At 71.1% G+C, this 57,671-nt stretch carries 45 protein-coding genes and 3 pseudogenes (2 of these 48 only partly in view); 24 read left to right on the top strand and 24 right to left on the bottom strand.

The window, feature by feature from the left end; translation table 11 throughout:
- Together Pflav_RS42525 and Pflav_RS42530 are read left to right on the top strand one after the other, a co-directional pair.
- Nucleotides 1-2,844: pseudogene (locus Pflav_RS42525) on the top strand (error-prone DNA polymerase) (it extends 483 nt beyond the left edge of the window).
- Nucleotides 2,845-2,948: 104 nt separating this feature from the next.
- Complete coding sequence (locus Pflav_RS42530) at nucleotides 2,949-3,566, top strand: hypothetical protein (protein WP_173042101.1); 618 nt, start codon at nucleotides 2,949-2,951, stop codon at nucleotides 3,564-3,566.
- A gap of 173 nt (nucleotides 3,567-3,739) precedes the next feature.
- Here Pflav_RS42530 and Pflav_RS42535 read toward each other — a convergent pair whose 3' ends face one another.
- Nucleotides 3,740-5,854, bottom strand: coding sequence for an MMPL family transporter (locus tag Pflav_RS42535; protein WP_173042102.1), 2,115 nt, complete (start codon nucleotides 5,852-5,854; stop codon nucleotides 3,740-3,742).
- Between the two features lie 152 nt (nucleotides 5,855-6,006).
- Nucleotides 6,007-6,429 (bottom strand): hypothetical protein, encoded by a 423-nt coding sequence (locus Pflav_RS42540; RefSeq protein WP_173042103.1) that lies wholly within the window; start codon nucleotides 6,427-6,429, stop codon nucleotides 6,007-6,009.
- A 42-nt stretch (nucleotides 6,430-6,471) separates the two neighbouring features.
- Between Pflav_RS42540 and Pflav_RS42545 the strand changes: the two genes are divergently transcribed.
- The 6 genes from Pflav_RS42545 (at nucleotide 6,472) to Pflav_RS42570 (ending at nucleotide 11,701) form a co-directional block, all read left to right on the top strand.
- On the top strand, nucleotides 6,472-7,443 hold the full coding sequence (locus tag Pflav_RS42545; RefSeq protein ID WP_173042104.1) for a hypothetical protein: 972 nt from the start codon (nucleotides 6,472-6,474) through the stop codon (nucleotides 7,441-7,443).
- Complete coding sequence (locus Pflav_RS42550) at nucleotides 7,419-7,670, top strand: hypothetical protein (RefSeq protein ID WP_173042105.1); 252 nt, start codon at nucleotides 7,419-7,421, stop codon at nucleotides 7,668-7,670. The genes Pflav_RS42545 and Pflav_RS42550 overlap by 25 nt, the downstream gene beginning before the upstream one ends.
- 127 nt (nucleotides 7,671-7,797) lie before the next feature.
- Nucleotides 7,798-8,538, top strand: coding sequence for a methyltransferase domain-containing protein (locus Pflav_RS42555; RefSeq protein ID WP_173042106.1), 741 nt, complete (start codon nucleotides 7,798-7,800; stop codon nucleotides 8,536-8,538).
- The gene (locus tag Pflav_RS42560; protein ID WP_173042107.1) at nucleotides 8,535-9,686 is read left to right on the top strand and encodes an alkaline phosphatase family protein; all 1,152 of its coding nucleotides are present in this window, start codon (nucleotides 8,535-8,537) and stop codon (nucleotides 9,684-9,686) included. Before Pflav_RS42555 ends, Pflav_RS42560 begins: the two co-directional genes overlap by 4 nt.
- 9 nt (nucleotides 9,687-9,695) lie before the next feature.
- Complete coding sequence (locus Pflav_RS42565) at nucleotides 9,696-10,937, top strand: DNA polymerase IV (protein ID WP_173042108.1); 1,242 nt, start codon at nucleotides 9,696-9,698, stop codon at nucleotides 10,935-10,937.
- Between the two features lie 380 nt (nucleotides 10,938-11,317).
- Nucleotides 11,318-11,701, top strand: a complete 384-nt coding sequence (locus Pflav_RS42570; protein WP_173042109.1) for a DUF3040 domain-containing protein — start codon at nucleotides 11,318-11,320, stop codon at nucleotides 11,699-11,701.
- A gap of 485 nt (nucleotides 11,702-12,186) precedes the next feature.
- Here Pflav_RS42570 and Pflav_RS42575 read toward each other — a convergent pair whose 3' ends face one another.
- From Pflav_RS42575 to Pflav_RS42585, 3 genes are read right to left on the bottom strand one after another with little or no spacing between them, the layout of a single operon-like run.
- Nucleotides 12,187-14,646: a transglutaminase TgpA family protein gene (locus tag Pflav_RS42575; RefSeq protein ID WP_173042110.1), complete on the bottom strand. Its 2,460-nt coding sequence runs from the start codon at nucleotides 14,644-14,646 to the stop codon at nucleotides 12,187-12,189.
- A 47-nt stretch (nucleotides 14,647-14,693) separates the two neighbouring features.
- Nucleotides 14,694-16,004 (bottom strand): DUF58 domain-containing protein, encoded by a 1,311-nt coding sequence (locus tag Pflav_RS42580; RefSeq protein ID WP_173042111.1) that lies wholly within the window; start codon nucleotides 16,002-16,004, stop codon nucleotides 14,694-14,696.
- A 2-nt stretch (nucleotides 16,005-16,006) separates the two neighbouring features.
- Nucleotides 16,007-17,065 carry an AAA family ATPase gene (locus Pflav_RS42585; RefSeq protein WP_173042112.1) on the bottom strand — a complete coding sequence of 353 codons (1,059 nt, stop codon included), beginning with the start codon at nucleotides 17,063-17,065 and terminating at the stop codon, nucleotides 16,007-16,009.
- 341 nt (nucleotides 17,066-17,406) lie between these two features.
- Here Pflav_RS42585 and leuS point away from each other — a divergent pair, with 341 nt between their 5' ends.
- Together leuS and Pflav_RS42595 are read left to right on the top strand one after the other, a co-directional pair.
- Nucleotides 17,407-20,220, top strand: a complete 2,814-nt coding sequence (leuS, locus tag Pflav_RS42590; RefSeq protein ID WP_173042113.1) for a leucine--tRNA ligase — start codon at nucleotides 17,407-17,409, stop codon at nucleotides 20,218-20,220.
- Nucleotides 20,221-20,269: 49 nt separating this feature from the next.
- A complete protein-coding gene (locus Pflav_RS42595) occupies nucleotides 20,270-20,476 on the top strand; it encodes a heavy-metal-associated domain-containing protein (RefSeq protein ID WP_173042114.1) in 207 nt (68 codons plus the stop codon).
- On the opposite strand, the pseudogene Pflav_RS42600 reads toward Pflav_RS42595, so the two are convergent.
- Nucleotides 20,473-22,034 (bottom strand): annotated as a pseudogene (locus Pflav_RS42600) (MFS transporter). The gene Pflav_RS42595 and the pseudogene Pflav_RS42600 sit on opposite strands and share 4 nt — an antisense overlap.
- A gap of 115 nt (nucleotides 22,035-22,149) precedes the next feature.
- Between Pflav_RS42600 and dinB the strand changes: the two are divergent.
- Nucleotides 22,150-23,343, top strand: a complete 1,194-nt coding sequence (gene dinB, locus Pflav_RS42605; protein ID WP_415624364.1) for a DNA polymerase IV — start codon at nucleotides 22,150-22,152, stop codon at nucleotides 23,341-23,343.
- Between the two features lie 33 nt (nucleotides 23,344-23,376).
- On the opposite strand, the gene Pflav_RS42610 is transcribed toward dinB, so the two are convergent.
- The 4 genes from Pflav_RS42610 to Pflav_RS42625 all read right to left on the bottom strand — a co-directional run bounded on the left by Pflav_RS42610 (nucleotide 23,377) and on the right by Pflav_RS42625 (nucleotide 27,618).
- Entirely contained in the window at nucleotides 23,377-24,279 is a 903-nt protein-coding gene (locus tag Pflav_RS42610; protein ID WP_232072578.1) for a zinc-binding dehydrogenase, read from the bottom strand.
- A 79-nt stretch (nucleotides 24,280-24,358) separates the two neighbouring features.
- Nucleotides 24,359-24,829: an anthrone oxygenase family protein gene (locus Pflav_RS42615; RefSeq protein WP_173042116.1), complete on the bottom strand. Its 471-nt coding sequence runs from the start codon at nucleotides 24,827-24,829 to the stop codon at nucleotides 24,359-24,361.
- Entirely contained in the window at nucleotides 24,826-25,614 is a 789-nt protein-coding gene (locus Pflav_RS42620; protein WP_173042117.1) for a methyltransferase domain-containing protein, read from the bottom strand. The genes Pflav_RS42615 and Pflav_RS42620 overlap by 4 nt, the downstream gene beginning before the upstream one ends.
- A 48-nt stretch (nucleotides 25,615-25,662) precedes the next feature.
- Nucleotides 25,663-27,618 carry an ATP-binding protein gene (locus tag Pflav_RS42625; protein WP_173042118.1) on the bottom strand — a complete coding sequence of 652 codons (1,956 nt, stop codon included), beginning with the start codon at nucleotides 27,616-27,618 and terminating at the stop codon, nucleotides 25,663-25,665.
- Nucleotides 27,619-27,888: 270 nt separating this feature from the next.
- Here Pflav_RS42625 and Pflav_RS42630 point away from each other — a divergent pair, with 270 nt between their 5' ends.
- Together Pflav_RS42630 and Pflav_RS42635 are read left to right on the top strand one after the other, a co-directional pair.
- Nucleotides 27,889-30,189 carry an AfsR/SARP family transcriptional regulator gene (locus tag Pflav_RS42630; protein WP_173042119.1) on the top strand — a complete coding sequence of 767 codons (2,301 nt, stop codon included), beginning with the start codon at nucleotides 27,889-27,891 and terminating at the stop codon, nucleotides 30,187-30,189.
- Nucleotides 30,171-30,887 carry a tetratricopeptide repeat protein gene (locus tag Pflav_RS42635; protein WP_173042120.1) on the top strand — a complete coding sequence of 239 codons (717 nt, stop codon included), beginning with the start codon at nucleotides 30,171-30,173 and terminating at the stop codon, nucleotides 30,885-30,887. Before Pflav_RS42630 ends, Pflav_RS42635 begins: the two co-directional genes overlap by 19 nt.
- 18 nt (nucleotides 30,888-30,905) lie before the next feature.
- Here the strand turns inward: Pflav_RS42635 and Pflav_RS42640 are convergent, their stop codons facing one another.
- A complete protein-coding gene (locus Pflav_RS42640) occupies nucleotides 30,906-31,565 on the bottom strand; it encodes a hypothetical protein (protein ID WP_173042121.1) in 660 nt (219 codons plus the stop codon).
- An 888-nt stretch (nucleotides 31,566-32,453) separates the two neighbouring features.
- On the opposite strand from Pflav_RS42640, the gene Pflav_RS42645 reads away from it, so the two are divergent.
- Nucleotides 32,454-35,276, top strand: coding sequence for an ATP-binding protein (locus Pflav_RS42645; protein WP_173042122.1), 2,823 nt, complete (start codon nucleotides 32,454-32,456; stop codon nucleotides 35,274-35,276).
- Between the two features lie 41 nt (nucleotides 35,277-35,317).
- On the opposite strand, the gene Pflav_RS42650 is transcribed toward Pflav_RS42645, so the two are convergent.
- From Pflav_RS42650 to Pflav_RS42670, 6 genes are all read right to left on the bottom strand, one after another.
- Nucleotides 35,318-35,680 carry a hypothetical protein gene (locus Pflav_RS42650; RefSeq protein WP_173032664.1) on the bottom strand — a complete coding sequence of 121 codons (363 nt, stop codon included), beginning with the start codon at nucleotides 35,678-35,680 and terminating at the stop codon, nucleotides 35,318-35,320.
- A 101-nt stretch (nucleotides 35,681-35,781) separates the two neighbouring features.
- Nucleotides 35,782-35,985: a hypothetical protein gene (locus Pflav_RS42655; RefSeq protein ID WP_173042123.1), complete on the bottom strand. Its 204-nt coding sequence runs from the start codon at nucleotides 35,983-35,985 to the stop codon at nucleotides 35,782-35,784.
- Entirely contained in the window at nucleotides 35,985-36,452 is a 468-nt protein-coding gene (locus Pflav_RS44460; protein WP_197938884.1) for a substrate-binding domain-containing protein, read from the bottom strand. The genes Pflav_RS42655 and Pflav_RS44460 overlap by 1 nt, the downstream gene beginning before the upstream one ends.
- Nucleotides 36,404-36,910, bottom strand: coding sequence for a type 1 periplasmic-binding domain-containing protein (locus Pflav_RS44465; RefSeq protein ID WP_197938885.1), 507 nt, complete (start codon nucleotides 36,908-36,910; stop codon nucleotides 36,404-36,406). Before Pflav_RS44465 ends, Pflav_RS44460 begins: the two co-directional genes overlap by 49 nt.
- Before the next feature lie 182 nt (nucleotides 36,911-37,092).
- A complete protein-coding gene (locus Pflav_RS42665) occupies nucleotides 37,093-37,704 on the bottom strand; it encodes a hypothetical protein (RefSeq protein WP_173042124.1) in 612 nt (203 codons plus the stop codon).
- A 79-nt stretch (nucleotides 37,705-37,783) separates the two neighbouring features.
- Nucleotides 37,784-37,975 (bottom strand): hypothetical protein, encoded by a 192-nt coding sequence (locus Pflav_RS42670; protein ID WP_173042125.1) that lies wholly within the window; start codon nucleotides 37,973-37,975, stop codon nucleotides 37,784-37,786.
- Nucleotides 37,976-38,369: 394 nt separating this feature from the next.
- Between Pflav_RS42670 and Pflav_RS42675 the strand changes: the two genes are divergently transcribed.
- On the top strand, nucleotides 38,370-40,709 hold the full coding sequence (locus tag Pflav_RS42675) for a HelD family protein (RefSeq protein WP_232072580.1): 2,340 nt from the start codon (nucleotides 38,370-38,372) through the stop codon (nucleotides 40,707-40,709).
- On the opposite strand, the gene Pflav_RS42680 is transcribed toward Pflav_RS42675, so the two are convergent.
- Nucleotides 40,666-41,625, bottom strand: coding sequence for a nucleoside hydrolase (locus tag Pflav_RS42680; RefSeq protein WP_173042126.1), 960 nt, complete (start codon nucleotides 41,623-41,625; stop codon nucleotides 40,666-40,668). The two genes, Pflav_RS42675 and Pflav_RS42680, sit on opposite strands and share 44 nt — an antisense overlap.
- 19 nt (nucleotides 41,626-41,644) lie before the next feature.
- On the opposite strand from Pflav_RS42680, the gene Pflav_RS42685 reads away from it, so the two are divergent.
- From Pflav_RS42685 to Pflav_RS42705, 5 genes are all read left to right on the top strand, one after another.
- Nucleotides 41,645-42,757: a geranylgeranyl reductase family protein gene (locus Pflav_RS42685; protein WP_173042958.1), complete on the top strand. Its 1,113-nt coding sequence runs from the start codon at nucleotides 41,645-41,647 to the stop codon at nucleotides 42,755-42,757.
- 666 nt (nucleotides 42,758-43,423) lie between these two features.
- Entirely contained in the window at nucleotides 43,424-44,368 is a 945-nt protein-coding gene (locus tag Pflav_RS42690; protein ID WP_173042127.1) for a MurR/RpiR family transcriptional regulator, read from the top strand.
- Nucleotides 44,369-44,444: 76 nt separating this feature from the next.
- Nucleotides 44,445-45,749: an extracellular solute-binding protein gene (locus tag Pflav_RS42695; RefSeq protein WP_173042128.1), complete on the top strand. Its 1,305-nt coding sequence runs from the start codon at nucleotides 44,445-44,447 to the stop codon at nucleotides 45,747-45,749.
- 70 nt (nucleotides 45,750-45,819) lie between these two features.
- Nucleotides 45,820-46,800, top strand: coding sequence for a carbohydrate ABC transporter permease (locus Pflav_RS42700; RefSeq protein WP_173042129.1), 981 nt, complete (start codon nucleotides 45,820-45,822; stop codon nucleotides 46,798-46,800).
- Nucleotides 46,800-47,642 (top strand): carbohydrate ABC transporter permease, encoded by an 843-nt coding sequence (locus Pflav_RS42705; protein ID WP_173042130.1) that lies wholly within the window; start codon nucleotides 46,800-46,802, stop codon nucleotides 47,640-47,642. Before Pflav_RS42700 ends, Pflav_RS42705 begins: the two co-directional genes overlap by 1 nt.
- Before the next feature lie 27 nt (nucleotides 47,643-47,669).
- Here Pflav_RS42705 and Pflav_RS42710 read toward each other — a convergent pair whose 3' ends face one another.
- Together Pflav_RS42710 and Pflav_RS42715 are read right to left on the bottom strand one after the other, a co-directional pair.
- On the bottom strand, nucleotides 47,670-48,608 hold the full coding sequence (locus tag Pflav_RS42710; RefSeq protein ID WP_173042131.1) for a hydroxymethylglutaryl-CoA lyase: 939 nt from the start codon (nucleotides 48,606-48,608) through the stop codon (nucleotides 47,670-47,672).
- A gap of 54 nt (nucleotides 48,609-48,662) precedes the next feature.
- Nucleotides 48,663-49,430, bottom strand: a complete 768-nt coding sequence (locus Pflav_RS42715) for an exodeoxyribonuclease III (RefSeq protein WP_173042132.1) — start codon at nucleotides 49,428-49,430, stop codon at nucleotides 48,663-48,665.
- 82 nt (nucleotides 49,431-49,512) lie between these two features.
- On the opposite strand from Pflav_RS42715, the gene Pflav_RS42720 reads away from it, so the two are divergent.
- Complete coding sequence (locus Pflav_RS42720; RefSeq protein WP_415624365.1) at nucleotides 49,513-51,726, top strand: alkaline phosphatase family protein; 2,214 nt, start codon at nucleotides 49,513-49,515, stop codon at nucleotides 51,724-51,726.
- On the opposite strand, the gene Pflav_RS42725 is transcribed toward Pflav_RS42720, so the two are convergent.
- The 4 genes from Pflav_RS42725 to Pflav_RS42740 all read right to left on the bottom strand — a co-directional run bounded on the left by Pflav_RS42725 (nucleotide 51,701) and on the right by Pflav_RS42740 (nucleotide 53,930).
- Nucleotides 51,701-52,300 carry a DedA family protein gene (locus tag Pflav_RS42725; RefSeq protein WP_173042133.1) on the bottom strand — a complete coding sequence of 200 codons (600 nt, stop codon included), beginning with the start codon at nucleotides 52,298-52,300 and terminating at the stop codon, nucleotides 51,701-51,703. The two genes, Pflav_RS42720 and Pflav_RS42725, sit on opposite strands and share 26 nt — an antisense overlap.
- 121 nt (nucleotides 52,301-52,421) lie before the next feature.
- Nucleotides 52,422-53,192 carry an MBL fold metallo-hydrolase gene (locus Pflav_RS42730; RefSeq protein ID WP_173042134.1) on the bottom strand — a complete coding sequence of 257 codons (771 nt, stop codon included), beginning with the start codon at nucleotides 53,190-53,192 and terminating at the stop codon, nucleotides 52,422-52,424.
- Nucleotides 53,193-53,245: 53 nt separating this feature from the next.
- Nucleotides 53,246-53,674, bottom strand: coding sequence for a type II toxin-antitoxin system VapC family toxin (locus Pflav_RS42735; RefSeq protein WP_173042135.1), 429 nt, complete (start codon nucleotides 53,672-53,674; stop codon nucleotides 53,246-53,248).
- Complete coding sequence (locus tag Pflav_RS42740) at nucleotides 53,664-53,930, bottom strand: type II toxin-antitoxin system Phd/YefM family antitoxin (protein ID WP_173042136.1); 267 nt, start codon at nucleotides 53,928-53,930, stop codon at nucleotides 53,664-53,666. The genes Pflav_RS42735 and Pflav_RS42740 overlap by 11 nt, the downstream gene beginning before the upstream one ends.
- A gap of 428 nt (nucleotides 53,931-54,358) precedes the next feature.
- Between Pflav_RS42740 and Pflav_RS42745 the strand changes: the two genes are divergently transcribed.
- From Pflav_RS42745 to Pflav_RS42755, 3 genes and pseudogenes are all read left to right on the top strand, one after another.
- A complete protein-coding gene (locus tag Pflav_RS42745; RefSeq protein WP_173042137.1) occupies nucleotides 54,359-55,294 on the top strand; it encodes a tetratricopeptide repeat protein in 936 nt (311 codons plus the stop codon).
- An 87-nt stretch (nucleotides 55,295-55,381) separates the two neighbouring features.
- A pseudogene (locus tag Pflav_RS49220) lies at nucleotides 55,382-55,681 on the top strand (NUDIX hydrolase); the annotation flags it as partial.
- 352 nt (nucleotides 55,682-56,033) lie between these two features.
- A protein-coding gene (locus Pflav_RS42755) for a carbamoyltransferase C-terminal domain-containing protein (RefSeq protein ID WP_173042138.1) crosses the window boundary here: on the top strand, nucleotides 56,034-57,671 show its 5' portion. The gene runs 36 nt beyond the window's last position; the window shows 1,638 of its 1,674 coding nt (coding positions 1-1,638); its start codon is at nucleotides 56,034-56,036; its stop codon lies beyond the right edge, outside the window.

A 57,671-nucleotide genomic window follows, 5' to 3' on the forward strand; every position in this document is an offset into this window, starting at 1 on the left:
GCCCAGCTCAGGGGAAGGAGAAGGGACGTCCGGTCTACCCGTCGATCGAGGAGCTGGGAGCGGCCCTGAAGGACGTCGTCGTGCTGACCGGGTGCCGCAAGGGCACGGTACCGGCGGCGCTGCGGATCGGCGGGATGGCCGCGGCGGGCGCGGAGCTGGACCGCCTCGTGGCGGCGTTCGACCCCGAGCGCGTGCTGGTGGAGCTGACCGACCACGGCGACCCGGCCGACGGCGACCGCAACGACGCGCTCGCCGAGCTGGCCACCGCGGTGGGACTGTCCACTGTGGCCACCAACAACGTGCACTACGCCACGCCCAGGCGGCGCCGGCTGGCCACCGCCCTCGCCGCGGTACGGGCCCGGCGCAGCCTCGACGAGATCGACGGGTGGCTGCCCGCCGCGGCCACCGCGCACCTGCGCAGCGGGGAGGAGATGGCGGCCCGGTTCGCGGCGTACCCGGGTGCGGTGGCCCAGGCCGCGGAGCTGGGCCGCGAGCTCGCCTTCGACCTCCAGCTCGTCGCGCCCAACCTGCCGAAGTGGAAGCTTCCGGAGGACCACGACGAGATGAGCTGGCTACGCCATCTGACGATGGAGGGGCGCTGCGGCGGTACGGCCCACGGGAGGCGGCCCCGGAGGCGTACTTCCAGCTGGACCGCGAGCTGAAGATGATCGGCGAGCTGAGCTTCCCCGGCTACTTCCTGATAGTCCACGACATAGTGGACTTCTGCCATCGCAACCGGATCTTCTGCCAGGGGCGGGGCTCGGCGGCCAACTCGGCGGTCTGCTACGCGCTCGGCATCACCAACGTCGACGCGGTACAGCACAGGCTGCTCTTCGAACGCTTCCTCGCCCCCGAGCGGGACGGTCCGCCGGACATCGACGTCGACATCGAGTCGGACCGGCGCGAGGAGGTCATCCAGTACGTCTACGAGAAGTACGGCCGGGAGCACACCGCCCAGGTCGCCAACGTGATCTCGTACCGGCCGCGGTCGGCGGTGCGCGACATCGCCAAGGCGTTCGGCTTCTCGCCGGGGCAGCAGGACGCGTGGAGCAAGCAGATCGACAGGTGGGGGAGCATCGCGAAGGTCGACGTCGACGACATCCCCGGACAGGTCGTGGAGTTCGCCAACGAGCTACAGACGTTTCCTCGGCACCTGGGCATCCACTCCGGCGGCATGGTGATCTGCGACCGGCCGGTGATCGACGTGTGCCCGGTGGAGTGGGCGCGGATGGCAAACCGCACAGTCCTTCAGTGGGACAAGGACGACTGTGCGGCGGTCGCGCTGGTCAAGTTCGACCTGCTCGGGCTGGGCATGCTCTCCGCGCTCCGGTACGCGTGCGACATGATCGGCGAGGATCTCGACCTGAGCGGGATGGACCTGACCGATCGCGAGATTTACGCCATGTTGTGCCGAGCGGACTCCGTCGGCGTCTTCCAGGTCGAGTCGCGCGCCCAGATGGCCACGTTGCCGCGGCTCAAGCCGGAGTGCTTCTACGACCTTGTCGTCGAGGTCGCGCTCATCCGGCCGGGGCCGATCCAGGGCGGCTCGGTACACCCGTACATCCGGCGCAAGAAAGGTCTTGAACCCCGGACCCGCCACATCCCGCGATGGCCAACGCGCTCGCCAAGACCCTGGGTGTGCCGCTCTTCCAGGAGCAGCTCATGCAGCTCGCCATCGACGTGGCCGGCTTCAACGGCTCCGAGGCCGACCAGCTGCGCCGCGCGATGGGCTCGAAGCGCTCGGACGAGCGGATGGCCGCGCTCAAGGAGCGGCTCTACGCCGGCATGGCCGAGCGGGGCATCACCGGCGCGATCGCCGACGACGTGTACCTCAAGCTCTCCTCGTTCGCCAGCTTCGGCTTCCCGGAGAGCCACGCGATCAGCTTCGCCTACCTCGTGTACGCCAGCTCGTGGCTCAAGCGCTACCACCCGGGGCCGTTCCTCGCCGCGCTGCTCAACGCCCAGCCGATGGGCTTCTACTCGCCGCAGACGCTTGTCGACGACGCGCGGCGGCACGGCGTCGAGGTGCGCCGGCCGGACGTCAACCTCAGTGGGGCCAAGGCAAAGCTCGAGTACACAGCGGACACCCGGTGGGGCAGCGAGGAGGGCGAGCCGCCGCACCAGTGGGGGATGGGCGGCCCGGCCGTCCGGCTGGGGCTGTCCTACGTGCGCACGATCGGCGACGACCTGGCCGAGCGGATCGAGGAGGAGCGGGAGGGCGCCGGCCCGTACCGGGACATGGGCGACCTGGCCCGCCGGGTCGGCCTGAGCGCCGCGCACATGGAGGCGCTGGCCACCGCGGACGCGTTCGCCGGCTTCGGGCTGTCCCGCCGCGAGGCGCTGTGGGCGGCCGGCGCCGCGGCCCAGGAGCGGCCCGACCGCCTCCCGGGTACGGGTACCAGCCCCAACCCGGCGCCCGCGCTGCCCGGCATGGATGCGGTCGAGCGCCTCGTCGCGGACGTGTGGGCCACCGGCCTGTCACCGGAGAGCCATCCGGCCCGCTTCATCCGCGCCCAGCTCGAGGAGGCCGGCGCGGTGCCGATCGCGCGGCTGGGGCAGATCGACGGCGGCACCCGGGTACGCGTCGGCGGCCTCGTCACCCACCGGCAGCGACCGGCGACCGCGGGCGGGATCACGTTCATGAACCTCGAGGACGAGACCGGCATGCTCAACGTGACCTGCTCGCCGGGGCTGTGGCAGCGGTACCGGAAGGTGGCCCGCAACAGTGCCGCGCTGATCGTGCGGGGGCGGCTGGAAAAGCACGACGGTGTGATCAATCTGACTGCTGATCGGCTCGACCCCATCACACCGCCAGTGAGTCCGGCGTCACGCGATTTCCGGTGATACGCGTCGGACGGTATTCCGACAGTGGTGGTTGTTGCGCTACTTCGTTGTGTCAATCTGGCACGGGCCCGTGGCAAGGCGAATGCGACATCACAGAAATCCTGGTGGCGATGCGTGACAGGACGCTATTCCTGGTCGGTGCCAAGTACCTCTTCTGGCTGTTTTTTCTCCTCGTTTACCTGCCGCGGTTCGCGGCCGGCCACGCCCGCATCACATTTGGTGTGAGCAGCGCGGACGCCGACTACACCCGGGCACAGTGCGAGGAGCTCTCCTCCTGTGGCGACAATCACGACGCGTTCGAGTGGGCCCAGATGGCGCTGATGCGCGTTATGGCCGGCGAAATCTGGGTGACCACTATTGTGCTGCTCCTGCTCGAATCGATAATTCTCGTGGTTATGGCCGCCCATCTGATGCGCCGCCGCGTGACCGAGCGCACCGCCATTCGGTGGTGGCGGATCCAGTTGGTCGTTGTCATCGTGTCGCTCGCCGTTTACCTGGGCCTGCTCGGCGTCGGCGCCGTAGCCCTGCACCGCATTCCGGAAAATGCGCGACTCGCCCCATATCAGGCCGCGTTCTCATCGCCATTCGCCGATGTCGCGATGCTCTATTACATGGGCGTGTTCGTCGCGGTCAACGGCCTCGCGCTCGTGCACAACCGGGCGATGGCCCGCCTGCTTCCGGCCGCCAGCCGCCCCATCCCGGTCGCCGGCGAGAGCAACTAACTCCACTCGGGGATGGAAATTTGGGCTACCGCGATGTCCGCGGTGGTCCGGACCGCTGCTCCCGCGACCACCGCGGACATCGCGGTAGCTCAGATCGTGTGAATCTCTTGTCTTATGGCCTGGGGCCTACTCCTGGATCTCGGTGGAGCGAGGCGAGATCCAGGAGACAGGACCTAGTAGCGCGCGGCGGAGGTTGGCTCCGGCTCGCGTGTCGACGGAAGGTCGTCGGGGACTTTCGCCAGCTTGCTCGGGTGCCACATGTGCCGGCCCAGATCGAGGTTGAGCGCGGTGACCAGCACCGCGCGCACCACGATCGTGTCGAGTAGGACGCCGAACGCCACCGCGAACCCGATCTCCGCGAATGCCGTCAGCGGCAGCGTGGCCAGCACCGCGAACGTACCGGCGAGTACGAGGCCCGCCGACGTGATCACGCCGCCGGTCGCGGCCAGAGCGATGAGGGCGGCCCGTTTCGTGCCGTGGCGCGGGGTCTCCTCGCGCACCCGGGTCATCAGGAAGATGTTGTAGTCGATGCCGAGCGCGACGAGGAACACGAAGACGAACAGCGGCAGCGAGCTGTCGGCGCCGCCGAACCCGAATACGTGCCGGAAGAACAGCGCGCTCACGCCCAGCGCCGCGACGAAGGAGAGCACCACGGTCGCGACGAGTATCAGCGGCGCCACGATCGCGCGCAGCAGCAGGCCGAGGATCACCAGCACCACGAGCAACACGATCGGGATGATCAGGTTGCGGTCGTGGCGGGCGGCTCTCTGGAGGTCGAGGTTGACCGCTGTCTGGCCGCCGACCTGGGCATCCGCGCCGGGCACCGCGTGTACCCGATCTCGCGCTCTGTCGATCGTGTCGTACGCCGCCGGGCTGTCTGGCGGCGAGGTGAGCGTGCCCTCCATGTACGCGATCCCGCCGCGGACCGCGGGCTGGGTCACCGACGAGGCTTCGATGCCCGGGGTGCCGGCGAACGCGGTGCGCACCGCGCCGGCCTCCGCCTCGTTGCTGACCACGGCGACCGGGGTACCGACGCCGGCCGGGAAGTGCCGGGCGAGCGCCTCCTCACCCTGGATCGAGTCCGGGTTGCCGCGGAACGACTCCTTGTTGGTCAGGCCGGTCGCGTTGAGCTGGACCAGCCCGATCGCCAGCAGCGCCAGCACCACGCTGGTGGTGATCCAGGTGGTCCGCGGCGCGCGGGCGATGCGGGTGCCGACCTTGGCCCAGAGGCCACGCGTGGTCGGCTCGACCGAGCCCTCCCTCGGCTTTACCGGCCAGAAGATCCACCGGCCGACGGTGACAAGCAGCGCCGGGAGCAGCGTGAGCATGACCGCGAGGCCGACGACGATGCCGATCGCGGCGACCGGGCCGAGCCCGCGGGTGGAGTTTGTCTCGGCGAAGAGCAGGCAGATCATGCCGATCGCCACGGTCGCCGCGCTCGCGATGATCGCCGGGCCGGCGCGGTGCAGGGCGACCGTCATCGCCTCGTGCCGGTCGTGGTGCCGGCGCAGCTCTTCCCTATATCGGGCGACGAGCAGCAGCGCGTAGTCGGTGCCGGCGCCGAACACGAGTACCGTCAGGATGCCCGCGCTCTGCGCGTTGACGGTGAGGCCGCCGTACTTGGCGATCAGGTAGATCACGGCCTGGGCGCAGGTGAGCGCCACTCCGGCCGAGATGACCGGGAGCACCCAGAGCACCGGGCTCCGGTACGTGAACAGCAGGATCACCACGACCACGGCGACCGTGGCGAGCAGCAGCGTGCTGTCGATGCCCTCGAAGGCGGCGGCCGAGTCGGCGGCACTGCCGGCGGGCCCGGTGATATGTATGTCCAGCCCGTTGGCGCCACTCTCCGCGGTGGCTCTCATCGAGTCGACGAGCGTGCCGGCCCGGTCCCAGCCCTCGGGGCCGAGGTTGATCGGTACGAAGATCTGGGCCGCCTGCCCGTCCTGCGAGAACACCGGGCCCGGCACCGGGCCCTCGAGGTCAGGGAGCTGCCCGAACTTCTGCGCATCCGAGGTGATCTTCGCCTTGTCGGCGCTGGTCAGCCCGGACGAGCGCTCGTAGACGACCACCGCCGGCAGCGCGTCCGGCGAGGTGAAGGCGGCCTGCTTCTTGAGCACCTGGGTCGACTCGGCGCTGCCCGGCAGCCAGGACTGGGCCTCGTTGTCCTCCACGCCGGTCAGTCGGCCGGAGAGCGGCCCGGCGAGCGCGACCACGACCAGCCAGAACACGATGATGAGGTACTTCGTCCGGCGGCCGGTGAACAGCCCCGCGATGTCTCTGGTCATGAATCCCCCGTGGAACACGCCCTGCGATCCGGCTATATGTTGTGCCGACCCGCACCGGCCGCACATCGTCGCTACGCACCGGCTTCCGCGCCTGATACCCCTAGGGGACGCCGGACGTACATGTCCGCTTCCGGAAACCTCGCGGATGTGTACTAGTCCCTGCTCAGGGCCCGTTCGAGAAGGGTGGCGAGGGGGATCGACTCACCATCCCGTCCGCCTTTGCCGACCACGAGCGGTGGGTCGTCCGCCCGCAGGGTGACACCGGTGAGCCGGGCCCGCAGGCTGGCCGGCACGGCGAGCAGGTAGAAGGCCCCATCTTCGGCGACGGCCATCGATCTGTCGGCTTTCAGATACCAGCCCCGCAGGCCGGTCCGGTACCGCCCGCCGCCGCTGTACGCCCGTGCCACCAGCGGCTCGGTCGGCAGGCCCCGCTCGCGCGCCCGGCGGACGAAGTCGGCCACCAGCGCCCGTGCCTGCGAGACCTCCACCGCCCTGCGGCGCGCTTCGGCCTCGGCGTGTACGGTGACCGCGTGGCGCCTATCCTGGCGCCACTTTGCCTGATCGTCGCTGGTCATGGCCCGACCCTACGAGCCCCCGTTGAGGAAGGGAGCCGCACCGTGCGAGAGGGACGCTGCCACGGCGGCCCGCTGGACGGTCAGACGAGGACAATTCGCAACCCCAGCGGGTTCCTTCTATGTGACAAGCCCACCGCGCGGGCGTGGTTCTACGACTGGCGCGACGACGCCTTCCACATCCGCGACCCGGAGGCGCAGCCGCTCACCGACGCGCTCGCCTGGGGCTACGCCATCGGCGCGGAGTACGACGTGCTCGCCCTGCCCATCGGGGCCGAGGCGCCGGGGCTGGCCGCCAGTGCGGCGCGGGAGGCTGCGGCGGAGGTTGACGAGCTCACCGTCCTGGCCGCCAACCCCAACCCGAGCCGCATCTCCGCCGCGATCTGGCGACTGTGGAGCGACTTCGACCGCTTCGAGCCCTCCGCGCTGCTCGGCGGGGTGTACGCGGCGAAGCCCGGCTACCACAACTACCGCAACGCCCTGCCCTCCTCGGACTACTCGGTCCGCGACGTCGCCGCCGACCGCCAAGGCTCCGGCGTGATGGCCGCGGCGCTCGACCTGAGCCTGTCCGACGCCGCGATGCGCAAGTACACGGGACGGCTGGACAGCGCCGCCCGGTCCCGCGACCCGCGCCTGTACACCCCGCGCGGGCCGGTGCTGCGTGAGTTCATCGGCACCAAGGACGGCCGCAACGTCTACTGCTACGTGCTCACTGGCGGCCGGCCGCTCGGCGTGGGCGCGGACGCCGGCCCCGACCCGGGTCGCGACGAGACACATCTGTGGCACATCCACCTATCGATCATCAGGCAGTTCTGTGAGGACTGGTCCGCACTCGACGGAGTCCTGTCCGTACTGCGCGGGGAGTCCCTCGCGGCCTGGCAAGGTAGATCGGAGTACAACGAGATGACCCCCAGCAGGCGCAGCAGCTTCGCGACACCCACTGGGTGCTCTCCGCCGGCATTCCCAACCCCAACGGCGATGGCAGGGTGCCGATGCATCTGTGGGCGGCCTGGGTGACCGGCGCGGTCAAGGCCCTCACCACCGCGGTCGGCAACGTCGACGAGGCCACCAAGGCGCAGCTCCAGAAGGATCTGAGCAGCCTCCAGGGCAGCATCGACACGGTGCCCGAGGAGGTCGTGCAGGCGTTCGCCGCCGCCGACGACCCCGAGGAGATCGCGCTGCGGCTGCGCGCCATGCTCGGCGACAAGGCCACCGCGGTCGGCCAGATCCTCGCCCGCGGCTGATCGATGCTCCCTGCTCGTCACCCGCGATTACAGTGGACAGCCTGGTGGCGGAGGCCGTGGGGCTCCGCCACCTGTGATGCGACCCCCTGGCATAGGCTGCGCCCATGAGCGGGATAGCGGGGTTGGCATGGAGTTGACCCGCGCGCAGCGCAGCGGGCCACGCACCGCCGTCGTCTGGGCGGCCCTGCGCCGCGAAATCGAGCGGCAGGGCGGCCGCCCGCTCACCGTGCTCGATGTCGGGGGCGGCACCGGCGGGTTCGCCGTGCCGCTCGCGGAGGACGGCCACCGGGTGACGGTGGTCGACGCCAGCCCTGACGCGCTCGCCGCGCTGACCCGCCGGGCCGCGGAGGCCGGGGTCGCCGATCGGGTACAGGCTGTGCAGGGCGACGGTGACGCGCTCGCCGGCCTTGTCGAGCCGGGCGCCGCCGACCTGGTGCTGTGCCACGCCGTGCTCGAGGTCGTCGACGACCCGGCCGGGGTGGTGGCCGCGGTCACCGCGGCGCTGCGACCGGGCGGAGCGGCCAGCGTGCTCGTCGCCGGCAAGGCCGCAGCGGTGCTCAGCCGCGCGGTCAACGGCAACCTCGCCGGCGCCGCCGCGCTCCTCGCCGACCGGCACGGTTGCGCCGGGCCCAGGGACACGCTGCGGCGGCGCTACGACGCGGACACGGCCGTCGCGCTGCTGCGCGCCGCCGGGCTCGACGTTTCCGAGATCCATGGGGTACGAGTCCTCGCCGACCTCCTGCCCGCGGCGGTGGCCGACGGCGACCCGCAGGCTGTGGTCGACCTGGAGCTGGCGGCGGCCGCCCATCCGCCGTACCGGGACATCGCCGCGCAGCTGCACCTCTTCGCCCGCCGCCCGAGTTCGTGAGCCCCGGTCCGCTCGACATCGTGCGGCCGGCCTACGGGCGGGCCAGCCTCACCGAGCTGCTGCCCAGCGCGCTCGCGGTGCTCGGTGTCCCGGCGGCGCCGGATGCGCTCGGCCTTACCGCGCGGCTCGACGGCGTACGGCGGATCGCCGTGCTCGTGGTGGACGGACTCGGGTCGTACCAGATCCCCCTGGCGACCCCGCACGCACCGACACTCGCCGACGTGACGCCCGTGATCACGGACCTGACCTCGGTCTTTCCGTCGACGACGCCGGCGGGCCTCACGTCGATCGGCGCGGGAGCCGCGCCTGGGGCGCACGGCCTGCTCGCCTTCACCGTCAACGTGCCAGGGACCGACCGGGTGCTCAACCACACGCAGTGGTGGGACGACCCCGACCCGGAGGTGTGGCAGCCGGTGCCGAGCAGGCTGGCGGTGGCCCGGGCGGCCGGCGTGGCGGTGACGATGGTGAGCCGCCCCGAGTACGCGGGCACCGGCCTCACCCTCGCCGCCTGGCGCGGCGGCGACTACCGCGCGGCGCCCGACGTGGACGCGCTGGTCGCCGGCATGCTCGACGGGCTCGCGGACGGCCGGCGGGCGCTGGTGGTGGGCTACCACCCGACGGTCGACATGGCGGGGCACCGGTTCGGCGTGGACTCGCCGGAGTGGCGGGCGGCGATCTCCGAGTTCGACGGGCTGCTGGCCCGCCTCGTCGAGGGCCTGCCGGCCGACACGGCGCTGCTGGTCACGGCCGACCACGGGCAGCTCGACGTGCCCGGCGAGGGGCGGTACGACGTCGATGCCGACCCCCGCCTCAGCGCCGGGCTCCGCCTTGTCGCCGGCGAGCCGCGGGTGCGGTACCTCCACACGCTCCGGGGCGCGCGCGACGATGTGGTGGCCGCGTGGCGGGAGGTGCTCGGCGGGGACGCGTGGGTGGCGCCGCGCGAGGAGGTGGTCGAGGCCGGCTGGTTCGGGCCGGTGCCCGAGGCCCACCTCGGCCGGATCGGCGACGTCGTGGTGATCAGTCACGGCCTCAGCGCGGTGCTCGCGACCGCCCGCGAGCCGGAGACGGTGGCCAAGCTCGTCGCCTACCACGGCTCGTACACGGCGACCGAGATGATGGTCCCGCTGATTGTCGTACGGGCGGTCTAGCCTGCGAGCATGGGTCGAAGCCAGGCGGTGCCGCGCGGCGATTCGCGCTTCGGGCCGGAGGGCGACGACAGCGCCAGCCCCATCCTCCACGTCGACATGGACGCGTTCTACGCGTCGGTCGAGGTGCACCGCGACCCTTCGCTGAGGGGCAGGCCCGTCGTGGTCGGCGGGATCGGCCCGCGTGGTGTGGTGAGCTCCGCCAGCTACGAGGCCAGGGAGTTTGGGGTTCGCAGCGCGATGCCCACCGCCCGCGCCCGGGCCCTGTGCCCCCGCGCGGTGTTCATCTCGCCCGATTTCAGCGCCTATACGGCGGCGTCCCGGGCCGTGATGGGCATCTTTCGCGACGTCACGCCGCTGGTCGAGCCGCTGTCGCTGGACGAGGCGTTCCTCGACGTGGCCGGCGCGCGGCGGCTGCTCGGCCCGCCCGCCGTCATCGCCCGCCTCATCCGCTCCCGGGTGCACGGTGAGCTGGGGCTGACCTGCTCGGTGGGGGTGGCGCCGACCAAGTTCGTGGCCAAGCTCGGCTCGACCCGGGCCAAGCCCGACGGGCTGATCGTGGTGCCGGCCGACCAGGTGCTGGAGTTCCTCCACCCGCTGCCGGTTGCCGCACTCTGGGGCGTCGGCGAGCGGGCGGCCGAGACGCTGGGCCGCCTCGGGTTGCGCACCGTCGAGGACGTCGCCCGCGCACCGGTCGGCCTGCTGCGGAGCGCGCTCGGCGAGGCCGCCTCCGCCCACCTGCACGAGCTGTCCTGGGGGCGTGACCCGCGCCGGGTGACGCCCGAGCAGGTGGACAAGTCGATCGGGGCAGAAGTGACGTTCGACACAGACGTGGCCGATCCCGCCGTTATCCGCCGCGCGCTGCTCTCGCTATCCGAAAAGACCGGCGCCCGGCTGCGCCGCTCCGGCCAGGTTGGCCGCACGGTCTCCATCAAGGTCAGGCTGGCTGACTTCCGCACGGTCAATCGCTCCCGCACGCTGCCCGGCCCGACCGACGTGGCGCGCGAGGTGTTCGACACGGCATGGGCGCTGTGGGAGGCGCTGCGCCCCGGCGACCGGATCCGCCTGGTCGGGGTGCGGGTGGAGGGCCTGGCCCAGGCCGGCGCCACCCCGAGACAGCCCACGCTGGGCGAGCCCGAGCACGGCTGGCGCGAGGCCGAGGCCGCCGCGGACGCCGCCGCCGCCAAGTTCGGCCGCGCGATGATCCGCCCGGCGAGCCTCCTCCGCCCGACCGAGCCCGCCCCTCCAGCCTGACGCCTGCTCATCCAGCCTGAAGCGCCTGGTCGTGCGGGTGGAGGGCGGGGTGAGTTGCCGGTCCGCTCGCGGCGGGTGAGTGGCCGCCGCGTCCGGCCTGAGTGCGGACGAGCAGCCTCCCGCGCGCGGCGGAAGGGCGGGTGAGCGGGCGGGCATGTCCGCTTTCCGACTCTCCCCGGCCTTACTCTGGCATTTCAGACGGCCGGTGACCTGCTTTCTGCGCGCCGGTGACCTGCGGTGGACCGAAAATCACTCAGGCCATGGGTCGTCCCGCTTTCCGAGCCGCGAACCCCCTCGTAGACTGGCGGGTAAGCAGTCAGTTTGGCTGCCACGGTCTGTCGGTCCGCCCGGGCCGGCCTACGTGACCGGGGAGGAGTGCCGTGCCGCTCTCTGAGCATGAGCAGCGGCTGTTCGAGCAGATCGAGCAGTCGCTGGCCGAGGATCCGAAGTTCGCCTCGGCCGTGCGCGCCAGTGACCCGCGCTTCCACGCGCGGCGTCGTCTGCTGCTCGCTGTCGGCGTGATCGCGGTCGGTCTCGCGTTGGTTGTCTACGGCACGGTTACAGAGCTGACCCTGCTCGGCGTAGCGGGGTTCGTGGTCATGCTCAGCGCCGCGGCGTTCGCGATGCGTTCGCACCGCAAGGCACAGTCGCCCGACCTCCGCGTCGTGGGAGGCAGCACATCCCGCCGCACCCGCGGCCGCCGGATGTCCTTCATCGACCGGCTAGAGGAGAGGTGGCGGCAACGGCCCGAAGGCCACCGCTGACCAACCCACCGCCAGACGGTCCGCCGCTGAACCCTGCCCCGAAACTCCGGATCTTCGCCGCTTCCCTCGCCAAGCCCTGACCCGGCCTAGGCGAGGCGTCTCTCGTTCAGCGGCCATCGCCGCATGCCCGCGCCCGCGGTAGAGATCTTGTCGACTTTCTGCCGCCCCAACGACAAGAACTCGACTAGATCCACCTTTCGGAGCTGTGCGGGCTGCGGCCGCATCGCCGGCCGGGTGGCCGGGGTTGGTTTGTGAAACCGCGGAGGGTGAGGCCGCGGGAGCAGCGGTCTGGACCACGGCGGGCGTCGCGGTAGCTCAGATCTTCGCCTTGGAGTGGGTCCCGCAGAAGATCTTGGACGGGACCGACCCGACCCCCAGACGCCGTGAGGCGCGCGGCCGCCCAAAGTCAGGCGGCGCACGGATCTCGGGAGGCGCGCGCCGCTCCGAAGCTTGGGCGGCGCGCGCCGACCGGTGGTGGTCGAGGGTTAGCGGGACGGGCGGGTCAGCAGGCGGCGCGGGCTCCACCTCATCAGCCCGTCGCGCATGCGGCCGGACGTCAGCACCGTACGGATCGAGCTCTCCACGATCGCCTGCCGCCACCGCAGCAGCACCGACGGCGGCAGCAGCCGAGCCGCCAGCCGGGTCCGGCGGTCGGCCCGGCTCGCCAGCGCCTTCCGTACCGTCCGGAGACCGTCACCCAACCGTTCCGGCTGGAGCGGATCGCGGGCGTACCGGGCGCGCTCCTCGGCCCGCCCCAGCAGCCGCGCCGCCTCGGCCGACGCGCCCTCGACAAGGTCGTCGCGGATCAGCCGGTCGGCCGTGGCGCGGGGGGTCTCGGTCATGTCGGTCGGCACCCGGTAGTCGACCATCGTGTCCAGCAGCTCGGCCCAGGCGGCGTGCGCGTCCTCCCGTGCCTGTCCGGCCGCCGCCACGTCGGTGACCACGATCCGGAGGCCTTCACCGCCGCTGTCCGCGCCCACCGCGGCGGCGGACACTCCTCCGCCCGCCGACTGCCGCTGGCGGCGGAGCATGCCGCGCCGCATGGCCGGTATGGCCAGCAAGGCGATCAGCAGGATCACCGCGCCGATCGTGTACAACGGCCACCTGGGTGCGGTCGGCGTGCCCGCGTCGAAGCCGGCGCCGAGGTCGGCCGAGTCGTTCCCCTCCTCCTGCGGAGCCGCGGCGCCACCGGTGACGTCGGGGGCCGGGCCGCCAGACGCGGTGGCGCTGGGCTCGGGCGTGGGGGCGGCGTCGACGTCCGGCGCGTAGTCGGAGCGGATCGAGCCGGCGACGGACTGCGCGGGCGTGGCGTCGAAGGGCACCCAGCCGAACGTCTCGCCGAAGTACACCTCGGTCCACGCGTGCAGGTTTTTGTTGGTCAGGGTGAACGCGTCGCCGTCGCGGCGGTTGTTGCCGCTGCTGAAGCCGAACGCGACCCGCGCCGGGATCCCGGCGGCCCGCACCATCCAGGCCATCGCGGCGGCGTACTGCTGGCAGAAGCCTCGCCGGTTGGTAAGGAAGTCGACGATCGCGTTGCCGCCGGTACCGCTCTCGGTTTGGAGGCTGTAAGAGAAATTGTTCTTCACGGAGAAGAAGTCGTAGATCGCCCGGACTCGGTCGTACGGCCGGCTTTTATCCTTAACCAGACCGTCGACAAGCTCCTGCACCCGCTCGTTCTGCGGCATCGCGGTGTAGAACTTGACCTCGGCGGAGTCCGCCGGCAGCGGCTCGGCCTGCCGGAGCGCGGTCGCGCTGTACGACGTCCGCATGTACTCCACTGTGTACTCCTGGTTGCGGGCGGAAGATCCGCTGGAGTACACGACCTGCTGGTTCTTGTCGTAGAACCAGGTGCCCTTGAAGTTTTCGATGCCCACCGGCGTGGGGTAGATCGGCAGCAGGCCCATGTCGAAGTCCTCGGTGACCTCGATCCTGGCCCGGTACCGGTCGGTGCTCACGCCCGCCACGCCCGGCTCCTGGAAGGCGGGCAGGCCGTCCCTGAGCCGGCTGCTGGACTTCCGTTGGCCGTTGCGGAATCCCTGGTCGGTCAGCTCGTCGGCGACGCCGAACCGGATGTACTGGGGCGTGCGGTCGTTGGTGGTGACCTTGAGCATGTCGCGCTCTTTGCCCTGCTGGAGCTCGCCGCTCAGGTTGGCGAAGAGGTCGACCCGCCCGCCGTTGCCCCGGCCGTTGCCGCCCGGGCCCGAGCCGCCCGCGCCGAAGTTGGCGAGCAGGCCGGTGGTCATGCCGGGCACCGCCAGCGGCAGCAGTACGGCGAGCGCGACACCCACCACGGCGAGCCGGCGGCCGGCCGCGGCCAGCGGTGAGGGCTCCCACACGTCGACGTCGCGCCCGTCGCCGGTGAAGCGGCGGCCGAAGCGCCGTACCCGGTCGACGTTGTCCGCGACAAGCAGCCACAGGAAGCCGACCGCGCCGACGACGAAGGGGAGCGGGTGGACGCTGTCGGTGTACACGGCCACCGGCACCGAGTAGATCGCCAGCATCGGCAGGCCGGCCAGCGCGGGGCGGCGCACACCGACGGTGAGCAGGTCGACGAGGATGGCCACCGAGCCGACGCCGAGCACGGTGAGGAACTGGAGGCCCACCCGGTCGGGTACGGGCACGCCGTACGAGCGCATGTCCTCGACGGCGAAGTTCATCAACTGGCCGAAGTGGGCGAACGTACCGGGCATGGGGATGATCGCCAGCAGCTCCTCGCCGCTGGAGAACATCAGCGTCAGCACCAGCATCAGCGTGGCCATCATGCCGAGCAGCTGGGCCCACACCGGGGCGCGCAGCGAGCGGGCCAGTGTGGCGGCGCCGGCGATCAGTGCCACCGCCACCGTGCACTGGATCAGCCAGGTCCACCGCTCGAAGATCGTCGACAGTGGAGCGGCCGCGAGGAGCGTGGCCGCCGCGGCGACGAACCCCAGGTGCCGATCACGCACAGCTACCCAACCTTCCCGGGCCCGCGAGCCCGATATCGCCCAGCTACCTAGCCCCGCCGGCCCTCGGCGGGGCTGATGCCCACCGTCTCCGCCATCGTCGCCCGCACCGCGAAGCCCTGAGATCCGCGGGCCGCCTGCGGCCAGAGCGCGGGCAGCTTCGCACCGTGGGATACGCCCACCACACGCCAGCCGCTGCGCATCAAGCCCAGCGCGGCCGCGCCGTGCGCCCGGCCCGCCTCGATCCGACTCTCCGCGGGCAGGTTGAGCCACGTCGAGGAGTCGATCAGGAACGCCAGGCAGGTCGTGTTGTTGCTCCGCAGCCCGGCCAGAAGCTCGGCCTCGGCGCCGGTCAGCGTGCCGAGCAGCGCGATCACCAGACCGCCGTCGGAGCGCCTCCGCACCGCCTCGACCAGCTGGCCCACGTCGCCGCGCTTGTCCAGCCGTACGTCGGCCAGGTGGTCGAGCAGGATCCCCTCGCCGCCCTCGGCCGCCTCGGCGTCGATGCCGGTGTCGGTGACAAGCCGCAGCTTGTACCCCGCCTGCCGCAGGTGGACCGCGATACTGGCCGCCGCCGAGACCGCCCACTCGAAGCTGGCCGTGGGGCCCTCGCCCCGGTGGGCGTACTGCCGGGTGTCCAGCACGACCGTGGCCCGGCTCTCCCAGGGCTGCTCCTCGCGGCGCACCATCAGCTCGCCGGTGCGCGCGGTCGACTTCCAGTGCACGCGCCGCAGGTCGTCGCCGCGCCGGTACTCCCGGGTAGCCGCGTCGTCCTCGCCGTGCACGGCCACCGAGCGGGCCCGGCTGTCGCCCGCGCCCGCGTACTCGCCGGCGAGGCGGACGGTGGGCAGCGGGTGCACCTGCGGGATCACGGTGAGCCGGTCGACGCTCGGGAACGAGCGGGTCAGCTCGCACAGCCCGAACGGGTCGGTCAGCCGCACCACCAGCGGGCCCACCTCGTACTTGCCGCGCACGTCGGCACGTACGGTGTACGCCACCGAGCTGGCCTGGCGCGCGCCGAGCCGCTCGAGGACCACCCGCGGGCGGCTGCCCAGCGCGTACGGCAGGCGGTCCTCCAGCAGCAGCGTGCCGGTGGGCAGGCGGGACATGTTCTGGAGGCGCAGCACCACGCGGGCGCTGGCACCGACCGGGGCGCGGTGCGGCTCCAGCGCCCGGCTACAGGCGAGCCGGTAGCGGCTGCGGCCCACGTACGCGGCGGCCAGCAGCGGCAGGATCGCCAGCAGGACCGCGACCCGTAGCAGGTCCTTCTCGCCCAGGATGACGGCGGAGACGGCGGCCGCGGCCGCCGCCGCCAGGAACGACCGGCCGCGCGTCGTCAGCCCGCGCAGCGCTTCCCGCACTGTCAGCCCCTCCGCTGGTCGTACTGGGCGCGCCCGTCGCCGGTCGACGGTGGCCGGGTGTCGTACGGCGAGCGCTGCTGCCGCTCGTGGGGGAGCGGGAGCCGGTGCACGATGTCCGCGATGATCGCGTCGGTGGTGCGCCGGGCGAGCTGCGCGTCCGCGGTGGGGATGATGCGGTGCGCCATCACGGGCACGGCCAGCGTCTGTAGGTCGTCGGGGAGCACGTAGTCGCGCCCTTCGAGCGCGGCGACCGCGCGGGCGGTGCGCAGCAGCTGGAGGGTTGACCGGGGGGACGCGCCGAGCCGCAGGTCGGGCGCCTCACGGGTGGCGGTCACGAGGTTTACCGCGTACTGCTTCACGGCGTCGGCGACGTGGATCTCACGTACCGTCGCGATCAGGCGGCGGACGGTGGAGGCGTCGGAGACCGGCTTGAGCGCGACGATCGGGTCGCTGGTGCCGTGCACGTCGAGCATCGCGAGCTCGGCACCCGGATCGGGGTAGCCCATCGCGATCCGGGCGGTGAACCGGTCGCGCTGCGCCTCGGGGAGGGGGTAGGTGCCCTCCATCTCGATCGGGTTCTGCGTCGCGATCACCATGAACGGCGTCTGGAGCTCGTACGTCGTACCGTCGACGGTGACCTGCCGCTCCTCCATGCTCTCCAGGAGCGCGGACTGCGTTTTCGGCGAGGCCCGGTTGATCTCGTCGCCGACCACCAGGTTGGCGAAAACGGCACCCGGCTTGAACTCGAAGTCGTGGGTTTCCTGGTTGTAGACACTGACGCCGGTCACGTCGCTGGGTAGCAGGTCGGGGGTGAACTGGATCCGCCGCACCGAACAGTCGATCGACCGGGCCAGGGCCTTGGCGAGCTTGGTCTTACCGACACCGGGGACATCCTCGATCAGGAGGTGGCCCTCTGCCAGCAGGACGGCCAACGCTAGGCGCACCGTAGCGGTCTTGCCTTCGATGACCTGCTCGATGTTGGCCACGATGGCGTCACTGGCGGCACGGAACTCCGCGCCCGACAGTGGGCCGCCAAGCTGGTCCCAGGATGGTTGTGTCACGGGCCTCCTCCTCGTTTACCACGGCTTCCCTTATAGATACGCAAGGGTGGCCGGAAGGTTCGCGGGAGTGCAGGCCGGGATGTGACGGACCACCCGCATGTGCACAGGCTAGCCCTGTCGGTGGAATTCGCCGAGTCGGTCACGATGGCCGCGTAGTACACTGCCGTCATGGCCAGGGCCTTCCTGCTTCTTACCTAGCCGCGCCCTCGACGCCCCCGGTCGACAGCGCGGCAGCCCCTCCTGCGAGAGGGGCATTTTTGTGCCCCTTCGCAGCCCCCCAGCCTCGCCCCGGCGAGCGGGCTCGGCTTTGCCCTGACGAGAATGGCCCTGGAGGTAGAAAAATGAGCGAAGAGGCTGCGGACATTCCACGCTTCCGATACACGGCCGAGCTGGCTGGCGAGATCGAAGTGCGGTGGCAGGACTTTTGGGAGGCGCACGGCACGTTCGACGCGCCGAATCCGAGCGGCGACCTGGCCGACGCCGGCCACCCGCGCGCCGCCGCGCCGAAGCTGCACGTGCAGGACATGTTCCCGTACCCGTCCGGCTCCGGCCTGCACGTCGGCCACCCGCTGGGGTACATCGGCACCGACTCGTACACGCGTTACAAGCGCATGGCCGGCTACAACGTGCTGCACCCGATGGGTTTCGACGCTTTCGGACTGCCCGCTGAGCAGTACGCGGTGCAGACCGGTACCCACCCTCGGATCACCACCGAGGCGAATGTCAAGCGCTACCGCGAGCAGCTGCGCCGGCTGGGCCTGGGCTACGACAGCCGCCGGTGGGTGTCCACGACCGACGTCGAGTACTACCGGTGGACGCAGTGGATCTTCCTGCAGATCTTCAACTCCTGGTACGACCCGGAGCGGCGCAAGGCCCGTCCGATCGCCGAGCTGATCTCGTCGTTCGAAGCCGGCGAACGCCCCACGCCCGACGGTCGCCCGTGGAGTGAGCTGTCGAGTGTCGAGCGGCGCCAGATCGTCGACGACCACCGCCTGGCGTACGCCTCCGAGGCGCCGGTCAACTGGTGCCCCGGCCTGGGCACGGTGCTGGCCAATGAGGAGGTCACGCCGGACGGGCGCAGCGAGCGCGGCAACTACCCGGTCTTCAAACGCAGCCTGAAGCAGTGGATGATGCGGATCACCGCGTACGCCGACCGCCTGGTCGAAGATCTGGACACGCTGGACTGGCCGGAGCCGGTCAAGCTGATGCAGCGAAACTGGATCGGCCGCTCGACCGGCGCGCAGATCGAGTTCGCCACCGATGTGGACCCGGTCCGGGTCTTCACCACCCGACCCGACACCGTGTTCGGCGCGACGTACATGGTGCTGGCGCCCGAGCACGAGCTGGTCGACGCGCTGGTCCCGGAGCGGTGGCCGGCCGGCACCCGGGAAAAGTGGACCGGCGGCCACGCGACGCCGGCCGAGGCCGTAGCGGCGTACCGGGCCGCCATCGCGGGTGAGACCGACGAGGAGCGGACCGCGGAGAGCCGCAAGAAGACCGGCGTCTTCACCGGGGCGTTCGCGACGAACCCGGTCAACGAGGAGCCGATCCCGGTCTTCATCGCCGACTACGTGCTGGCCGGCTACGGCACCGGCGCCATCATGGCGGTGCCCGGCCAGGACGTGCGCGACTGGGAGTTCGCCGAGGTCTTCGAGCTGCCCATCGTCCGGACCGTGCAGCCGCCGGCCGACTTCGACGGGAAGGCGTTCACCGGGGAAGGCCCGGCGGTGAACAGCGGCTTCATGGATGGCATGGGCGTCGCGGACGCCAAGGCCGTCATCATCGATTGGCTGGAGTCGCACGGCGTCGGGTCGGGCGCGGTGACGTACCGGCTGCGCGACTGGCTGTTCAGCCGCCAGCGTTACTGGGGCGAGCCGTTCCCGATCGTGTACGACGAGACGGGCCTGCCGATCGCGCTGCCCGAGTCGATGCTGCCGGTCGAACTGCCCGAAGTGGACAACTTCTCGCCGCGTACGTTCGACCCGGACGACGCCCAGTCCAACCCGGAGACCCCACTGTCCCGGGCGACGGAGTGGGTCGAGGTGGAGCTGGACCTGGGCGACGGCCCGAAGCGGTACACCCGGGAGACCAACACGATGCCGCAGTGGGCCGGCTCCTGCTGGTACGAGCTGCGCTACCTGGACCCGCGCAACGACAAGGCGCTGGTCGACCCCGAGGTCGAGAAGTACTGGCTGGGCCCGCAGTTTCCCGGTGACTGCGGTGGCGTCGACCTGTACATCGGCGGGATGGAGCACGCGGTGCTGCACCTGCTGTACGCGCGCTTCTGGCACAAGGTGCTGTTCGACCTGGGTCACGTCTCGTCGTTCGAGCCGTTCCGGCGGCTGTTCAACCAGGGCTACATCCAGGCGTACGCGTACCGCGACGCGCGGGGTGTCGTGGTGCCGGCCGAGGAGGTCGAGGAGCGCGACGGCAAGTACTTCTACGAGGGCCTGGAGGTCTTCCGCGAGTACGGCAAGATGGGCAAGTCGCTGAAGAACGTGGTGACTCCGGACGAGATGTGCGAGGCGTACGGGGCGGACACCTTCCGGGTGTACGAGATGGCGATGGGCCCGCTGGACGTCTCCCGCCCCTGGGAGACGCGGGCGGTGATCGGCTCGCAGCGGTTCCTGCAGCGGGTGTGGCGGCTGGTGGTCGACGAGGACTCCGGGGCGACCCGGGTGGTCGACGAGCCGGCCGACGAAAAGATCCGCCGGGCGCTGCACAAGGCGATCGACGGCGTCCGCAACGACATGGACGAGCTGCGGTTCAACACCGCGATCGCCAAGCTGATCGAGCTGACCAACACGGTGACGCCACTGCCGGCCGCGCCGCGCGAGGTGGCCGAGCCGCTGGTGCTGATGCTGTCGCCGTTCGCCCCGCACGTCGCCGAGGAGCTGTGGCAGAAGCTGGGCCACTCGGGCTCGCTGGCGTACGTCGACTTCCCGGTCGCCGACCCGGCGCTGCTGGTGGCCGACTCGGTCACGTACCCAGTGCAGGTCAACGGCAAGGTCCGCGGACGGGTCGAGGTCGCGGCGGGCGCGGAGGAGCAGTCGGTACGCGAGGCGGCGCTGGCCGCGGTCGGCGACCACCTGGGCGGGCGTGACCCGCGCAAGGTGATCGTGGTGCCCGGCCGGATGGTGAGCATCGTGGTGTGACCCAGCTCTTCCTTGATACCCCCTGGGGGTAGGGGGTATCGTCATCCGCATGGAGACGAAGACCTACTCCGTCAGCGGCATGACCTGCGCCCACTGCGTGGGCTCGGTGAGTGCCGAGGTCGGCCAGATCCCCGGCGTGACCGATGTCCAGGTCGACCTCGCCACCGGCGCGGTGACCGTGACCAGCGAGCGGCCGGTCGACGACGGCGCGGTGCGCGCCGCCGTCGACGAAGCCGGCTACGAGCTGGTCGGCTAGAGCACGGCTTCCTGCTCGCTGCCCGCCCTGGCGTTCTCGGGGGCGGGCAGCGGCGCACCCACCGGCGGCACCTGGCGGAGCAGCACCAGGGCCGCCACCGCGACGCCCACCAGCAACACCGCGCTCACCGCGGCCACCGCGTGCAGCCCGCTGGTGAACCCGGCCCGCGCCGACGCCAGCACCGCGTCGCCGAGCGGGCCTGGCAGCTGCGGTACCACGGCGGCCGCACCCGCGAGGGTGTCCCGGGCGACGGCTGGCGCTCCGGCCGGCAGGGTGTCCGCCACGTCGGCGCGGTAGACGGCGGCGGCGAGGCTGCCCATCGTCGCGATCCCCAGCGCGAAGCCGAACTCGTTGCTCACCTGCGAGACCGACGCCGCCGATCCGGCCTTCTCCGGCGGCGCCGCGCCGATGACGATGTTGGTGCCCAGCGTGATCAGCGGCCCGGCGCCGAAGTTGATCAGCGCGAACCCCACGATCAGCCCCACCGCCGTCTCCGACTGCGTGATCACCACGAGCCCGGTGGCGGCGACGGTCATGCCGGCCGCGATCAGGTACGCCGGCCGGACGCGACGGGCGGCGACCGGTGCCACCTGCACGCTGACGATGCCGGCGAGCGCGGCGGGTATCAGCGCGAGGGCGGCGTCCTGCGGTGACAGCCCCTCGACGAGCTGGAGAAACTGGGTCAGCAGCACCATCGTGGCGCCCGGCAGCATCGTGTTGATCAGCATGCTCACCAGCGCCGTGGTCAACGCCCGGTTGGCGAAGAGTCGCAGGTCCAGCAGCGGGTCGGCCAGCCGCCGCTGCCGCCGTACGAAGACCACGCCCATCGCGACGCCGAACGCGAGCGCGGCGAGCGGTACCGCCTCCCAGCCGTTGCGGGCCAGCTCCTTGAGGCCGTAGATCCCGGGCAGGATGGCCGCGAGCGAGAGGCCGACGCTGGCGAGGTCGAGGCGGCCCGCGGAACGCCCGTCCCCACCCCCGAAGGCAGCAGGATCGGGCCGAGCACGAGCAGCAGCACCATCGCCGGCACGCCGAGCAGGAAGACCGAGCCCCACCAGAAATGCTCCAGCATCACGCCGCCGACCACCGGCCCGAGCGCGATGCCGCCCAACATGCACACCATCCACACGCCGATCGCGGTGGTCCGCTGGCGCGGGTCCTGGAACATGGTCCCGATCAGCCCCAGCATGGTCGGGCCCAGCGCGGCGCCGGCGATGCCGAGCAGCGCGCGGGCCGCGATGAGCATCTCGGGGCTTGTCGAGTACGCGGCGAGCACCGACGCGGCCACGAACCCGACCGCCCCGATCAGCAGCAGCCGCCGCTTCCCGATGCGGTCGCCGAGCGTACCCATCGTGATCATGAAGCCGGCGAGCAGGAAGCCGTACACGTCGAGGATCCACAGCTGCTCGTTGTTGGTCGGCGCGAGATCGGCGCTGAGCGCGGGGAGCGCGAGCAGCAGCACGAAGAGGTCGATCGCGACGAGCAGGCTGGGCAGCGCGAGCACCGCCAGGCCGATCCACTCCCGGGCGCCCGCCTTCGGTGGGTTCGTGTCGTTCATCGGAGGTCCTTCGGTCGTGGCGCCCTCCTGGCGCCTCTCGCGACGTGGTCGGAGCGGCGGCGGGATTCTCGACATGACCGTTGGATGCTTCCCGGATTAGAACACGTGTGCGAACATGATCCGCGTGGGAGCCAGCATCCTGCACGCCGACCTCGACGCCTTCTACGCGTCCGTCGAGCAGCGGGACAACCCGCGGCTTCGCGGCCGCCCGGTCATCGTCGGCGGCGGCGTCGTGCTGGCGTGCAGCTACGAGGCGAAGGCACGCGGCGTGCGCACGGCCATGGGCGGACGCGAGGCCCGCCGGCGCTGCCCGGAGGCCGTCGTGGTCCAGCCCCGGATGGCCGCGTACAGCGCGGCCAGCAAGGCCGTCTTCCGGATCTTCCGGGACACGACCCCATTGGTCGAAGGGATCTCCATCGACGAGGCCTTCCTCGACGTGGGCGGCCTCCGCAAGATTTCTGGTACGCCTGTCGAGATCGCCGATCGGCTGCGTGCTGACGTCCGGCGCCAGGTCGGCCTGCCGATCACGGTGGGGGTGGCAAAGACCAAGTTCCTGGCCAAGGTGGCCAGCGGCGTGGCAAAGCCGGACGGGCTGCTGGTGGTGCCGGTCGGCGGGGAGCTGGCGTTCCTGCATCCGCTGCCGGTCGAGCGCCTGTGGGGCGTCGGCCCGGTGACCTCGGCCAAGCTGCGCGAGCGCGGTATCCGTACGGTCGGCGCCGTGGCGCGGATCGGCGAGGCGGCGCTCGTCTCGATGCTCGGCGTCGCGGCCGGCCGGCACCTGCACGCCCTCGCCCACAACCACGACCCGCGGGCCATCCAGACCGGCCGGCGGAGGGGCTCGATCGGTGCTCAGCGCGCGCTGGGCCGTAGCCCGCGCACCCCGCGAGATCTGGACGCGGTGCTGTGCGGCCTTGTCGACCGGGTGGCCCGGCGCATGCGGGCCGCCGACCGCGTGGGCCGTACGGTGATGCTGCGCCTGCGCTTCGACGACTTCTCCCGCGCCGCCCGGTCGCACACGCTGCCCCGCGCCACGTCCAACACCAGTACGATCCTCGAAGCCCTGCGCGGCCTGCTGTCCGCCGCCATGCCGATGATCGACGAACGCGGCGTGACCCTCGTCGGCGTCGCGGTCGGCAACCTCGACGACGGCAAGGCCGTCCAGCTGATGCTCCCCTTCAACCCGGACAGCGGCGCCGAGCTGGACGTCGCGGTGGACGCGGTCCGCGACAGGTTCGGCTCCTCGGCTGTCACCCGCGCGGTGCTACTAGGTCGCGACCCCGGCCTCACCATGCCCATGCTCCCCGACTGAGTCCTTGGGCAGCGCCGTCCCTGGGCAGCGCCGTCAGGTGCCGACCTCCAGCAGGGTCTTGCCGATGGTGGCACGGGACTCGATCGCGGCGTGGGCGTCCGCGGCGCGGTCCAGCGGGAAGCGCTGCCCGATCACCGGGCGCAGGCGACCCGCGGCGGCTTCCGCCAGCGCGCTCTCTACGTACTCGCGCAGCTCCGACGGGGTTGGGCGGGGGTGGAGCAACCGCACGTCGCGGGCGGCGGCGGTCTCCGGCGAGATCGCGGCCCACGAGCCGCTCGCCAGGCCGTAGCTCAGCATCCGGCCGCCCGGCCTCAGCAGCTCGAACGCCGCCTGCGCCACGTCGCCGCCCACGCCGTCCAGGACGACGTCGAGCGTGCCGACCCGCTCGGCCCAGGTGGGCTCGCGATAGTCCACTGTGGCGTCCGCGCCCAGCTCGGCGGCGAGGGCCAGCTTGCGTTCGCCGCCCGCCGCGGCGACGACCTGGGCGCCGGCGGCCTTGGCCAGCTGGACCGCGAGGCTGCCGACGCCACCCGCCGCGGCCTCGACAAGGACGCGTTCCCCGGAGCTGATGGCGGCCGTGCGGATGAGCATCGTCGCCGTGCGGCCGTCGGCCAGCAGCGCGACCGCCTCGTCCAGCGCCAGCCCTTCCGGCACCTCGAACGGGGCGGTCGCGTCGACCACCACGCGGGACGCGTACCCACCGGTGCCGCTGAGGCTGGTGACCACACGCCGTCCCACCAGGGCCGGGTCGGTGTCCGGTCCGACCCCCGCGATCACGCCGCCGACGCCGTTGCCGGGGATGAACGGGGGTTTGAGGTTGAACGGTCCGTTGCCGGTCGCGCGGAACTGGGTCTCGATGAACGTGATGTTCGCGTACGCCACGTCGATCAGGACCTGGCCCGGGCCGGGTACCGGATCCGGGGCGTCGCCCGCCACCAGAACAGAAGGATCGCCGAATTTTGTCAGCCACACCGCTCGCACACCGACAAGCCTGCAACCTCAAGCGGGCCTGAGGTCAAGACTTCACCAACGCGCCGATCAGGCTGCCGAACGCGCCGGTCACGAGCACGGTCCGGACCACGTTCCAGCTCACCCACGTCGCCTCGAAGCGCTCGCGCGCGGCGGCCAGGTCGCCGGTGTCCAGGTTGACCGTGGCGAGCTGGTCGTTGAGCGGCACGTTGACCGCGAACGTGACGACGAGCTGGCCCACGTACAGCACGAGCGCCGCGACGATCCACAGCAGCGCGGTGCGGTGGCCGGCGCCGAGGTGGAGGAGTGCGGCCACGGCCGTGAAGACGAGCGCGCCGCCGAACGCCAGGGCGAACCAGCCGTTCAGGATCGCCTTGTTGATGCTGTTCATCGCCTCGACGAACGTGCGGTCGCCGACCTTGGCGAGGCCCGGCATGACCGACATCGAGTACGCGTAGAAGAGGCCGGCCGCGAGGCCGGTGGTGAGGGTGCTGACGACCAACGCGATAGTTCTCATTGCGAATTACCCCAAGCTCCGATGAAGTGGGCCGACGTCACCGTGGCGCCGGCCGAGACGACTTCCTCCCGCAGCCGTGCCGCGAGTGTTTCGACGGCGACCTCGTCGGGCGCCGCCACGCCGGTACGTTCCATGTCGCCGAGCAGGTCGCGGGTTGTGGCGACGAGCTCCGCGTACACGAGCGAGTCCGGCCCGCCCTCGACCCGCGCGCCGAGGAGCGCCCTCGGGTGCGCCACCCCCGCGTCGAGGAGGATCTGGCGCAGCCGCACGCCGGCCCGAGGGTCGGCCCCGGTACGCCGCAGCGTCTCCCGGATGCGGTCGAGCGTGAGCTCCACGAGCGGGCAGCGCGGGTGCGCGCCGGCCCCGGCCCAGTCCGGCTCCTGGAAGGCGATCAGCCCACCTGGCGCGAGCAGCTTGCGCAGGTGGCGCAGCGTGGCCGCCGGCTCGGCCAGGTGCATGAGGACCTGCCGGCCGATCACCGCGTCGATCGGCACGTCGAGGTCGAGCTCGGCGGCGTCGGCGGCGAGGAAGCGCACGTTGCCCAGCGACGCCCGCGCCCGCGCACGGTCGATCGCCGCTGGGTCGCGGTCGACGCCGATCACGGCGCCGTCCGGGCCCACCAGCCGGGCCGCGACGAACGCCACGTCGCCGTTCCCACACCCCACGTCGAGCACCCGCATGCCGGGCTGGAGCCCGGCCAGGCCCAACACGTGCTCGGTGAGGTCACCCAGGAAGCGACCCCGGCTCAGCAGCCGGTCCAGCTCCATTTCCGGGTACGAACGCATGCCCGGAACGTACGAGCGCGAACTGCTAGGTCTCCAGGCCGAAAACTGCTAGGTACCTGATATCTCGCGGCGCCAGAGCCACTCGGCGATCCGCTCGATGCCGGCCGTCAAGTGTGCCCGGTACGTGCTGAAGGGCAGCTCCAGCCGCGCGGCAGCCAGCTCCTGCGTGGCCGCCGGTTCGAGGTAGGTGCGATGCACCGCGCGGTAAAGCTTCTCGTCCCGTGGGTTGCCGCGCAGGCTCTCCGCCGCCTCTCGCAGCACGGCGCGGAGCCCGCCCGTCGCCTCGACCACCACGCGCGAGCGGGACAGCGGGTTGGCGGCCAGCGCGTCGTTTCGGGTGTAGTCGCGCAACGCCCGCCGTACCGCCGCCCGGAACTCCTGCTGCGAGAGCACGACAAGCGCCGGTGTATCCACAGTGGGCGGCTCGGCGAACGAGTCGCCGAGCTCACGGTCGGCCATCAGCTCGTACCAGGTCGTGAGCGGCTCGGCGCGCCAGTCGTGCACGTACACGCCGTACCGGTGGCCGCCGACCGTGAACGCCGCCTCGGGCTGTACGCGGAGGTTCATTTGCGTCAGGAGCTCGTGGTACGCCTCCGGGTCGGCCACCGCCACGAAGCTCCACGCCAGCCTCGGTCGGGTGACCCAGTGGCGGCAGCAGCCGGTGGCGAAGAGGTTGGTGGCCGAGGAGACGTCCTGGTACGTGTCCTGCCCGAGGAAGAAGCGGTGGTAGATCATCTCCTCGCCGGCGCGGGTGGGGCCGTACCGCCGGGCGACGTCGACAGCGGCCCGTGCTGCCGGGTCGACCGCGAGGTCCGCCTCGCTCGCCTCGTGCAGGTCCAGCGTGGCGTCGAACCCGAACAGCGCCCCGTCCCTGTCCCGGTACGCGGAGAAGGCGGTCGGCTGGCGTTCGTACCAGTGTCTGGCGATCCGCGCGGACTCGGCGCCCTCGTGCCGCTCCACCATCTCGACGATCGGGTCCCGGTCGTGGGCGGTGACTGGCTCGGCGGTGGCCTGCCCCAGCGTCTCCCAGCGGTAGTGCGCCCCGAGCACCGGACTGGATCGGTGCAGGAAGAGTATGTCGAAGATCGCCTCCCGCTGCGCCGCGCCGTGGGTGTCCCGGACGCGGCGGATGAGCGCGGCCCGTCCGGCGCGGTGCAACGTGCGGTACCCGTCCGGGCTGCGCCAGCGCAGGTCCGCGTCGAGCACCTCGCGGGCCAGGTCGTGCGGGTACAGGCCGTGCGGCCCGCCCTCCACGAAGGGGAGCCCGCGCAGCCAGTCGAAGAGGGCTGGCACGTCGTCGCCGCCGAGCGTGTCCGCCAGCAGCTCCTCGGTCGTCACCCGCAGGTGGGCGGCGGCCTCCAGCGCGGCCCGGTGGCGCGGGCCGGGTACCTGGTCGACGAAGCGGGACAGCAGCACGCGTACAAGATCGGGCTCCTGCTCGGGCCGGAACGGGCCGAGCCCCTCGCGGAGCGCGTCGGCGACAAGTGCCAGGGCGAACGGGTGCCCGTGGGTGAACGCCACCGCGGCCTCCTGGCGGCCGTCCGGCACGCCCCGCGCCGCGAGGAACTCGCGGCTCTCGGCCGGCCCGAGGTTGCGCAGCGGCACGACCTCCAGCAGCGACTGCCAGCCCGGGTCGGCCACCCAGCCCGGCGACGGCGGGTTGCGGCCGGCGAGCACGACGAGCGCGTCGGCCGGCAGCAGCGGCAGGTACGTGTCGCGGAGCCACTCGTCGACCGGCTCCAGGAGCTCATACGTGTCCAGGAGCAGGACGAGGCCGGGGGAGGTCTCGCCGACCGCGCCGGAAATGCCGTGCGACACCGCGCGAATCGCTCGCCCGTCGATCCGCATGACCGGACGGCCGGCCTCGGCGGCCAGCTCGGCGAAGACGCCGAGCAATGCGGTCTTTCCCACGCCGCCCGGCCCGTGTACGAACAGGACACTGTTCGACGTCGACCGATCGTAGAGCGCCTTCCGGAAGCTCTCCAGCTCCGCCGCCCGCCCCACGAAGCGGCTCCGCCGCGCTCCCCGAAGTCGATCAGCAAGCGTTTCGGCCACACCTCACCTTAGGCCGACCCGCAAAAGGTTTATCCCAGTCGATCAGGGACTTCGCGGGTGCGCCCTGCGGCGTGTCACCACACGAAGTCCCTGATCAACCCTGGCGCCACCCCCGGGCCGCACTCCCCGAGGTACGGGACCGAGGACGCAGAGGCGCGTTTTGGTAGGGCTGTGGCGTTTTCTAGCCTGGCAGAGGGCGTGATACAAACGCTCATACACGTGGCACACACAGCTCGCACAAAGTTCACGGTGCTTGGACCGGTCACCGTGGTCATCGGCGACAGCCGCCACCGGATACCCCGCGCGCAGACCCGCGGCCTGCTCGCGCTCATGCTCCTCAATCTGGGCCGGCGGATCTCCCGCGAGGGCGTGATCGAGGCGATGTGGGGCGGTGCGGCGCCTTCCACGGCCCGTTCCCAGGTGCACAACGCGATCACCGTGATCCGCGCCCACCTCGCCGACTTCGGCGCGCCCGAGGTGCTCGACAGCGCACCGTCCGGGTACGAGCTGCTGGTCGAGCCGGAGCAGGTCGACGCGGCCCGCTTCGACGACGGCGTACGGCTGGCCCGCGACGCGGCCGCGCGCGGCAACAACAGGGAGGCCGTGCGGCTGCTGCGCGGCGCGCTCGGGCTGTGGACCGGCGAGCCGCTCTCCGACGCCACCGGCGCGTTCGTGGACGCGGCCCGGGCCCGGCTGGTGGAGCGCCGGCTGACCGCGGTCGAGGACCTCGCCGACCTGGAGCTGGACCTCGGTCGGGCCGAGGTGGTCGCCGCCGAGATCGCCCCGCTCGTCGACGCGCACCCGATGCGGGAGCGGCTGCGGGTGCGGCAGATGACCGCGCTGTACCGCACCGGGCGGCAGGTCGAGGCGCTACAGAGCTACCGGGTGTACCGCAACCTGCTCGCCGAGTTCGAAGGGCTCGACCCAGGGCGGGAGATCGCCGAGCTGGAGCGGATGATCCTGCGCGACGACCCGGTGCCGGCCGACACGCCCGCGACGTCGGCGCCGGCGCTCCTACCGCCCGACATTCCGGACTTCACCGGTCGGGACGGAGCCGTTGGCGAGCTGCACCACCTCTTGACCGAAGGGCGTCCGTCGAGCGCGCTCGCCGTCGTCGGTGTCGCGGGGATGGGCGGGGTGGGCAAGACCACGCTCGCGGTACACGTGGCGCACCTCGCCGCCAGCGGGTACCCGGACGGCCAGCTCTACGCCAACCTGCGGGGTACCGAGGCGGTCGCCCTCGACCCGGGCGACGTGCTGGCCCGCTTCCTGCGCGCGCTCGGCGTCGACGCCCGCGCGATCCCGAACGACCCGGTCGAGCGCGCCGAGCTGTACCGCACCCGCCTCGCTGCCCGCCGGGTGCTCGTCGTGCTCGACAACGCGGCTTCCGAGGAGCAGGTGCGGCCGTTGCTCCCCGGCGCGGCGAGCTGCGCGGTGCTGGTCACCAGCCGCGCCCGGCTCACCGGCGTCGAGGGTGCCCGCTGGATCGATCTAGACGTCTTCGCCGGCGCGGAGGCAGTCCGGCTGCTCGGCCGGGTCGCCGGGGACGGTCGGGTGGCCGCCGAGCCCGCCGAGGCGGACGAGATCGTGCGGCTGTGCGGCTGGCTGCCGCTGGCGGTACGGGTGGCCGGCGCCCGGCTCACCGCCCGGCCCACCTGGCTGCTGGCGCACCTGTCCCGGATGCTCCGCGACGAGCGGCGGCGGCTGGACCGGCTGGCAACGGGCGACCTTGAGGTACGCGCCTCGCTGGCGCTCAGCTACGAAGGGCTGAAGGGGGAGGCGAAGCGGCTCTTCCGGCGGCTCGGCCGGTTCGACACCCCGGACTTCCCGGCCTGGCTGGCCGGCGCGGTACTGGAGGAGTCGGCGGACGCCGGCGGTCTCCTGGAGTCCCTTGTGGACGCCCAGCTGGTCGGGGTGTCCGGTGTGGACGCCGCCGGCCAGATCCGCTACCGCTTCCACGACCTGGTCCGGCTGTACGCCCGGGAGCGCGCCGACGTCGAGGACCCGCCGAGCGAACGCCTCGAGGTGCTCGGCAGCGGCTTCGGCGGCTGGCTGGCGATCGCGGAGCGGATGGCCGCCCGGGTGCCCGGCCCCTGCTACGCGGCGATCAGCGGCTCGGCGCCTCGCCCGGTGGTGGAGTGGCCGCCGGACGACGTGGAGCCGCTGGACTGGTTCGACGCCGAACGGGCCGCGCTGCTCTCGGTGGTACGCCAGGCGTGCGCGCTCGACCTGGACGAGCTCGCCTTCGACCTGGCCGGCTGCCTGGAGAAGTACTTCGACATCCGCGGCATGTACGGCGACTGGAGCGCCACCAACCGCCTCGTGCTGGCCGCCTGCCACCGCTCCGGCAACCTGCTCGGCGAGGCGGTGATGCTGCGCGGCCTGATCGACGTGGTGACCTGGAACAGCACGCCCGAGAAGGGCGACGACGCGACGAGCCGCTTCCACGCGGACGCGTTCCGGCTGCTGGAGATGTTCACCGAGCTGGGGAGCGGCGTGGCATGTCGGACGCGGCCGTGATGATCTCGTGGGCGTTGACCGCGCGGGGCGCCCAGGCGGACGCGCTGGCGTACGGCGACCGCGCACTGCGGCTGGCCGAGGAGACCGAGCACCTCGGCGGGCAGGCCCGCGCGCACGTCGCGCTCGCGGTGGCGTTGGCGGAGACGCGCGAGGTGGCTACCGCGATGGGGCACCTCGACGCGGCGCTGGCCGCCGCGCGGGCGCTCGGCAACCCGCGGTACGAGACCGCGGTGCTCCAGTTTCTCGGCATCGCGTACCGGGAGGCCGGCGAACTTGAGGCCAGCGCCCGGGTGCTGGACGAGTCGCTGGCCATCTCCCGCCGCTACCGGGACGTGTACACCGAGGTGCTGACGATGATCGCGCTGGCCCGCCTGTACCTGCGCCAGGGTGACCCGCGGGCCCGGGAGGCGGCGGAGGCGTCGCTGGCGCTCGGGCGGGAGTTCAGCATGAGCCACCACGTGGCCGACGCGCTGGGCACGCTGGGCGAGGTCGAGCTCGCCGCCGGGCGGCCCGAGCAGGCGGTGGCCTACCTGGAGCAGTCGGTGGCGATCTGGCGTACCCGCGGCTGGCTCTCCTTCCTGGCCGGCGCGCTGCACCTGCTGGGCCAGGCGTACGAGGCCACCGGCGACGAGCCGGCCGCCGCGCGGGTGCGCGGTGAGGCAGGGGAGATCCTGGCCGCGCTCAGCTCCGCGCGGTGACTCCGGCCGTCGCCGCCGTCAGGTCCGGGCGGTGACCTCGGCGCGCACCTCGTCCGCCGCCTTGCGGTCGATCGACACGCGGACGAGGGCGGAGGCGAAGCGGGGTAGCTCGTCGGGCCCGACCAGCCCGGTCAGCTCCTCGGCCGACGCCGGCAGGTCCAGTCGCTTCGCCCCGGCGAACACCTTGCGGTCCACGAACGGGGCTAGATCGGTCCAGACCGCCTGAACCTCGCGGAGGTAGATGTCGGCGCCGGTGGGTCCGATCCCGGGGAACTCGTCGAGCAGGCGGCGCAGCAGCCGCGCGTCCCGGCCCGCCTCGCGGTGCAGCCGGCGCAGGTCGCCGCCCCAGTGCTCCAGGCAGAACTCGGCGCTGTGGCCGAGCATCGTGGAGGTCCGCTCGTCGTACCTCTTGTAATGTGCGCGCCCGAGCGCGTCCACCCGGTCCTGCCAGCTCGCGTCGCGCATCGCCTCGGGGCTGTCGTAGCCGGCCGCGAAGAGCTGCCGTGCGGCCGCCACGGCGATGGTGGCGGAGATCCGGGTGCTGAGGAGGGTGGTGAGCACGAGCAGCTGGTACAGAGGTTTGGGGCGGTCCGAGAGCCGGATGCCGGCTTCCTCCGCGTATGTCCGCCCGTACCGCTTCACCGCCGCTCGGGCAGTCTCCCGTCGCCGATCAGCCATGTCGGTTGGTTACCCGTCTCACAAGGCGGTACGCCCTTCGCCAGGCGTGGCGGCGAAGGGCGTACCAAGACCGTGGGTAGGATCTGTCCAACCGGGAGGGCTGTCCCGCTGATCGATGATCGTGGAGAGTGAATCTCCGCTGGACGTTGATCCTGCTCAGGGTGGAGATCACGTGAGGGCGACGATGTCGACGTCGTCGCCCCTTTGTGACACCACCACGGCGGGGGCGGGGGTAAGCGCAAGGCCCTCTGCGCAGATGCTAGGTGCAACTTGCAGATTGGTGGCCGTGAAACCTTCCCATCAGGGCTCCGAGGCGGCATCATTACTTCTCGTTGAGGTACTTGCTCTGATGCGATGCTTCGGAGGAGGGTTACAAACCAGGACGGTGATGGCCGGTTAGCTCACGGGTAGAGGCGAGCTGCCATGGCGACCGTTGCACCGGCCGCCGACGCTGCTACCAGCGCGCTAAAGGCCATCACCGAAATGGAAAAGACTGTCCGTCGGATTTTAATTCGCATTGCCGCACGCTCCTGCCAAGCGTTACGGACACCAATAGCGATGACGCCAGCGTCATCGCCCGGTGGCCGTTGCCTCCAATTACACCCGGCCAGGTAATAGATACATACGGTCATATGGCTCGGGTAATAGAAGGTAAACAGCAGTGGAACGCGCACCCAACGCTGGTTTGCGCTCCACTGTCGATAATTCATGCTTACAGTGGGACGCCGCGATATTGCTGACGCTCCGCTACTAACGCTCGAAGACCCGGGACTTCACAGTAACGAATGGTTGCAAGTTGCGGGAGTTGCAAAGAGGTGGAGCTGATTGGTGCAGGTATACGGCGGGTGAACGACGGGTTCGTGGCGGCGGACGAAGGGTGAGGTTCCCATGATCGAGACGCGTTATGCCCCCTCCCTCATCGGGCGGCGGCGCCATCTCGATCGCACGCGCGAGTGGGTCACCGCATTGGCGGCCGGTCGGGGTCGCGCGGTCCTTGTGGAAGGCGAGCCGGGCATCGGCAAGTCAACACTCATGCGTGCGGTGGCCGACGAGGCCAAAACGGCCGGCTGTCAGGTTTTCTGGGCCTCCTGCGACGAGCTCAGCCAGGCATTCCCGCTCCTGCCCCTGCTGGACGCCCTCGAGTCGGCCCCGGTCGACCGCGGACCTGCCGAGATCGCCGAGCTGCTGCGCACCGACTCCTCCCCTGGCAACGGCGTCGACCAGGTGGCCGCCGCGACCGAGCGCCTGCTGTCCCTGGTCGACGAGCTGTGCACCGGCGCGCCGGTCCTGCTGGTCGTCGACGATCTTCAGTGGGCCGACCCGGCGACCGTGCAGACGCTGGGCCGCCTGGTCCGTACCGTGCACCAGCTCCCGCTGCTCGTGGCCGGCGTGATGCGGCCGGTGCCGTTCCGCGAAGACCTCAAGGCGCTGAGCCGGTCGGTCAAGCCGGCCGATCGCCAGCGGCTGCACAGCCTCTCCGACGCCGAGGTCGCCCGCCTTGTCGAAAAGGCGGCGGGTGGCCGACCTGGCCCGCGGCTGCTACAGCTCGCGGCCGGCGCGGCGGGCAACCCCCTCTACGTCACGGAGCTCGTCGACGCGCTCGCCCGCGGTGGTGCGCTGACCAAGGAGGGCAGCCAGGTCGAGGCGACCGGCACCCGTACCCCGGGCTCCCTGGCCGCCGCGATCGCTGACCGCGTCGAGTTCCTTTCCGCGCCCGGCCGTGGCCTGCTGCGCGCCGCCGCCCTGCTGGGTGTCGACTTCTCCGTCTCCGAGCTGGCCATGGTCTCCGGCCAGGGCGTGGGCGAGCTGATGCCGGTGCTCGACGAGGCGATCCTCGCCGGTGTGCTCCGGGAAAACGACTTCGCGCTGGCCTTCCGGCACCCGCTGATCCGCGCCGCGCTGTACGAGGAGATGCCGGCGGCCGTCCGCGCGGCATGGCACCGCGACGCCGCTCAGGCGCTGGCCCGGGGCGGTGCCCCAGCCGAGCGGGTCGCCCGGCAGCTGCTGCCCGCGTTCCAGGGCGACAGCTCGGCCGGCGTCGCCGACGAGTGGATGGTGCAGTGGCTGGTGGACACCGGCCAGCGCCTGGTGGCCCGGGCGCCGGGTGCCGCGATCCCGCTGCTGCGCCGGGCCGTCGCCGCGATCCCCGCCGGTGTCGCGCCCCACGACCTGCTGGCCTGCCGCCTCGCGGACGCGCTCTACAAGTCCGGCGACGCGGCCGGCGCGGCCGAGGTGGCGACCGGTGCCCTCGAGTACGTGACCCGCCCCGACTACCTGGTCGACCTGCACTGGACGCTGACCCAGTGCTGGGCGATGGAAGGGCGCGCCGAGGAGGCTCTCACCGCCCTGGAGCGGGCGCTGGGAGGGCCGCTCGGGCGCACCCGGCATCGGCTCCTCGTGCTCAAGGCCCGGACGCTCTGCATGCTGGGCCGGCTCGACACGGCCGGCCAGGTCGCCGACGAGGCGCTGCGCGGAGCCACCGAGGCGGGCGACCGCTGGGCGATCGGCTGGGCGCTCGGCACGATGATCTTCGTCCAGGCGATGCGGGGCAACTCGGCGCAGGCGCTGCCCCTGTTCGAGCGTGCCCTCTCCGTCGCCGAGACCGAGCCGGGCCTCGCCGACCTGCGGCTGGGCCTCCAGATCAACCAGGCCGCCGTCCTGGCCAACCTCGACAAGTACGACGTCGCCATCCCCGCGGTCGTGCAGGCCCGGCAGATGGCCGACGAGGTGGGCAACCTCGTGCGGCTCGGCCAGGCCCAGAGCCTGCTCGGCGAGCTGCTCTTCGAGGCCGGCCGGTGGGACGACGCGCTGGCCGAGGTCGACCTCGTCTCGAATGTGTCCAAGGATCCGTCCGCCGAGTGTCTCGACCTGGGCATCGCCGCCAAGATCCGGCTGCACCGGGGCGACCAGTCCGCCGCCCGCCATCTGTCCCAGGCCGAGGAGCACGCCGCTCGCCTGGGTGACCTGGTGATCTGCGCGTTGGCGCTGGCCAAGAGCCTTGAGCGCGAGCAGGCCGGCTCGGCCAAGGAAGCGCTCGCCGAGCTCATGGACGGCATGCTCGACACCGAGGAGATGGAAGAGACGGCCGGCCTGCTCGCCGAGGCCACGCGCCTGGCGATGGAGGTCGGCGACCAGCGGACCGCGGCCACGCTCGTCGAGCGGGCCGAGTCGATGGCGGGCGACTCCGACGTCCCTCACCACCTGGCCGTCGCGCCGCACTGCCGGGGCCTGGTCGACCGTGATCCGGACCTGCTGCTGGCCGCCGCCGAGCACTACGCGGCCGCCGGGCGTCCGCTGCCCCGCGCGCAGGCCCTCGAAGCGGCCGGCGCGGCTCTCGCCGAGCGGGGCGACCTCGGCGGCGCACGCACCCACTTCACCAGCGCGTATGGGATCTACAGCGAGCTTGGCGCCGAGTGGGACCTGGCCCGTACCCAGGCCAAGTTCCGGTCGTACGGCATCCGCCGCGGCCCGCACGCGCGGCACCGCCGGGCCGACAGCGGGTGGGGCAGCCTCACCCCGACCGAGACGAAGGTCGCCGGGCTTGTGGCGGAGGGCATGTCCAACCCGCAGATCGCGGCGCACCTCTTCCTGAGCCGCCGTACCGTGCAGACCCACGTCTCGCACATCCTCGCCAAGCTCCAGCTGCACTCGCGCACCGAGATCGCCCGCGAGGCGAGCCGGCGCGGCGCAGAGCTTGAGCAGGCATCGTAAGCGCTACGCTCCGTGACGGAGTCCCCTGAATCGGGGACGTCTTAACGAGCGTTATGTGCGGTCTCCGAGGTTAACTGCACGGAAACACGCTGCGCTTCGCAAAATGCTCCGAGCAACTTGCACAAAAAGCGATCCTGGCATTCCCGTGAGCCATTCGGCCATGCGGGAATACCAGGATCGATGGTTTGGGGATCAACTCGCCTGTCGCTGGCGGGAATGCGGGCCCGCGGCACCTCGATCAGTTCGTTGATGTTGAAGGGGCCGCCCATCGTCGTGCGGTGCTGCTGCATGTGCGCCCGCAGGCCGGCCTCCCAGATGGCCTGTTCGATCTCCGGCGGTGCGATCCACCGGTGGGAGTTGTCGCTGTAGTGGAGGTCCTCGTCGCCACGATGCATAACGCTCACGTACCTAGGCTCGTCGCACCGGACGTCCGAGAGATCCGCCACCTCAACGACATTGGAACGAGACCTACGCCAGGGGGTGGCGGATATCTTGTCTTCGCAGGTCAGGTCGCTGGTGCGCAGGTCTCGACGCGGCGCGGCTCGACCTTGTCGGCGAGCCGGCGCAGGGTCGTGGCGGCGCGCTGGCGGATCGAATCTCCTCGCTGCCTTGGTGGCCGCTCGGGCGTCGTGGGGGCCTGTGGGCGGGCGGACAGCACGTGGTGCTTGGTGGCCTTGTCCGCCATGATCATCGCAGTCGGATCGAACATCAGATGCTCCCTGTGGGTACGGGGCCGGTCGAGGCCCGGACGATGAGTTCGGTCGGCAGGACGATCCGGCGCTGCGTGGGGTCGTCCGGCGGGTCGAGCAGCAGCCGCCCGGCGACGCGGCCACGCTCCAGGGCCGGCTGCCGGACGGTCGTCATGTGGGCGTGCGCGGCGTCCGGGATGTCGTCGAAGCCGATCACCGAGACGTCCCGGCCGGGGCGCAGGTCGCGCGCGGCGAGCGCGTCCAGCACGCCGAGCGCGAGCAGGTCGGTCGTGGCCACCACCGCGGTCGGCCGGGGTGAGCGGTCCAGCGCGTACGCCGCGGCGGCCGCGCCGAACTCCCGGCTGTTTCCGCCGGAGCTGATCGTGATCACGTCGGACCAGTCCAGCCCGGCCGCCGCGAACGCGTCCCGGTAGCCGGTCAGACGCTCGCGGCTGACATACGACCCCAGATCCTCGACCGACGGCACGCTGACCTCGCCCGTGCGGCGGTCGGGGAGATGTAGTCGGCGATGATCGCGACCCGGCGGTGGCCGAAGCGCATGAGGTGCTCGCCGGCGGCGCGGGTGGAGGCGACCTCGTCGATGCCGACGTAGAGCGAGCCGAGGCGGTCGGAGTTGACCACCGGGATGCCGCGCGCCCAGGCCGCCTCCATCGCCCGGTACCAAGCTGGGACGCAGTAGACGACGAAGCCGTCGACCGCCGCGTTGCGCACCGCCTCGAGCGCGCCCTCGTCGTCGTCGCGTAGCGGCACCAGCAGCAGGCCGGTGTGGTTGTCCTCGGCCACCTCGGCCAGGCCACGCAGGAACTGCACCGCATACGGATCCGTGAACGCGATCGACAGCGCGGTCGTGAACAGCACCCCGATCGCGCCGGCCCGGCCACTGCGCAGCGAGCGGGCGGTCGGGTTGGGTCCCGAGTACCCCAACTCGCGGGCGGTGTCGAAGATCCTCTCGCGCAGCTCGGGGAGAGCTGGTCTGGCCGGCTGTACGCATTCGAAACCGTGCTGCGCGAGACACCGACCCGGTCGGCGACGGTCTGCAACGTGGGCTTCATGGCCGGGTGGCCCTTCTGTATCGATCCAGAGCTTCTAAATCGATACAGTACTCCTCACCGAGGAAACCGCAACCCCAAACTCCACCCAGTCGCCGGCCCGCGTCGACGGGTGCTGGGGAGCCGGTTTGTCAATGCGACGAGGATGAGCGCGACCACCCCGATCGCGATCCGGCGCCGCCGCCGGCGCAGCTCCCACGCGTGCCACCAGGCCACGGCCGCCTCGGCCAGCGGGCTGGCCTGCGGTCGCTGGGTCGGGTCGAGGTGCGGCGCGAGCCGAAGCGCGACGCTCGACGCGACCCGCTGTGGTGGGGGTGGCGGCGGTGGGTCGACCGAGCCGGTGGACCAGACCTGCACCTCGACCGGCCACGCCTCGCCCAGCGACTCGAGGGGCAGCAGGTCAGGGGCGCGCCAGCTGTCCGCACGCCGGGTGAACGCCCGCCGCAGGTACACGTCCGTCGTGTCCGGCAGGAGCAGGCGCCGGCGCAGGCGCAGCCAGCCCCACCGTACCGCGACGTCGGTGAGCACGTCGGGGTACAGGTAGTCGGCGTCCTGCTCCGTGCCGACCACGCGGGCGGCATCCCGCCGGAGCTCGTCGAGGTGGTGCTCGACGAACTCGATGTACTCCGGCGGTGGCTCCGGTGAGATGCGCGGCAACAGGCGGGGCATCGTGCCCTCCCTAGGGCCGTCCGCCTTATGGTCCCGCCTCCCGCCGGGGATGCCAAGCTCTGTATCGGTTGAGAAGCCCTCAGGTGAAGGACGGCTCCGCGGGCATCGACATCGGCTCGCCCGTGTTCGGGTCGTAGCAGAGGTAGCGGCCGTTCGCGTGGATCCAGCCCCAGATGTCGTCGAGCGCGAGTGGCAGCCCGCAGTGCGCGCAGGTGGCCTCCGCCGGTGCGGTGGTCGCCGTGGGTGTCACTCCGGGTGTCCCGTCTGTCACTGCGTTCCCCTCCAAATCAAGGGCATCTGAGCTGGGCATCCGTTCATCTTGCTGCATCGAGGCAACTACCGCATCCATGGCTACGCCCCATGTGATCAATGATTCGGTCCGGCTGGCAAGTTCGGTACGTTGACCGGGTGACTGCCGGGTCGGCCGAGTGCCATGACGGGATAGGACTCCCGGTTGTTCCTCGGCTGCTCGGCACGCCCGTTGCCCTGCCCCGGCGCCCGCTGTCCACTATGGATCGGGCGGGGGCGCGGGGTTCAGAAAAAATGTGCTGCCGATCGGGGAGCCAGACCGCTGCCCGGTGCGCTATCTTTAGCGGCTGAACGCAACAAAAGGGCAGCACAAGCTGCCCCTCACGTCGGTTAGTATAGAGCACCAGGGAGCCGCCTTGTCAAGCAACTCCGCGGAGATTTCCCACGAGCAGGGCTACGTCTCGGCTCTCTATCGACGGCTGGACGAGATGCGCGAGCAGTCCGCACGCCGTCTCGCGACGCTGCTGCGCCAGGCCGGCGGCACCCCGCAGGCGAAGACGGAGCGGGACAGCGGCGTCGCGCTGTACACGGACCAGGTGGCCCAGTACGGCGCCGTGGAGGCCGGTCTCTGCTTCGGCCGCCTCGACTTCGACGAGGGCGAGGGTGAGGGCGCTGCCGCGGATGGGGACGGGCCCGGCGACAACCCTCGGTACATCGGCCGTATCGGGATCTTCGACGAGGCGCACGACCACCGGTCGCTCCTGGTGGACTGGCGGGCGCCGGCCGCCCGGCCGTTCTACCTGGCGACCGCGGCGTCCCCGGACGGCGTGACGCGGCGCCGGCACATCCGCACCCGCCGCCGCTCCGTGGTGGCGCTGGACGACGAGGTGCTCGACCTCGAAGCGGCCCGCGAGTCCGTCCACGAAGGACTGACCGGCGAGGCGGCGCTGCTCTCCGCGCTGTCGGCGAGCCGTACCGGCCGGATGCGGGACATCGTCGAGACGATCCAGGCGGAGCAGGACCGGATCATCCGGGCGCCGCTGGACGGCGTGCTGGTGGTGCAGGGAGGGCCGGGCACCGGCAAGACCGCGGTGGCGCTGCACCGCGCGGCGTACCTGCTCTACACGCACCGCCGCGAGCTCTCCACCCGCGCTGTGCTGATCGTGGGGCCGAACCAGACGTTCCTGCGGTACATCTCCCAGGTGCTGCCGTCGCTCGCCGAGACCGGCGTGCTGCTGGGCACGCTCGGCGACCTCTTCCCGGGCGTGATCGCGCGCCGCTCCGAGCCCGCCGAGGTGGCCGAGATCAAGGGACGCCCGGTGATGGCCGACGTGCTGGCGGCGGCCGTACGCGACCGGCAGCGGCTGCCCGACGAGCCGCTGCCGATCACCCTGGAGACCGCCGCGCAGGGCGAGACGCTGTACCTCCAGCCGGCGACAGTGCGAGCCGCGCGCGAGCGGGCGCGGCGGTCGGACAAGCCGCACAACCTGGCTCGGGCGCTCTTCGACACCGAGATCGTGCACTCGCTCGCCACCCAGCTCGCCGAGAAGATCGGCACCGACCCGTACGCGGACGATCCGCTGGGCGGCGACGACGCGCCGGGCGAGGAGATCCTCTTCGACGAGGGCGACCTCGCCGAGATCCGCCGCGAGCTGCGCAAGGAGCCGGAGGTGCTCGGCACGCTCGACTGGCTGTGGCCGATCCTGACACCGCAGCAGCTGGTGGCCGGCCTCTTCGCCTCCGACAAGCGCCTCGACGCGGCGTCCTCCCTGCTCACCGAGAGCGAGCGGGCCGCGCTCAGGAGGGACCCGCGCGGCGGGTTCACGCCGGCCGACGTGCCCCTCCTGGACGAGGCGGCCGAGCTGCTCGGCGAGGACGAGGCGAGCAAGGCGGCGCTGGCCGAGCGGCTGCGGCAGGCCCGCATCGCGTACGCCGAGGGTGCTCTGGAGATCGCCCGCGGCTCGGTGTCGATCGATGCGGAGGACGAGGTGGAAAACGAGATCCTCTCCGCGACCGACATCATCGGCGCGAGCGAGCTGGCCGAGCGGTACGAGGACGGCGACCGGCTCACCGCGGCGCAGCGGGCCGCCGCCGACCGCACGTGGGCGTTCGGGCACGTGATCGTCGACGAGGCACAGGAGCTGTCGCCGATGGCCTGGCGGCTGCTGATGCGGCGCTGCCCGAGCCGCTCGATGACCGCGGTCGGCGACGTGGCCCAGACCGGCGACCTGGCCGGCACCTCCTCCTGGGACGGGATCTTCGCGCCGTACGTGGCCGACCGCTGGCGGCTCTCCGAACTCAAGGTCAACTACCGTACGCCCGCGGAGATCATGGCGGTGGCGGCCGACGTGCTGGCCCGGATCGACCCGTCGCTGGAGCCGCCCCGCTCGGTGCGGCAGACCGGCGTCGAGCCGTGGGTCCGCCCGCTGGACGCGGCGCAGCTGCCCAAGGTCGTCCTCGACGAGGCCGCCGAGGTCGGTGACGGCCGGGTCGGCGTGATCGTGCCGGCCGGGCGGATCGCCGAGCTTGGCCCGCCGATCGCCGACGCGGTACCCGAGGTGGTGCTCGGCGCCCAGCCCGACCTGGAGAAGCGGGTCGCCGTGCTCACGGTGCGGCAGGCGAAGGGCCTGGAGTTCGACGCGGTGGTGGTGGTCGACCCGGACGCGATCGTGGCCGAGTCGCCGCGCGGCCAGAACGACCTCTACGTCGCCCTCACCAGGGCGACGCAGCGTCTGGGGATCCTGACAGCCGCGTAAGGGCGTCGACCAGCAGGTCCCAGAAGCGGGGCACGTCGAGATCCAGCGCGACCTGGGCGTTCGGCAGCGCGCCGGTGCGCCGGTGCAGGTCGACGACCGTGGCGCCGCGGGTGTGCGCGCCGGTCAGCTCCACCGCGACCGGCGCGGGCACGCACGCGACAAGCGACGGGTCGATCACCCGCGCGACCGCGATCGGGTCGTGCAGCGGTGGGTCGGCCAGCCCGAACACCCGCTCGTACGCCGACCCGAAGAACGTCATCAGCTCCACGCACGCCTCGGCCAGCGGCGTGCCCAGCGCCCGGAAGCGGGCCACCACATCGGGCGTGACCAGCGCCTGGTGGGTCACGTTTAGCCCGATCATGGTGACCGGCAGTCCGGCGCGGAATACGAGGTCGGCGGCCTCGGGATCGACGAAGATGTTGAACTCCCCGTACGGCGAGATGTTGCCCCGCTCGGTCGAGCCGCCCATCAGCACGATCTCGCGGATCTTCGGGGCCACCTCGGGGTGGTCCCGCAGGAGCGTCGCCACGTTCGTGAGCGGGCCGGTGGGCACGAGCGTGACCGGCTCGGGGTGGTCGAGCAGCAGCCGCCGCATGAGCGCCACCGCGTGCTCGCCGGCCAGCGGCACGGTCGGCTCGCCGAACGCCGGCCCGTCCAGCCCGCTCTCCCCGTGGATGTCGTCCGCGACCCGCAGCTCGGCCACCAGCGGGCGGTCGCACCCGGCCGCCACAGGTACCCGGGAGATGCCCGCGATCGTGCACACCCGGCGCGCGTTCAGGGTGGCCTTGTCCAAGGTCGTGTTGCCCGCCACCGTGGTGATGGCCAGCAGGTCGAGGCGGGCGTCGGCGGCGGCCAGCATGATAGCCAGCGCGTCGTCGTGCCCGGGATCGCAGTCGAGGATCATCGGGATAGCCACGGTGGCTATTCTGCGCGGAGTGGAGATGTGGGATGTCGCCGTCGTCGGTGGGGGGCCGGCCGGCCTGTCCGCCGCGTACGCCGCGGCACGGGCCGGCGCGCGCACCGTAGTGCTGGAGAAGGCTACCCATCCGCGGTACAAGACGTGCGGCGGTGGCCTGATCGGCACCTCGCTCGCAGCCGTGCGGGAGCGGATCGACGTGCCCGCGGACGACCGGGTCGACCGGGCCACGTTCACGCTCGACGGGCGCCGCGAGATCACCCGCTCCAGCGGGAGCCCGCTGCTGTCGATGGTGCGCCGAGAGGCGTTCGACCACGCGCTCCGCAAGGCCGCGGCCGACGCGGGGGCCGAGGTCCGCGAGCGGGTCACGGTCCGTGGCCTCGACGACGCCGGCGGCCACGTCGTGGTCCGGCCATCCTCTGGTACGCCCGTCGCCGCGCGCGCCGTGATCGGCGCGGACGGGTCGTCGGGTATCACGTCCCGGCACGTGGGCGTCGCGTACGCGCAGGTGGACCTCGGCCTAGAACTCGAGCTGCCCATCCCGCCGCCCGTACAGGAGCGGTGGCGCGGCCGCCTGCTCATCGACTGGGGCCCGATCCCCGGCTCGTACGCGTGGGTCTTCCCCAAGGGCGACCGCCTCACGGTGGGGGTGATCGCCGAGCGCGGCAAGGGCGCCGCGACAAAGGCGTACCTGCGGCGCTTCGTCGAGCGGCTGGGCCTGTCCGGCATCGAGCCGGTGCACGACTCCGGCCACCTGACCCGCTGCCGGGCCGCGGACTCGCCGCTGCGCCGCGGCCGCGTGCTGGTGGCCGGCGACGCGGGTGGGCTGCTCGAGCCGTGGACCCGCGAGGGCATCAGCTTCGCGTTACGCTCCGGCACGTACGCTGGCGAGGCCGCCGCTGCCGGCGACCTCAGCCGATACGAGTCCACTGTGGAGGCCGAGCTGGGCCGCGAGATGTGGGCGGGGCGGCGGCTGCTGGCCGCCTACACAAGCCGGCCAGGAATGTTCCACGCGCTGCTCGCGACACCGCCCGGCTGGCGCCTCTTCACGAGGTTCTGCCAGGGCGAACCGGTCCTCCTAGACGCCGTCCGCCGCCGCCCGATCCGCGCCGCCCTCCGCGCCATCAGCTAGACCCAATGCCATCCACTGTGGACACATTCCACAATGGAGATTTGGGCTACCGCGATGTCCGTTGTGGCCCGGACCGTTGCTCCCGCGGCCTCACCCTCCGCGATTCACAACCCCCCGCCTCGCGGCCGCCGTCGGCCGTCTCAGCCGGCGGCACCCCGGCTTCGAAGCCCGCAGCACCCCGGACAAACCAGCCAAAGCGCCGCCCCTAGGCGTCCTGTGGCCAAGCCCGGCGTCCGGGCTTGCGCGAGATCTGCTCAGACCTCCACGCCGAAAGATCTTTAGATCCAGAGTTCTTCGCGCCGGCCGCGAGGCCGGGGTTGTGAACCGCGCAGGGTGAGGCCGCGGGAGCAGCGGTCCAGACCACGGCGGACATCGCGGTAGCTCAATGGTCCTTTTGGGTGCTGCCAGGCGTCGATCTTGGGGCGGTCTGTGGCCGGGAGCGCTTCCATGTTGGTGGAAGATCGGTTCGACTCAGAGTGGGTTAACGATTACTCGGGACGAACGATCGGGGCGTTGGAGGGTCTGGGTTGGGGTGTCTGATGTGGTTTGCCCCGGCGGCTGGCGCGTAACGGTTTGAAAACCCCGCCCAGGCTCTTGACTTTGACGCGCGCTTCAGTAAGAAATATTACCACTTACAGTTAAGTTTCTTTTCTGAAGGGCTTGCCGATGGTCGAGCGCGAGGTGGACGGATACGCGCCGACGGCGGTGGTCGACGCGTCGGTGATCCCCACCGTGCGCGCGAAGCTGCCGGAGTTCACCGGAGCGCTCCAGCGTGTGGCCGAGCTCGTGCTCGCCGATCCGGCGAGTGCCGCGCGGTCCACGATCGTCGAGCTGGCCGAGCGGAGCGGCACCTCGCCGGCCACCGTGACCCGGTTCTGCCGGGCCCTCGGCTTCGAGGGGTACGCGGACCTGCGGCTCGGCATCGCCGCCGAGACCGGCCGGGCGCGGGCCGCCGGCTGGAGCGTCGACATCGGTCGTGAGATCGAGCCCGGCGACCCGCTGACGAAGGTGCTCGAACAGGTCATGGCGGCGGACACGCGTGCCATGCACGACACGGCGGCGCTGCTTGACCTGTCCGAAGTGGAGCGTGCCGCGCAGGCCATCGCCGGCGCGTCGCGGGTCAGCATCTTCGGCGCCAGCGGCAGCGCGCTCGTCGGCGAGGAGATGCAGTTCAGCCTCCACCGTATCGGTGTGGCGGCTTGGGCGTGGACCGACGTCCACAACGGACTGGCCAGCGCGGCGCTCTCCCGACCGGGAGACGTGGCGCTGGGAATCTCCCACAGTGGACAGACCCGGGAAACCATCGAGATGCTCGCCGAGGCCGGCAGCCACGGAGCAACCACCATCGCACTCACCAGCTTCCCCCGCTCGGCCCTCGCCGAGCTGGCCGACGTCGTGCTCCTGACCGCCACGCAGGCGACGACGTTCCGGCCGGACGCGCTCTCCGCCCGCCACCCGCAGCTCGTCGTCCTCGACCTGCTCTACGTGGCGGTCGCCCAGCGCACCCACCAACGTTCCCACGCGGCCTTCCAGCGCACCGCACAGGCTGTGGACCCGCACAAGGCCGCCAAGCACGGTGACCCCGGCGCCAACCGACACAGCCTCCACTGACCTCCCCAGCACCGCGGGGGCACGGAAAACACCCATCACCAACACCCGAAACACCCATCACCCCTTTGGAGGATCCGTGAGACACAGGATCGCTATCGCCGCGGCGCTCGCCGCGACGCTCTTCGGCGCGGCCGCGTGTGGCGGCTCCGACGACAGCGGGGCCAACGACACGTCGGCCCAGGCTCTCGACGGCAAGGGCAAGACCCTCAAGGTCTGGCTGATGGTGGACGCCCAGACCAGCTGGAAGCAGGTCGTCGACGACGCCAACGCCCGGTTCACCGCGGCGACCGGCGCCAGCGTGAACGTCGAGTACCAGCAGTGGGCCAACCACCTCACCAAGCTGGACGCCACGCTCGCCGGCAGCGACGTGCCCGACGTGGTCGAGCTCGGCAACACCGAGATGCCCAAGTATGTCTTCAGCGGCGCGTTCGCGGAGCTGGACAAGAGCCGCTTCGAGAACTCCGCCAACTGGCTGAAGGGCCTCTCCGGCCCGTGTGAGCTGGACGGCAAGACGTACTGCGTGCCCTACTACGCGGGCGCCCGGGTGCTCATCTACCGCACCGACCTCTTCGAGGCCGCTGGCGTCAAGGCGCCCACCAGCTACGCCGAGCTGACCGCCGCGGCCGACTCGCTGAAGACCAAGAACGGCAGCAACAAGAAGTTCGCGACCTTCTACATGCCGGGCGCGTACTGGTACGCCGCGATGTCCTGGGTGTACGCCGAGGGCGGGCAGATCGCCAAGAAGGACGGCGACAAGTGGACCGGCACGCTCTCCGACCCGCAGGCGCAGGCCGGCCTCCAGAAGTGGGCCGACCTGGTCAAGGCGTACTCGGCCGGCGACGTGACCAAGGACGAGAACGACCAGGCCCAGATCTTCGCCCAGGGTGAGTCGGCGATGTTCTACGGCAACGGCTGGGAGGTCGGTGCCGCACAGGAGCAGCGCAAGGACCCGAACGACCCGAACTCCGCGCTTGTCGCCACGAAGGTGAAGGGCAAGGTCGCATCGGCGCCGATGCCGGGCATCCCCTCCTTCCTCGGCGGCTCGGACATCGGTGTCGCGGCCAAGAGCCAGAACCAGGCGCTGGCCGCTGAGTGGATTAAGTACTTCACCGACACCAAGTCGCAGGAGGCTCTGCTGGCCAAGAGCGTGCTGCCGAACGCGACGAACCTGCTCGACAAGGCCGCCGCCGTGACGGGCAACGAGGCGACCGCGCTGGCCGCCAAGAGCAGCTGGTTCGTGCCGATGGCCGAGAAGTGGGCGGACGTCGAGAAGGCGGCCGTGCTCCAGCAGATGCAGCGCGACATCGTCACCGGCAAGAAGTCGGTGGCCGACGCCGCCGCATGGGCCGACGGCGAGATCGAGAAGACCCTCAACGGGTGACCCGGTGCCGCGCCGCCCGCCGCCGGCGGGCGGCGCGGCCATCCCCAGCAAGCCCTGAGAAAGGAGAGCGATGCACGCCGTCGAGAGCCCGGCGACCGCGCCGTCGGCGCCGGCCGCGCCGTCCACACCAGACAAACCAGGCGCCCGGGTACCGCGGCGGCGTCGTCGTGAGTGGACACCCCTGTACCTCGCCCTGCCCGCGCTGATCCTGCTGGCCGCGCTGCTGGCATATCCCTTCGGCCGTATGCTCGTGGTGTCCTTTCAGGACATGCAGCTGCGGCACCTCTTCTCGGGCGCGACCCCGCCGTGGATCGGCTTCGACAACTACACGCAGATCCTGACCGACGGCGTCTTCTGGAGCGTGGTACTCCGCACCGCCGTCTTCACAGTCGTCTCGGTGGCCATCTCGATCGTGCTCGGGCTGGCGGTCGCACTGCTGATGGGGCGGGTCAGCAACGCCGTGCGGGTGGCGATGGTGATCACGATGATGTTCGTCTGGGCGATCCCGCAGCTTGTCTCCGCGCAGATCTTCAAGTGGATGGTGGACGCCGACTTCGGCGTGCTCAACTACCTGATCGACAAGATCCCGGGCGTGGACTTCGCCAACCACAGCTGGTTCGCGGACCCGAAGCAGGGTTGGATCGTGATCACCACGCTCGTCGTGTGGGCCGGCATCCCGTTCCTCGCGATCACCCTGCACGCCGGCCTCACCCAGGTGCCGCACGAGCTGCGCGAGGCGGCGCTGGTCGACGGCGCGAGCGCGTGGCAGACGCTGCGCAACATCGTCCTGCCGGTCCTGCGCCCCCTGCTGGTCATCGTGACCACGCTTTCGGTGATCTGGAACTTCGGCCTTTTCACCCAGGTCTGGGCGTTGCGGGACAGCAAGCCCGAGCAGGAGTACCAGACCCTCGCCACGTACGCGTTCACGCAGGCATTCGGGCGCAGTGAGTACAGCGTCGGCTCGGCGATCTCGGTGGTCACCGTGCTGCTAATGCTGGGCGTGATGGCGTTCTACATCCGGCAGATGTTCCAGATTGGAGACGTCGACTGATGTCCACTCCACGCTCCCAGCGCTCCCGCGCGGGCACGGTGGCCGCGAACACCGTCGGCGTGCTCTTTGTCGTCGTGATGGTGTTCCCCGTCTACTGGGTGCTGAACACGGCGTTCAAGCCGGCGTCCGAGGTGCTCTCGTTCACGCCGTCGTTCTGGCCGCAAAACCCGACGCTGGACAACTTCAAGTCCGCCATCAAGGCGCCGTTCTTCCTTGTGGACCTCCGCAACGGCCTCATCATCACGTCGACCGCGGTGGTCGGCGCCATGGTGGTCGGCTTCCTGGCGGCGCTGGCGATCGCCCGGTTCCGGTTCTACGGCCGGCGCGCGCTCATCGTGGTGATCCTCGGCGTGCAGCTCGTGCCCCTACTCGCGCTGCTCATCCCGCTCTATCTGATGCTCAACCAGGCCAATCTCACCAACACCCTGTTCGGCGTCTCGCTTACCTACATCGTGCTGATCCTGCCGTACACCGTTTGGACGCTGCGCGGCTTCATCGCCGCGGTGCCGCGCGAGCTGGACGAGGCGGCGCTTGTCGACGGGTGCAGCCGGTGGCAGACCTTCTACCGGATCATCCTGCCGCTGACCGGGCCGGGCCTGGTGGCGACGTCGGTCTACGGGTTCATCCAGGCGTGGAACGAGTTCATCGTCATCAACACGCTCAACAACCCGGAGACCCAGAACCTCATGGCCTGGCTCCTCCAGAACCAGACCCAACGCGGTACCGCGTGGGGCCCGCTGATGGCCGGCGCCCTGATCACCTCGCTGCCGGTGGTCGTGTTCTTCCTGCTGGTCCAGCGCAACATCGCGGTCGGCCTCACGGCCGGCGCAGTCAAGGGCTGACCCCGGCGTACTCCACGTAACCCGTCGTCAGCTTGTGGCTTCGGCGGCTAGGGCGCGCACCACGGCCGAAGGGCTCTGGCGGCCCAGCCGCTGGGCCATCCACAGGCTGGTACGGACGAGTGCGGGCAGGTCGACGCCGGTCTCGATGCCGAGGCCGTGCAGCTGCCACACCAGGTCCTCGGTGGCGAGGTTGCCGGTGGCGCTCTTGGCGTACGGGCAGCCGCCCAGCCCGCCGGCCGACGAGTCCACCGTGGTCACGCCGGCCTGGAGGGCGGCGAGCGTGTTGGCCAGCGCCTGACCGTACGTGTCGTGGAAGTGCACTGCCAGCCGGTCCGGGCCGACGCCCGCGTCGGTGAGGGCGCGGATCAGCGCGGTCACCTGGCCGGGCGTACCCACGCCGATCGTGTCGCCCAGCGAGAGCTGGTCGCAGCCGAGGCCGACAAGACGGCGGGCGACCGACACCACCTGGGAGATCGGCACCTCGCCCTCCCACGGGTCGCCGAAGCACATGGAGAGGTAGCCGCGGACCCGCAGCCCTTCCGTGCGGGCGCGGTGCACCACCGGCTCGAACATCGTCAGCGACTCGTCGACGGTCCGGTTGAGGTTGCGCTTGGCGAACGTCTCGGTGGCGCTGCCGAAGATGGCAATCTCGCGTACGCCCAGCGCCAGCGCCCGGTCGAGGCCGCGCTGGTTGGGGACCAGCACCGGGTACCGCACGCCGGGCGCGGGCGCTAGGCGGGTGAGCAGGTCGTCGGCGTCGGCGAGCTGGGGCACCCATTGCGGGTGCACAAAGCTTGTCGCCTCGATGACGCCGAGGCCGGCCGCGGCGAGCCGGTCGAGGAACTCAAGCTTCACGTCGACCGGGACGATCGCCGACTCGTTCTGGAGGCCGTCGCGCGGGCCGACCTCCCAGATCGTCACGGACATCGGCAGCCCGGGCATGGGTACCCGCTGCGGGCTCAGCATGCCTCGAACCTACGCCAGGTCACCCGCAGACGCAGCGATGCGGGCGACACCCGCCTACGCCAGCTCGACCACGACCGGCGCGTGGTCCGAGGGTGCCTTGCCCTTGCGCGCCTCGCGGTCGATGTACGCCGACTCCACCACCAGGCCGGCGCTCGCGTACACCAGGTCGATCCGCATGCCCATGTTCTGGTGGAACATGCCGGCCCGGTAGTCCCAGTACGTGAAGGGGTGCGGGCCCTTCATCGGGGTCGGTATCACGTCGGTGAAGCCGGTGGCGAGGATCTTGGCGAGCGCCTCCCGCTCCGGCTGGGTGACGTGCGTGGAGCCGACGAACGCCTTCGGCTCCCACACGTCCGCGTCGGTCGGCGCCACGTTGAAGTCGCCGGCCACGACCACGGGCTGGCCGGGGGCGAGGTCTGCGGCGAGCGCGTCCCGGAGGGCGGCCAGCCAGTCCAGCTTGTACAGGTAGTGCGGCGAGTCGGGCTCGCGGCCGTTCGGCACGTACACGGACCACACCCGCAGCCCGCCGCAGGTCGCCGAGATCGCGCGGGTCTCGGGGTCGGGGAAGCCGGGCTCCTTGTCGAACCCGCGGGTGACGTCCTCGATGCCGACCTTGGAGAGGATCGCCACGCCGTTCCACCGGCCGTTGCCGTGGGTGACGACCTCGTACCCGGCCTCCTTGATCTCAGCCGTGGGGAAGGCCGCGTCCGCGAGCTTGGTCTCCTGGAGAAGCAGCACGTCGGGCTGCTTGTCGGCCAGCCACGGGAGCACCCGGGGCAGCCGAATCTTCAGCGAGTTGACGTTCCACGTAGCAAGCCGCATCCACCGAGAGTATGCCGACCTTGGGCGCCGGCGCCCAGAGGATACTGGGACGAGTGGGACGAGACTGTGCCATCGTTTGCTGGTGGCCACTGTGAACCCGGAGCGCGACGCCGTCGCGACCCGCCCCGGGCGGGCCCGCGTGGGCATGCGCACGCTGCGCGGCTGGCGGCCCACCCTCGCGCGGGTACGCAGCATCCTGCGCAACGCGGTGACCTCGTTCATCGTGCTGGCCGGCACGTTCTGGCTCCTGCCCGGCGTGACCGCGAGCAACCTCGTCGCGCTGCTCGGCCTTGTGGTGCTCGTCGCCGGCATCGGCGCCCTGCTCCGCCCGCTCCTGCTCGCGCTTGCCACCGCGCTCGGCGGCTTCGGTGCGCTGGTGCTGGGCGCGATGGTGCAGGCCATCGTGTTGTACGTGGCGCTGTGGTTCGCGCCGGACACGCACGCGGCCAACCTCCCGGTGGTCTTCGGCGCCTCCTGGGTCGCGGTCGCGCTGGCCGCTCTTGTCAACTGGTTCGCCGACGCGGGCACCGACGACGCGTTCGTCAGCGAGACCGTGCGCCTGATGGCCCGTGTGCGCCGCGTCGCGGAAAAGCCCAAGCTCAGCGAGCGCAGCAGACACTGCCCCGACGGCCTGCTGGTGATCCAGCTCGACGGCGTGCCCGCGCCGCTGCTGCGCTGGGCGGTCCGCGCCGGCAACCTGCCCAACGTCGGCCGGTGGCTGCGCACCGACAGCCACCGCCTGGCCACCTGGCACACTGGCATTCCAGCCACGACGCCCGCCGCGCAGGCGGGCATCCTTTACGGCGACGTCCGCCGGGTGCCGGCATTCCGCTGGTACGAGAAGGACACGCGCCGCCTCCTCGTCACCAGCCGCACCCGTGATACCGCCGAGGTCGAGCGGCGGCTGGCCGGTGACCGGGGCCTGCTCCGCGACGGCGGGGTGAGCATCAGCAACGTCTTCTCCGGCGACGCCGAGACCTGCCTGCTCACGGTCAGCCACGCCGCGCTGCCCGGCCGCAACGCGCGGGGGTACGCGGCGTTCATGACCAGCCCGTACGGCTTCACCCGCGCGGTGGTCCTCGCCATCGGCGGGGTGATCCGCGAGCTGCACCAGGCGCGGGTGCAGCGGCGCCGCGACCTGCACCCGCGGGTCAGCCGGGGCGGTGCGTTCATCGCGCTGCGGCCGGCCACCACGCTGCTGCGCGACCTCAACGTCACGCTGATCGCCGAGCAGATGGCCCGGGGCGCCCCGGTCATCTTCTGCGACTTCGTCGACTACGACGAGGTGGCCCACCACGTGGGTCCGGCCCGGCCCGAGGCGCTCGAGGTGCTGGAGTCGCTCGACCAGGTGCTCGGCATCCTGGAGCGGCTCTCCGCCGAGGCGGCCCGCCGCTACCACCTCGTGGTCCTCTCCGACCACGGCCAGAGCCAGGGTGCCACGTTCCGCCAGCGGTACGACGAGTCGCTGGAGGAGGTCGTGGCGCGGCTGGCCCAGGGCGGCACCAACGGTCACCGGCCGGGCGCGGCCACCCGTACCGTCGAGGAGTGGGGCCGGGTCAACGCCCTGCTCACCGAGGCCGTGGCGCGCAAGGGACCGACCGCCGCCGCCACCCGGGCCGCGATGCGCAAGCACACCCGCGACGGCGAGGTCACGCTCGGCCCGGCCGACGAGGAGGCGAAGGCGATCGCCGAGCGCGACCCGGAGACCGTGGTGATCGCCTCGGGCAACCTCGGCATGGTCTACCTGACCCGCCATCCGGAAAAGCTCACCCGCGACCGGATCGAGGCCGAGCACCCGGAGCTCGTGACCGGGCTTGTCGCGCACCCCGGCGTGGGCCTGGTGGTGGTCGACGAGGCGGAGCACGGGCCGGTGGCGCTCGGCCAGCGCGGCCGGCACCGCCTGCGCGACGGGCACGTGGAGGGTCAGGACCCGCTCGCGCCGTACGGGCCGCGCGCCCGCGAAAACCTCCTGCGCCACCAGGAGATGGATCACGTCGGTGACCTTGTGCTGATCAGCATGGTGGAGCCGGGTACCGACGACGTCGCGGCGTTCGAGGAGCTGGTCGGCAGCCACGGCGGGCTGGGCGGCTGGCAGACCGAGGCGCTGCTGCTCTACCCGTCCGGGTGGGCGCTGGAGACCGACCCCGTGGTCGGCCCGGACGGCGTGTACCGCACGCTGCTGGCCTGGCTCGACAAGCTCGGCCTGCGCGGCCCCTCCGCGCCGGCACCGGTCGAGGCGGACGCCGACCTGCCCGCCGCCCCGGCCCCGGTCAGGCTTCCTTCTGCCGGGGCCTGACGTCCGCTGCCTCCGCCGTCGCCTCGCGCCGCCGGCTGATCATCGATGCGATCTGGGAGATCAGCAGGACCAGCAGGATCGCCGCCACCACGCTCTGCCAGGGCTCCGGGAAGATCGCGTACCCGAAGATGCCGATTCCCGCGTACACCGTGGACCAGAGCAGGCAGGCCGGCAGGTTGGTCACCGCGAACCGCCGCCAGTCCAGCCCCATCAGCGCCGCCGCGAGCAGCACCGGCACCCGCCCGCCGGGCAGTAGGCGGGAGACGAGCAGCACCGAGACCTGCCGCTCGTCGAGCTTCTTGCGCATCCGTTCCATGCGCTCGGGGTCGCGCAGCCAGCGCAGGCGCCGGGCCAGCTGCTCACCGCCCCAGCGGCAGATCGCGTACATGGCGAGGTCGCCGACGTATGCCCCGCCGGCTCCGGCCACGACGACAAGCAGCACGTACAGCGGGTTCTGGTGGGCCGCGTACGCCGCCGCGCCGCTGACCGCCGCCCCGGTCGGGACGATCGGCACCACCGCGCCGAACGTCACCACGACGATCAGCCACAGCAGCGTGCTGAGTGTCGCGGTCACAGTGCCTCCGGGTTCGCTCGCTCGCGCGGCGCTGAAGGCGACGTCTTCCCTCGCGGCCCCGAAACCCCGACTTCGTCGGCGGGGCCGCTCAGTCCAGACGCCGCCGCGCCAGCTCGCTCGCTCACGGTGCCACCGTCAGCGATTCGCCGGGAGCCAGGACGGTGACCCGGGTACCGGGCGCCACGGTCCCGCTGATCCGTGCGAAGTCCGGCCCCGGGTTGTGAAACCGGTCCGGCCGCACCCGCGCCAACCCCACAGGCCAGAACGTGCCGAAATGCACCGGCACCGCCTCCCGCGGCGCCGCCCGCCGCATCGCCTCGGCCGCCGTGTACGGGTCGAGGTGCCCCCGCCCCAGCGTCGGCCCCCACCCACCGACCGGCACCAGCGCCAGGTCGAGCGGGCCGAGGTCGGTCATCTCGTCGAAGAGCCCGGTGTCCCCGCCGAACCAGGTGTTCGCCGCACCGTGCACGGTGTAGCCCACGGCCGCCGCGCGGTGCCGGGACCAGGGGCCGCGGGCGCCGTCGTGGGCCGCGGGGACGGCCCTGATCCGCACCGCGCCGACGGCCACCTCGTCGCCGACGGCGAGCTCCGCGCACCGCCGGTGGAACGCGGTGCCGAGCCGCTGCCGCACGAACGCGCCGGCCCCCGCCGGCACGACAAGCGTGCCCTCGGGCCCGATCTGCCGCAGCGAGGCCACGTCCAGGTGGTCCGCGTGCAGGTGCGACACCAGCACCGCGTCGGGCGGCCCAGCCAGGCGGGGCGAGGTACCGCGCATCCGCCGCAGGTGCGCGATCCGGTCACCGAGGACGGGGTCGGTCACGATGCGCACGCCCGAGTCCTCGACCCAGACGGTGCTGTGCCCCCACCACGTGACCTGGACCTTGTACGTCACCCCGCTACGGTACGGGACCGCACGCAGCGTCACCCAAGCCGCGCTGCAACCGCTTACGCGGGCGTCCTTGGTGGTCGGACGGCTACGACATCGAGGAGACCGTCCAGGCCGGCGAAGTCGTCGGGGTTGGTCGTGTAGAGCGGCAGGTCGTTCACTGCGGCGATCGAGGCGATCATCAGGTCGGCGATCCGCCGGCGTGGCTTGCGCCCGGCCGCGAGCACCGCTGCGGCGACACGCCCAAACGCCCGGGCCGCGTCCGCGTCGAACGGCAATGGGTCGAATGTGGACTCGGCGTGCTGCAAAACGCTGATCCGGCGCGCACGCTCCAGCGGGTCGTCGGTGTGATGAGGGCCGGCGGACAGCTCGGCAAGTGTCACCGTGCTGATTACCAGTGCCTCCGGCAGGTCGGTGGGGTCGAGGCGGGCGAGTTGGATGACGATGTTGGTGTCGATCAGGCCGCGTGCCGGCTCCTCACCACTCACGGGAGTCCAGGTCGTTGTCGAGGGCGGAGTCGAGATCGTTGCGGAACCGGTCAGCGTCGATCTTTGGGGCCGTGGCGAACGCGGCGATGGCCTCCTCGCGTGGCACGGCCGTGCGGCGTCGCAGCGGGATCAGGCGGGCGATCGGCGTGCCGTTGCGGGTGATCGTGAAGGACTCACCTCGCTCGACTCGGCGCATGATCTCGCCGGACTCGTTGCGCAGCTCGCGTTGGGTGATTTCGCGGGCAGCTTCGGTCATGCGGACCATCCTACGGCGATGTGCTACTTGGTGCTACGGCGCCAATCGGTCGAGCCGTTCGCACGGTTTAGGGACCTACCCGGGGTGTCTTCGTCGGCCGCCAGGGCGGCAGTGCTCCACCCGTCCGCGTACGTGCTGGCAGCGGCCGGTATCGAGTGGCATGTCTGGGTGGCGCTATCGATTGACGGCCAGTTGTATAGGCGGCATTCCTTGGCGCAAGGCACCCAAAGCGCCGATCATCATGATCATTTATTGACCCTCCGCTGGAAGACGGAAAGGGGAGGTCGCCGAAATTGGCCGTAACCGGGCGGTCGAGCGTGTGGACGCCGATAGGGATACTCCGGTGGCTGTTTTCCGGATCCGGTGTCAGCTCGCACCTGGTCCGGATCGTAGCTTTTCTCGGCTTGGTCATATCGGTTCTACAGACTTTGGATTACGCGTTCGGCAAGAGATTGGTGCCACATAGCGGGCTCGGCTACACGCTCATCGTTCTGGCGACCGTTTGTCTCTACACCGGAAACGAGGCGATCCGGCTTGGTGCCGAGTCGAGGCGCCCGCCTGGCCTGACGGACGCGTTCGTCCAGCAAATCACGGAGCTTCAGGAAAGCGGTCGCCACGAGGCGGTGGTTCGATACCACAAGCAGTTGAGCAGACTGCTCTGGGTCGAGGGTCAGCTCGAGTCGCGGATAAGGATCGGTCGGCTCATCGAGCATTCGGCGGCGCTGATCGGCAACAAACGCGTCCAGGCCGGCATACTGATCGACGATCTGGGCTGGACCAACGTCGCCGTCGGGCGGTTCGACGAGGCCCGAGGAAACATCTCCTACGGTATCGACCTGGCGGAGGAGTGTGACGACCGCTATCTCGCGGCCAAGGGCCTGCGACACCTGGGTGGGCTCGCCGATGAGCAGGGCGACTATGCCACGGCGAAGGCGGAGTTCGGCCGGGCGCGTGATCGCGCGCAGACGATCCAGGACGAGCCCGCGAGGTCGGAAATGCTCGCCGGGATCGACTACGGCGAAGCGCAGCTCGCGCTTCACGTAGGTCAGGTGGACCAAGCGGTCGACTACATCAATGCTTCGGAGGCGCGACGCCTTGCGTCGGGCGACGACTCGCGGATCGTAAGGACGTACGCACTGAAAGGGCAGATCCTGGAGAAGAGAAACGAGATCCTTCGGGCCAGGGACAGCTATGTGCGCGGCTTGGAGCTAGCGCGGCGGGTAGGCAGGATAGACGAGCAGATTCGAAATCTGCAAGGCCTCGCCCGGGTGACCGGTCGTCAAGGCGATCGAGGTGCCGCGAACGCGTTTTCCAAGGAGGCCGCCGACCTAAAGGCGCAGACCCCAATCCCCTACGATGCCTGACGACCGCCGTATGTCTCGGTGCCTTCATGTCTCGGAGAAGGGCTATCGCTCATGCCGGAAGAGATGATCAACATATGCGACGAGAACATGAAAGGGCTGGGCACGGCCACGAAGTCGTTGGCTCACAAGACAGGGCTCTGGCACGAGTCGATCCACTGCTGGATCGTCCGGCCGACTGCCAATGGTGGGGCGCTGCTCTTCCAGAAGCGTGGTAGCGACAAAACCCTCTTCCCGGACTATCTCGACATCACCGCGGCCGGCCACTATGTCGCCGGCGAGGAGGTCTCGGCCGGCGTACGCGAGATCGCCGAGGAGCTTGGCCTGGAAGTGGCCTTCGAGGATCTGACCCCGCTGGGGATCAAGATCGACTTGGGTAAGACCGAGGGCGTGCTCAACCGGGAGTTCTGCCACGTGTTCATCTACTCGGACGACCGGCCTCCCGGCTCGTACGTCTTGGATGTGTCAGAGGTCGAAGGACTGGTCGAGGTTGGGATCGACGAGGGGCTCGGGCTCTTTTCCGGCGAAAGGGACGATGTCGTGGCGCGTGGCATCGAGTGGGACCGGGGCAAGACGGAGTGGGTCGAGATCGAGCGCAGGGTGAGCGTCGACAGCTTCATTCCGAGGATCGACCCCTATTACTACAAGATGTTCATCAACGCCAAGAGCTTTCTTGCCGGGGTCGCTACCTCGCCATCTGACTCGGAGACGCCATGGCGCAGCGTCGCGGGAGGTGTGTTTTGTGGGCGTAGTGCTTGGCATCAACGAGAATCACGACGCCGCGGCGGCGATCATGGTGGATGGGCAGCTCGTCGCGGCGGTCGCCGAGGAGCGCTTCACACGGCGAAAGCACCAGTCGGCGACCGTCGAGCACGCGGTCCGGTCGGCGCTGTCCATAGCTGGAGTCACACTCGACGACGTCGACCTGCTCGTCACCTGTGCCCATCGCGTCGAGGTGCACCCCGATTCACCGGAGGCGGCATTCCGGCGGGAGCTCATCAGGAGCGCGCCGAGGTGGCACGAGCACGACAGCCATCACGACCTCCATGCGTACAGCGCGTGGTTCGGATCGGGTTTCGAGGAGCCGGCCATCCTTGTCGTGGACGCGGTGGGTACCCGGCTCGACCTCCTGGCGCGACCATTGCTCGCGCCTGGCGCCGAGATGTTCGGAAAGGACCCGGCGGGATACGAGTGCGAGTCGATCTTCGGGACCGCGGGCGGTGTGCTGGAGCCGCTGGCGCAGCACTACACGACCCACAGGCCGTACGACTGGAGCCGAGAGAACATCGGGCTCGGCCGGCTCTACAACTACGCGGCCAAGGAGATCTTCGGTACCAGCTACGCCGCCGGAAAACTGATGGCCCTGGCCGCACTCGCCGAAGCGTCGCCCGGCACGTTCGTGGACCTCGATGCGCCCTGGCCGCGACCGCGCCATGATGCCTTTTCCGCGTTCAGCGGACCCAAGGTCCACCCTGAGCCGGAGGCGCTGGCCTCGCTGGCCGCCGGCGTCCAGAAGGACCTTGAATGCACGATGCTGGCGCTCGCTCGTCGCGCGGCGATGCTTGTGGACAGCCGTCAGTTCTGTGTCGCCGGTGGTGTCGGCCTCAACTGCCCGGCCAACTCCCGGATGCTGCGGGACAGCGGCTTCGCCGATCTCTACGTCTTTCCGGCGGCGACCGACGACGGTGTGGCGGTTGGCGCGGCGGTCGCCGGCAGCTGGTGCGTCCTTGGCGAGAAGGACCGTCCGAAGGGACGGTTGTCTCCGTTTCTTGGCGCCGCCTACTCCGACGAGGAGGTTCGGCACGCGATCGGTCGGATGGCGGTCGATCTCGACGCCCACGGGGTAACGAGCCAGGAGTTCGAGTCGACCGACGCGCTGCTCGACGAGATCTGTGACGATCTCCGTCAAGACCGGGTGGTCTCCTGGTTCACCGGGCGGAGCGAGTTCGGTCCCCGGGCCTTGGGAAATCGGAGCCTGCTCGCCTCCCCGCGGTCGGCGCGGATGCGCGAACGCATAAATCGCGACATCAAAGGACGGGAGCGGTTCCGGCCGCTCGCTCCGGTGATGCCAGAGTCACTGGTCGAGGCCTACTTCGAGGTGCCGCCGGGTTTTCGCAGCCCCGAGATGCTGCTAGCGCCGTTGGGAACGGCGCAGGCCAGAGCGCTCGCGCCAGCGGCGTTCCACGTCGACGGGTCGGCGAGGGTGCAGACGCTATCGGACACTTCTTCGCTCGGCCGGTTGTGCCTGCGTTTCCTGGCGGCGACGGGATGTCCGATGCTGCTGAACACCAGCCTCAACGGTCCGGGTGACCCGATCGTCGAGGCTCCGGATGATGCGATCGCGCTGTTCCTACGCCGCCCGATAGACGTGCTCGTCTTC

The sequence above is a fragment of the Phytohabitans flavus genome (assembly GCF_011764545.1).
Lineage (GTDB): Bacteria > Actinomycetota > Actinomycetes > Mycobacteriales > Micromonosporaceae > Phytohabitans > Phytohabitans flavus.

What these genes read in the sequence shown, in the direction of transcription:
- Pflav_RS42535 (WP_173042102.1), bottom strand. Translation starts at nt 5,854, where the DNA reads ATGACCAGAGACATCGCGGGGCTGTTCACCGGCCGCCGGACGAAGTAC.
- Pflav_RS42540 (WP_173042103.1), bottom strand. Translation starts at nt 6,429, where the DNA reads ATGACCAGCGACGATCAGGCAAAGTGGCGCCAGGATAGGCGCCACGCG.
- Pflav_RS42550 (WP_173042105.1), top strand. Translation starts at nt 7,419, where the DNA reads ATGCATCTGTGGGCGGCCTGGGTGACCGGCGCGGTCAAGGCCCTCACC.
- Pflav_RS42555 (WP_173042106.1), top strand. Translation starts at nt 7,798, where the DNA reads ATGGAGTTGACCCGCGCGCAGCGCAGCGGGCCACGCACCGCCGTCGTC.
- Pflav_RS42565 (WP_173042108.1), top strand. Translation starts at nt 9,696, where the DNA reads ATGGGTCGAAGCCAGGCGGTGCCGCGCGGCGATTCGCGCTTCGGGCCG.
- leuS (WP_173042113.1), top strand. Translation starts at nt 17,407, where the DNA reads ATGAGCGAAGAGGCTGCGGACATTCCACGCTTCCGATACACGGCCGAG.
- Pflav_RS42595 (WP_173042114.1), top strand. Translation starts at nt 20,270, where the DNA reads ATGGAGACGAAGACCTACTCCGTCAGCGGCATGACCTGCGCCCACTGC.
- dinB (WP_415624364.1), top strand. Translation starts at nt 22,150, where the DNA reads ATGATCCGCGTGGGAGCCAGCATCCTGCACGCCGACCTCGACGCCTTC.
- Pflav_RS42615 (WP_173042116.1), bottom strand. Translation starts at nt 24,829, where the DNA reads ATGAGAACTATCGCGTTGGTCGTCAGCACCCTCACCACCGGCCTCGCG.
- Pflav_RS42620 (WP_173042117.1), bottom strand. Translation starts at nt 25,614, where the DNA reads ATGCGTTCGTACCCGGAAATGGAGCTGGACCGGCTGCTGAGCCGGGGT.
- Pflav_RS42635 (WP_173042120.1), top strand. Translation starts at nt 30,171, where the DNA reads ATGTCGGACGCGGCCGTGATGATCTCGTGGGCGTTGACCGCGCGGGGC.
- Pflav_RS42640 (WP_173042121.1), bottom strand. Translation starts at nt 31,565, where the DNA reads ATGGCTGATCGGCGACGGGAGACTGCCCGAGCGGCGGTGAAGCGGTAC.
- Pflav_RS42645 (WP_173042122.1), top strand. Translation starts at nt 32,454, where the DNA reads ATGATCGAGACGCGTTATGCCCCCTCCCTCATCGGGCGGCGGCGCCAT.
- Pflav_RS42655 (WP_173042123.1), bottom strand. Translation starts at nt 35,985, where the DNA reads ATGTTCGATCCGACTGCGATGATCATGGCGGACAAGGCCACCAAGCAC.
- Pflav_RS42665 (WP_173042124.1), bottom strand. Translation starts at nt 37,704, where the DNA reads ATGCCCCGCCTGTTGCCGCGCATCTCACCGGAGCCACCGCCGGAGTAC.
- Pflav_RS42690 (WP_173042127.1), top strand. Translation starts at nt 43,424, where the DNA reads ATGGTCGAGCGCGAGGTGGACGGATACGCGCCGACGGCGGTGGTCGAC.
- Pflav_RS42700 (WP_173042129.1), top strand. Translation starts at nt 45,820, where the DNA reads ATGCACGCCGTCGAGAGCCCGGCGACCGCGCCGTCGGCGCCGGCCGCG.
- Pflav_RS42705 (WP_173042130.1), top strand. Translation starts at nt 46,800, where the DNA reads ATGTCCACTCCACGCTCCCAGCGCTCCCGCGCGGGCACGGTGGCCGCG.
- Pflav_RS42710 (WP_173042131.1), bottom strand. Translation starts at nt 48,608, where the DNA reads ATGCTGAGCCCGCAGCGGGTACCCATGCCCGGGCTGCCGATGTCCGTG.
- Pflav_RS42715 (WP_173042132.1), bottom strand. Translation starts at nt 49,430, where the DNA reads ATGCGGCTTGCTACGTGGAACGTCAACTCGCTGAAGATTCGGCTGCCC.
- Pflav_RS42740 (WP_173042136.1), bottom strand. Translation starts at nt 53,930, where the DNA reads ATGACCGAAGCTGCCCGCGAAATCACCCAACGCGAGCTGCGCAACGAG.